42 protein-coding genes and 2 pseudogenes (1 of these 44 running past the window's edge) are annotated in these 57,671 nt (G+C 73.4%); 11 read left to right on the top strand and 33 right to left on the bottom strand.

All coding sequences use genetic code 11. From position 1 onward, the window contains the following. Window positions 1-352, bottom strand: partial view of a class II aldolase/adducin family protein gene (locus AB0F01_RS07125; RefSeq protein ID WP_362090706.1) — the 5' end (the start) only. 443 nt of this gene lie to the left of the window's left edge; the window shows 352 of its 795 coding nt (coding positions 1-352); the start codon lies at window positions 350-352; the stop codon falls past the left edge of the window. A gap of 190 nt (window positions 353-542) precedes the next feature. Here AB0F01_RS07125 and AB0F01_RS07120 point away from each other — a divergent pair, with 190 nt between their 5' ends. Continuing rightward, window positions 543-1,016, top strand: coding sequence for a pyridoxamine 5'-phosphate oxidase family protein (locus tag AB0F01_RS07120; protein WP_362090704.1), 474 nt, complete (start codon window positions 543-545; stop codon window positions 1,014-1,016). Between the two features lie 12 nt (window positions 1,017-1,028). Here the strand turns inward: AB0F01_RS07120 and guaA are convergent, their stop codons facing one another. Then, a complete protein-coding gene (guaA, locus tag AB0F01_RS07115) occupies window positions 1,029-2,609 on the bottom strand; it encodes a glutamine-hydrolyzing GMP synthase (protein ID WP_362090702.1) in 1,581 nt (526 codons plus the stop codon). A gap of 318 nt (window positions 2,610-2,927) precedes the next feature. On the opposite strand from guaA, the gene AB0F01_RS07110 reads away from it, so the two are divergent. After that, the gene (locus AB0F01_RS07110; RefSeq protein WP_362090700.1) at window positions 2,928-3,359 is read left to right on the top strand and encodes a chorismate mutase; all 432 of its coding nucleotides are present in this window, start codon (window positions 2,928-2,930) and stop codon (window positions 3,357-3,359) included. 1,003 nt (window positions 3,360-4,362) lie between these two features. Here AB0F01_RS07110 and AB0F01_RS07105 read toward each other — a convergent pair. From AB0F01_RS07105 to AB0F01_RS07075, 7 genes are all read right to left on the bottom strand, one after another. Beyond that, entirely contained in the window at window positions 4,363-6,114 is a 1,752-nt protein-coding gene (locus AB0F01_RS07105) for a GMC family oxidoreductase (RefSeq protein WP_362092477.1), read from the bottom strand. Window positions 6,115-6,398: 284 nt separating this feature from the next. Further along, complete coding sequence (locus AB0F01_RS07100; protein ID WP_362090698.1) at window positions 6,399-8,012, bottom strand: succinic semialdehyde dehydrogenase; 1,614 nt, start codon at window positions 8,010-8,012, stop codon at window positions 6,399-6,401. A gap of 470 nt (window positions 8,013-8,482) precedes the next feature. Continuing rightward, the gene (locus tag AB0F01_RS07095; RefSeq protein ID WP_362090696.1) at window positions 8,483-10,276 is read right to left on the bottom strand and encodes a protein kinase; all 1,794 of its coding nucleotides are present in this window, start codon (window positions 10,274-10,276) and stop codon (window positions 8,483-8,485) included. 298 nt (window positions 10,277-10,574) lie between these two features. Then, a complete protein-coding gene (locus tag AB0F01_RS07090) occupies window positions 10,575-12,131 on the bottom strand; it encodes a serine/threonine-protein kinase (protein WP_362090694.1) in 1,557 nt (518 codons plus the stop codon). 452 nt (window positions 12,132-12,583) lie between these two features. Beyond that, window positions 12,584-14,347: a protein kinase gene (locus AB0F01_RS07085; RefSeq protein ID WP_362090692.1), complete on the bottom strand. Its 1,764-nt coding sequence runs from the start codon at window positions 14,345-14,347 to the stop codon at window positions 12,584-12,586. A gap of 384 nt (window positions 14,348-14,731) precedes the next feature. Continuing rightward, window positions 14,732-17,638 carry a protein kinase gene (locus AB0F01_RS07080; RefSeq protein WP_362090690.1) on the bottom strand — a complete coding sequence of 969 codons (2,907 nt, stop codon included), beginning with the start codon at window positions 17,636-17,638 and terminating at the stop codon, window positions 14,732-14,734. A gap of 306 nt (window positions 17,639-17,944) precedes the next feature. After that, on the bottom strand, window positions 17,945-20,182 hold the full coding sequence (locus AB0F01_RS07075; RefSeq protein ID WP_362090688.1) for a serine/threonine-protein kinase: 2,238 nt from the start codon (window positions 20,180-20,182) through the stop codon (window positions 17,945-17,947). A gap of 172 nt (window positions 20,183-20,354) precedes the next feature. Here AB0F01_RS07075 and AB0F01_RS07070 point away from each other — a divergent pair, with 172 nt between their 5' ends. Then, the gene (locus tag AB0F01_RS07070; protein WP_362090686.1) at window positions 20,355-21,398 is read left to right on the top strand and encodes a serine hydrolase domain-containing protein; all 1,044 of its coding nucleotides are present in this window, start codon (window positions 20,355-20,357) and stop codon (window positions 21,396-21,398) included. Between the two features lie 257 nt (window positions 21,399-21,655). Here AB0F01_RS07070 and AB0F01_RS07065 read toward each other — a convergent pair whose 3' ends face one another. After that, window positions 21,656-23,362 (bottom strand): glycerol-3-phosphate dehydrogenase/oxidase, encoded by a 1,707-nt coding sequence (locus tag AB0F01_RS07065; protein WP_362090684.1) that lies wholly within the window; start codon window positions 23,360-23,362, stop codon window positions 21,656-21,658. A gap of 277 nt (window positions 23,363-23,639) precedes the next feature. Here AB0F01_RS07065 and AB0F01_RS07060 point away from each other — a divergent pair, with 277 nt between their 5' ends. After that, window positions 23,640-24,848 carry a nucleotide sugar dehydrogenase gene (locus AB0F01_RS07060; protein ID WP_362090682.1) on the top strand — a complete coding sequence of 403 codons (1,209 nt, stop codon included), beginning with the start codon at window positions 23,640-23,642 and terminating at the stop codon, window positions 24,846-24,848. A 210-nt stretch (window positions 24,849-25,058) separates the two neighbouring features. Here the strand turns inward: AB0F01_RS07060 and AB0F01_RS07055 are convergent, their stop codons facing one another. The 4 genes from AB0F01_RS07055 to AB0F01_RS07040 all read right to left on the bottom strand — a co-directional run bounded on the left by AB0F01_RS07055 (window position 25,059) and on the right by AB0F01_RS07040 (window position 29,660). Beyond that, window positions 25,059-26,183: a GuaB3 family IMP dehydrogenase-related protein gene (locus AB0F01_RS07055; RefSeq protein ID WP_362090680.1), complete on the bottom strand. Its 1,125-nt coding sequence runs from the start codon at window positions 26,181-26,183 to the stop codon at window positions 25,059-25,061. A 125-nt stretch (window positions 26,184-26,308) separates the two neighbouring features. After that, complete coding sequence (gene guaB, locus AB0F01_RS07050; protein ID WP_362090678.1) at window positions 26,309-27,811, bottom strand: IMP dehydrogenase; 1,503 nt, start codon at window positions 27,809-27,811, stop codon at window positions 26,309-26,311. 160 nt (window positions 27,812-27,971) lie between these two features. Further along, complete coding sequence (locus AB0F01_RS07045) at window positions 27,972-28,559, bottom strand: sigma-70 family RNA polymerase sigma factor (RefSeq protein ID WP_164338721.1); 588 nt, start codon at window positions 28,557-28,559, stop codon at window positions 27,972-27,974. Between the two features lie 489 nt (window positions 28,560-29,048). Next, the gene (locus AB0F01_RS07040; RefSeq protein WP_003948568.1) at window positions 29,049-29,660 is read right to left on the bottom strand and encodes a response regulator transcription factor; all 612 of its coding nucleotides are present in this window, start codon (window positions 29,658-29,660) and stop codon (window positions 29,049-29,051) included. Window positions 29,661-30,039: 379 nt separating this feature from the next. Here AB0F01_RS07040 and AB0F01_RS07035 point away from each other — a divergent pair, with 379 nt between their 5' ends. Then, window positions 30,040-30,369 carry a WhiB family transcriptional regulator gene (locus tag AB0F01_RS07035; RefSeq protein WP_362090676.1) on the top strand — a complete coding sequence of 110 codons (330 nt, stop codon included), beginning with the start codon at window positions 30,040-30,042 and terminating at the stop codon, window positions 30,367-30,369. A 161-nt stretch (window positions 30,370-30,530) separates the two neighbouring features. Here AB0F01_RS07035 and AB0F01_RS07030 read toward each other — a convergent pair whose 3' ends face one another. Continuing rightward, a complete protein-coding gene (locus AB0F01_RS07030; RefSeq protein WP_362090674.1) occupies window positions 30,531-31,427 on the bottom strand; it encodes a LysR family transcriptional regulator in 897 nt (298 codons plus the stop codon). Between the two features lie 81 nt (window positions 31,428-31,508). Here AB0F01_RS07030 and AB0F01_RS07025 point away from each other — a divergent pair. From AB0F01_RS07025 to AB0F01_RS07015, 3 genes and pseudogenes are all read left to right on the top strand, one after another. Next, window positions 31,509-32,171 (top strand): annotated as a pseudogene (locus AB0F01_RS07025) (MOSC domain-containing protein); the annotation flags it as partial. 1,101 nt (window positions 32,172-33,272) lie between these two features. After that, the gene (locus AB0F01_RS07020) at window positions 33,273-34,046 is read left to right on the top strand and encodes an SDR family oxidoreductase (RefSeq protein WP_362090672.1); all 774 of its coding nucleotides are present in this window, start codon (window positions 33,273-33,275) and stop codon (window positions 34,044-34,046) included. 607 nt (window positions 34,047-34,653) lie between these two features. Then, window positions 34,654-35,361 (top strand): ester cyclase, encoded by a 708-nt coding sequence (locus AB0F01_RS07015; RefSeq protein ID WP_362090670.1) that lies wholly within the window; start codon window positions 34,654-34,656, stop codon window positions 35,359-35,361. 121 nt (window positions 35,362-35,482) lie between these two features. Here AB0F01_RS07015 and groL read toward each other — a convergent pair whose 3' ends face one another. The 4 genes and pseudogenes from groL to AB0F01_RS06995 form a co-directional block, all read right to left on the bottom strand. Further along, the gene (gene groL, locus AB0F01_RS07010) at window positions 35,483-37,108 is read right to left on the bottom strand and encodes a chaperonin GroEL (protein WP_362090668.1); all 1,626 of its coding nucleotides are present in this window, start codon (window positions 37,106-37,108) and stop codon (window positions 35,483-35,485) included. 114 nt (window positions 37,109-37,222) lie between these two features. Beyond that, window positions 37,223-37,531: a co-chaperone GroES gene (gene groES, locus AB0F01_RS07005; protein ID WP_073932713.1), complete on the bottom strand. Its 309-nt coding sequence runs from the start codon at window positions 37,529-37,531 to the stop codon at window positions 37,223-37,225. A 157-nt stretch (window positions 37,532-37,688) separates the two neighbouring features. Further along, window positions 37,689-38,440, bottom strand: a pseudogene (locus tag AB0F01_RS07000) (polysaccharide deacetylase family protein); the annotation flags it as partial. Window positions 38,441-38,835: 395 nt separating this feature from the next. Beyond that, window positions 38,836-39,780 carry a polysaccharide deacetylase family protein gene (locus AB0F01_RS06995; protein WP_362090666.1) on the bottom strand — a complete coding sequence of 315 codons (945 nt, stop codon included), beginning with the start codon at window positions 39,778-39,780 and terminating at the stop codon, window positions 38,836-38,838. Window positions 39,781-39,870: 90 nt separating this feature from the next. On the opposite strand from AB0F01_RS06995, the gene AB0F01_RS06990 reads away from it, so the two are divergent. Next, on the top strand, window positions 39,871-41,055 hold the full coding sequence (locus tag AB0F01_RS06990; protein WP_362090664.1) for a class I SAM-dependent methyltransferase: 1,185 nt from the start codon (window positions 39,871-39,873) through the stop codon (window positions 41,053-41,055). Window positions 41,056-41,304: 249 nt separating this feature from the next. Here AB0F01_RS06990 and AB0F01_RS06985 read toward each other — a convergent pair whose 3' ends face one another. From AB0F01_RS06985 to tsaB, 7 genes are all read right to left on the bottom strand, one after another. Next, window positions 41,305-42,513, bottom strand: a complete 1,209-nt coding sequence (locus AB0F01_RS06985; protein WP_362090662.1) for a sigma-70 family RNA polymerase sigma factor — start codon at window positions 42,511-42,513, stop codon at window positions 41,305-41,307. A gap of 402 nt (window positions 42,514-42,915) precedes the next feature. Then, window positions 42,916-43,272 carry a YciI family protein gene (locus tag AB0F01_RS06980; protein WP_362090661.1) on the bottom strand — a complete coding sequence of 119 codons (357 nt, stop codon included), beginning with the start codon at window positions 43,270-43,272 and terminating at the stop codon, window positions 42,916-42,918. Between the two features lie 261 nt (window positions 43,273-43,533). After that, window positions 43,534-44,595 (bottom strand): LacI family DNA-binding transcriptional regulator, encoded by a 1,062-nt coding sequence (locus tag AB0F01_RS06975; RefSeq protein ID WP_362090660.1) that lies wholly within the window; start codon window positions 44,593-44,595, stop codon window positions 43,534-43,536. Window positions 44,596-44,849: 254 nt separating this feature from the next. Next, window positions 44,850-45,113 carry a hypothetical protein gene (locus AB0F01_RS06970; RefSeq protein WP_362090659.1) on the bottom strand — a complete coding sequence of 88 codons (264 nt, stop codon included), beginning with the start codon at window positions 45,111-45,113 and terminating at the stop codon, window positions 44,850-44,852. Continuing rightward, entirely contained in the window at window positions 45,110-46,267 is a 1,158-nt protein-coding gene (gene tsaD, locus AB0F01_RS06965) for a tRNA (adenosine(37)-N6)-threonylcarbamoyltransferase complex transferase subunit TsaD (protein ID WP_362090658.1), read from the bottom strand. Before tsaD ends, AB0F01_RS06970 begins: the two co-directional genes overlap by 4 nt. After that, on the bottom strand, window positions 46,260-46,904 hold the full coding sequence (locus AB0F01_RS06960; RefSeq protein ID WP_362090657.1) for a GNAT family N-acetyltransferase: 645 nt from the start codon (window positions 46,902-46,904) through the stop codon (window positions 46,260-46,262). The genes tsaD and AB0F01_RS06960 overlap by 8 nt, the downstream gene beginning before the upstream one ends. Beyond that, window positions 46,901-47,554 (bottom strand): tRNA (adenosine(37)-N6)-threonylcarbamoyltransferase complex dimerization subunit type 1 TsaB, encoded by a 654-nt coding sequence (tsaB, locus tag AB0F01_RS06955; RefSeq protein ID WP_362090655.1) that lies wholly within the window; start codon window positions 47,552-47,554, stop codon window positions 46,901-46,903. The genes AB0F01_RS06960 and tsaB overlap by 4 nt, the downstream gene beginning before the upstream one ends. A 118-nt stretch (window positions 47,555-47,672) precedes the next feature. On the opposite strand from tsaB, the gene AB0F01_RS06950 reads away from it, so the two are divergent. Then, window positions 47,673-48,227: a hypothetical protein gene (locus AB0F01_RS06950; protein WP_362090653.1), complete on the top strand. Its 555-nt coding sequence runs from the start codon at window positions 47,673-47,675 to the stop codon at window positions 48,225-48,227. A gap of 950 nt (window positions 48,228-49,177) precedes the next feature. Here AB0F01_RS06950 and tsaE read toward each other — a convergent pair. From tsaE to AB0F01_RS06915, 7 genes are all read right to left on the bottom strand, one after another. After that, entirely contained in the window at window positions 49,178-49,708 is a 531-nt protein-coding gene (gene tsaE, locus AB0F01_RS06945) for a tRNA (adenosine(37)-N6)-threonylcarbamoyltransferase complex ATPase subunit type 1 TsaE (RefSeq protein ID WP_362090651.1), read from the bottom strand. After that, the gene (locus tag AB0F01_RS06940) at window positions 49,674-50,924 is read right to left on the bottom strand and encodes an alpha/beta hydrolase (protein WP_362090649.1); all 1,251 of its coding nucleotides are present in this window, start codon (window positions 50,922-50,924) and stop codon (window positions 49,674-49,676) included. Before AB0F01_RS06940 ends, tsaE begins: the two co-directional genes overlap by 35 nt. A gap of 263 nt (window positions 50,925-51,187) precedes the next feature. Then, window positions 51,188-52,471: an alanine racemase gene (gene alr, locus AB0F01_RS06935; RefSeq protein ID WP_362090647.1), complete on the bottom strand. Its 1,284-nt coding sequence runs from the start codon at window positions 52,469-52,471 to the stop codon at window positions 51,188-51,190. A 466-nt stretch (window positions 52,472-52,937) separates the two neighbouring features. After that, window positions 52,938-54,371 carry an NAD(P)H-hydrate dehydratase gene (locus AB0F01_RS06930; RefSeq protein WP_362090645.1) on the bottom strand — a complete coding sequence of 478 codons (1,434 nt, stop codon included), beginning with the start codon at window positions 54,369-54,371 and terminating at the stop codon, window positions 52,938-52,940. A gap of 390 nt (window positions 54,372-54,761) precedes the next feature. Beyond that, window positions 54,762-54,926, bottom strand: coding sequence for a hypothetical protein (locus AB0F01_RS06925; protein WP_362090643.1), 165 nt, complete (start codon window positions 54,924-54,926; stop codon window positions 54,762-54,764). Window positions 54,927-54,928: 2 nt separating this feature from the next. Then, window positions 54,929-55,300, bottom strand: coding sequence for a holo-ACP synthase (locus AB0F01_RS06920; RefSeq protein ID WP_362090641.1), 372 nt, complete (start codon window positions 55,298-55,300; stop codon window positions 54,929-54,931). Between the two features lie 81 nt (window positions 55,301-55,381). After that, entirely contained in the window at window positions 55,382-56,173 is a 792-nt protein-coding gene (locus AB0F01_RS06915) for a hypothetical protein (RefSeq protein ID WP_362090639.1), read from the bottom strand. 299 nt (window positions 56,174-56,472) lie between these two features. On the opposite strand from AB0F01_RS06915, the gene coaA reads away from it, so the two are divergent. Next, window positions 56,473-57,441, top strand: coding sequence for a type I pantothenate kinase (coaA, locus tag AB0F01_RS06910; RefSeq protein WP_362092474.1), 969 nt, complete (start codon window positions 56,473-56,475; stop codon window positions 57,439-57,441). The last annotated feature ends 230 nt before the right edge of the window (window positions 57,442-57,671 follow it).

Raw genomic sequence — 57,671 nt, 5'->3', positions numbered from 1 at the left:
CGGGCCGGGCCGTGTGCACCTGGGCGTGGACGGTGAACGCCGCCTGGTTGACGTGGTGTCCGCCCTGGACGACCTGGCCGTCCCGGTTGACGAGGACGAGGTCGCTCACGGTGACGTGGCGGAAGGGCATCCCGAACGGATTGACCCAGAAGCAGTCGCTGTACTCGGGATCGCGTGCGGTGATGTGCCCGGAGACGCCGTCCTCGAAGCCGAACCGGCCGAACAGCCGGAGGGCACCCGCCAGCCGTTCCTTACGGTGCCGGCGCTCGTCCTCGACCGACTCGTGCATCGGCGGCATGGGGAAGCGCAGCTTGTCGGTGGGCAGCGGCGGGGGCGGGGTGGGCCCGTGCATGAGTCCTCCGCGGGGGATGTGCGTACGGGGCGGAAGGTACCGTCGGGGCGCGGCGCACGACAGATCTGTTCCGTAAAGATGCGGCGCGCGGCACAACCGGGAGGAATCGCGCGGCGTGATCCCGAGCAATGCAGCGTGATGCGGAGCAATACAGACAGGACGTGTCCGGTATTCGGGGCACGCTCTAGGCATGACGACGAACTGGGAGGCTTTCGCCACCTCCGAACCCGGCCTGGCGAGGACCGTCGAGGAACGCTTCGGCGCCCACACCCACCACGTCCTGGCCACGCTGCGCAAGGACGGCTCGCCCCGCACCAGCGGACTGGAGGTGCGCTTCCTCGGCGGCGAGCTGTGGCTCGGCATGATGCCGGGCTCGCTCAAGGCGCTGGACCTGCGACGGGACCCGCGCTTCGCCCTCCAGGCGAATCCCGGGGAGGGCACCACCATGGGGGGCGGCGACGTCCGCGTCTCCGGCCGGGCCGTCGAGGTCGAGGACGCGGAGAGCCGGGCCGCGTACAGCGAAGAGGTGGAACCGCCGGAGCCGTTCCACCTCTTCCGCACCGAGTTGACGGAGGTCGTACGGACCTACGTGGAGGACGAGAAGTACCTCGTCCTGCAGGTCTGGAGGCCCGGAGCGCCGGTGCGCACGCTCAGACGGACCTGAGCCCGTGGGGGCTCACTCCCACTCGATGGTCCCCGGCGGCTTGGAGGTCACGTCGAGGACGACCCGGTTGACGTCCCGCACCTCGTTGGTGATGCGGGTCGAGATCTTTCCGAGGACGTCGTACGGCAGCCGCGACCAGTCGGCGGTCATGGCGTCCTCGGAGGACACCGGGCGCAGGACGATCGGGTGGCCGTAGGTCCGGCCGTCACCCTGGACGCCGACGCTGCGGACGTCCGCGAGCAGGACGACCGGGCACTGCCAGATGTCACGGTCGAGGCCGGCCGCGGTGAGCTCCTCGCGGGCGATGGCGTCGGCCTCTCGGAGCAGGTCCAGCCGTTCCTTGGTGACCTCGCCGACGATCCGGATGCCGAGGCCGGGGCCGGGGAACGGCTGGCGCTGGACGATCTCGTCCGGGAGGCCGAGTTCCTGGCCGACCATCCGCACCTCGTCCTTGAACAGCTGGCGCAGCGGCTCGATCAGCTTGAACTCGAGGTCCTCGGGCAGCCCGCCGACGTTGTGGTGCGACTTGATGTTGGCGGTGCCGGTGCCGCCGCCGGACTCGACGACGTCCGGGTACAGGGTGCCCTGGACCAGGAACTCGACGGCCGGGCCCTGGTCGGCGACGATCTCGGCCTGGGCCTGCTCGAAGACCCGGATGAACTCGCGGCCGATGATCTTCCGCTTCTCCTCGGGGTCGGACACGCCCTTGAGCGCGGCCAGGAACCGCTCGCTCGCGTCGACCACCTTCAGCTGCACGCCGGTCGCGGCGACGAAGTCCTTCTCGACCTGCTCGGTCTCGCCCTTGCGCATCAGGCCGTGGTCGACATAGACGCAGGTCAGCTGCGAGCCGATGGCCTTCTGCACCAGGGCGGCGGCGACCGCGGAGTCCACACCGCCGGACAGCCCGCAGATGGCCCGCCTGTCGCCTACCTGCTCGCGGATGGCCGCGACCTGCTCCTCGATGACGTTGCCGGTGGTCCAGTCGGGGGTCAGGCCCGCGCCCCGGTACAGGAAGTGCTCCAGCACCTGCTGCCCGTGCGTGGAGTGCATCACCTCGGGGTGGTACTGGACGCCGTAGAGCTTCTTCTCGTCGTTCTCGAACGCGGCCACGGGCACGACGTCCGTGGAGGCGGTGACGGTGAAGCCCTCGGGGGCGGCGGAGCAGGCGTCGCCGTGGGACATCCACACCGCCTGCTCGGCCGGCGTGCCCTCGAAGAGGGTGGAGGACACCTTGGAGACGTGCAGCTCCGTGCGGCCGTACTCGCGGGCCCCGGTGTTGTCCACCTGGCCGCCGAGGCTCTGGGCCATCAGCTGGAAGCCGTAGCACATGCCGAAGACGGGGACACCGGCCTCGAACAGCGCCGGGTCGACGGTCGGGGCGCCGGCCTCGTACACGGACGACGGACCGCCCGAGAGGATGATCGCCGCGGGGTTCTTGGCGATGATCTCCTCGACCGGCATGGTGCTCGGCACGATCTCGCTGTAGACCCGCGCCTCGCGGACGCGACGGGCGATGAGCTGGGCGTACTGCGCGCCGAAGTCGACGACCAGAACGGTGTCGGGCGCGGGGGCAGCGGGAGTCGCTGAGGACACGGGGTGCCTTCCGGCGGTGGGGCGGGAGCTTGTGCGTCCCGATTCTACCGGGGGGCGCGCGGGGGGCCGTCCGGCCCCGTCTCATCATCCGGTCGGGGTTGGACGCGCGTACGCGGCGCGGCATACTGGCCCCCATGCTCACGCACCCGACCTTCCTCTTTACCTATGGCACCCGGCCCGCCGGCTGCCATGGTCGTGCTGCTTGAGCATCTGACAAGCGACTTCCCAGGCGCCCCGGGCCGACAAGGCCCGGGGCGCCTGTGTTGGTCCGGGTCCTGTCGCTCCGGGGCACCGCGTCCCGTACCGCGAGGAGCCCTCATGTCCGCCGCCACTGCCACGACCGCCGCCGTCACCACCGGATCTGTCACCGGGTCCGCCACGGATCCCGCCTCCGCGACCGGCCCGGCCGACTCCGTCGCTCCTGATCCGGCCGCTCCGGCCACTTCGGCCGCTTCGGCCGCTTCGGCCGCTTCGTCTCCCGAGAGGACCGGTGCCCGCACCTCCGAGGCCGCCGAGTTGATCACCGGCGCGCGGGAGCGGATCGACGCGCTCGACGATCGGATCATCGGCCTGGTGCAGGAACGGATGGCCGTGTCGGCCGTCATCCAGAAGGAGCGGATCGCCTCCGGTGGGCGACGGGTGAACCTGTCCCGCGAGATGGAGGTCCTCGCCCACTTCCGGGACGCGCTGGGCAAGCCGGGCACCGCCCTGGCCATGACGCTGCTGGAGCTCTGCCGGGGCCGGATCTGACGTTCGCGGCACAGACGTACGCATCCTTCTCACCCGTACGGCGCGTGACCGCCGGTGAAGCCGCTTCGTTGGAACCGATGTCCGTGCCAGCCAGGGGCGGGCCCGAAAGAACCACGCGTGGCTCGCCGGAGCGATGAGACGTACGGATCGTGCCGTGCGTCGTGGGACCTCGCTCCGGACAAGTGACCGGACGGCAGGGGACAGCAGCCCGGTCACCCAAGAGAACGGTCGGCTCCGGGGACGCCCGGAGCCGACCGGCGGACTTCGTCCGGGTCCGAATCGGAAGGCAGCGGGGGCGACGCGCGTCGAGCACGATGCGTACGCGCCCACGTCCCCCGCAGACGACCGCATGACCCTGCGCAGACCGACGCACGACCGGTGACCGCCGGGATCCCACACCCGGCGCGCGCTCCCGCCGGACTCCCGCGATCACGGCGGCCCCAGGGCGTTCGAAACCCGCGGCGCGACCCCCCGGCGCCGCTCACAGGCACCGGCGCGGCCCTGACGCCGGTGCTGACGATGGAAGGGCCCCGCGGCCCCGCCTTGCCCCCGAGGCCCCGCGGGGCCCTTCGTCTGCCCGGGTACGGATACGGGTACGGCATGGGCCATGGACGGGAAATGGACGTGGGATGGACATGGGCTGGACGGAGACGGGGGCACGGCCCCGCAGCCGGACACGACCATGACCACGGGCACGGATCCGGCGCGGCGCGTGCCGTCGGCAGCCCGCCTCGCCTCTTCGCACACGACGCCTCCGCTCCGGCGTCTCGGGCGCGGAGCACACACCGAAGCAGCTCGAGTGATCCACGTCACACAGCAATTCGTGATTGACGGGACAACCATCCGTGGGGTTCAGCGATCGAACCTTCCGGAGCCACGGGCCCCGTCCGGGGCCGTCGGAGGACCTGCGCTCGGAGGGGGGCGCAGGTCCTCACCTTTTCGGCTTATTCGGCGGCCTTCCCAGCAGCCCTCCCAGCAGCCCATTCCGGCCCCGGCCGCCCCCTCACTTCTTCGGCGGCACCGCCGGCATCCCCAGGAACGGCAGCTTCAGCGCGCCGAACGCGTCCGCCGGCACCGCCGGGGACCTCGGCTCGACCGGCTGGAGCCGCCGGTAGGGCTCCTCCTGCTCGGGGCGCGGGTCGGCCTCACCCTTGTTGGGCCAGTACGACATGGCCCGCTCGGCCTGAGCGGTGATGGTCAGCGACGGGTTCACGCCCAGGTTGGCGGAGACCGCGGCCCCGTCCACCACGGAGATGCCGGGGTGGCCGTGGAGCCGGTGGTAGGGGTCGATCACCCCGGTGTCCGGGGACGCGCCGATCGGACAGCCGCCCAGGAAGTGGGCGGTGAGCGGCATCCCGGCGAGTTCGCCCACGTTGGAGCCCGGGAAGCCGTTGATCTCGGCCGCCAGCGCGGACGCTCCCTCGGTGGCCGCCTTGATCTGCTTGGGATTCGGGGCCCCGTGCCCCTGGCGGGCGGTGAGCAGCCCCTTGCCGACACCGGACGGCTTGAGCCGCGTCGTCAGGGAGTTGTCCAGTGACTGCATCACCAGGGCGATGATGGTCCGCTCCGACCAGCGCCGGTTGGACAGCGACCGTGCCGTCAGCACCGGGTGCCGTGCGGCATTCCCCAGCCAGCCCAGTACTCGGGCGGCGCCGGAACCGCTGCGGGCGTAGGGCACCTGGAGAATCGACAGGGCGCCCATCGAGTTGGAGCCGTAGCCGTAGCGGACCGGCTCGATGTGGGTGTTCTCGTCGGGGTGGATGGACGACGTGATGGCCACTCCCCGGGTGAAGTCGGCCCGGGGCGCGCCGGTCACCCTGCGGTAGCGGCGGTTGTCGGTCTGGGCCCCGACCAGGGCCTCGGAGTTGGTGCGGGTGAGTTCGCCCAGCCTGTCCGAGAGGTGCGGGAGCCGGCCGGTCTCCTTCATGCGGTGCAGCAACGTCTGGGTGCCGTAGGTGCCCGCGGCGAGGACGACCCGGCGCGCCCGGAAGGTCCGGCCGCGGCCCTTGCGGCGCCGGTCGGTCGGCACGGTGGCCACGGCGAAACCGCCGTGCCCGTCCTCCGTCACCGCGACGGCCGTCGTCATCGGATGGACGACGGCGCCCGCCTTCTCGGCGAGGTGGAGGTAGTTCTCATTCAGGGTGTTCTTCGCACCGTGGCGGCAGCCGGTCATGCACTCGCCGCACTCGGCGCAGGCCCGGCGCGACGGCCCCACCCCGCCGAAGTACGGGTCGGGCACCTCCTGGCCGGGTGCGGCCTTCACGGTCCCGTCGGCGTCCTCGCCGTCGCCGAAGAAGACGCCGACCGGCGCCATGTGGAAGGTGCCCCCCACGCCCATCCGCTCGGCCGCGGCCTTCAGGTGCACGTCGGAGGGGGTCATCGTCCGGTTCAGACGCACCCCGAGCATGCGCCGGGCCTGGTCGTAGTACGGCTTCAGCTCCTCCTGCCAGTCGGTGATGTCCCGCCACTGCGGATCCTCGAAGAAGGGCTTCGGCGGTACGTACAGGGTGTTGGCGTAGTTGAGGGAGCCACCGCCCACGCCCGCACCGGCCAGCACCATGACGTTGCCCAGGAGGTGGATGCGCTGGATGCCGTACATGCCCAGTTTGGGGGCCCACAGGTAGTTCTTCAGGTCCCAGGAGTTCTTCGGCAGGGTCTCCCGGGTCCAGCGGCGGCCGGCCTCCAGGACGCCGACGTGGTACCCCTTCTCGGTCAGGCGCAGCGCCGACACGGATCCGCCGAAGCCGGAACCCACGACGAGGACGTCGTAGTCGTAGTCGTACGCGGGCTCGGGTTCAGGGGCAGGGGCGGGGGCCGGGTCGGGGGCACGGTCGGGGTCGGGGGTGCTGCGGGACTCTGACGCGTCCACCGGGACGTCGCGCGCGGTGGCCGCCGGGGCGTCCTGCGCGGTGCCGTCGGCGGCGTACCGCGCGGTCTCTGCGGGCTCGGGGGCGGAGTGGTCCTGGGACACGTGCTCTCCTCGTCGAAAGCCGGCCGACGGCGGGACGGGCCCGCCGCCGGAGTGGTGCGGGAACGGGCTCAGCGGAACCGGAACGCCTTCATCAGGCGCAGGCTCCGGCTCATGAACGCCGCGTACTGCGCGTCGTCCATGCCGAGCGAGGGAGCCATCGGCAGCAGCCGCTGGTGGGCGACGGTCTGGGACTCGGTGTACTTGTGGATGCCCTCGGAGCCGTGCCGGCGGCCGAGCCCGGACTCCTTCATGCCGCCCATGGGCGCCTGGACGCTGCCGTAGGCGGAGGCATACCCCTCGTTGATGTTCACGGTCCCGGTGCGCAGCCGCGCGGCGATGTCCCGGCCCCGCCGGGGGTTCGTCGTCCAGACCGACGAGTTCAGCCCGTACGGGGTGGAGTTGACGCGTTCGACCGCCTCGTCGTCGGTGCCGAAGCGGTAGACGGAGACGACCGGGCCGAAGGTCTCCTCGTCGCACAGGGTCATGCTCTCGGTGACGCCTTCGAGGATGGTCGGCTCGTAGAAGAAGGGGCCGATGTCCGGCCGCGCCACCCCGCCCGCGACCACGGTCGCGCCCTGGGCGACGGCGTCGTCCACATGACGGGCCACCGTCTCCAGCTGGTGCCCGCTGACCAGCGAGCCCATGTCCGCGCCGTAGGAGAGGGAACGGCCCAGCCGCATCGCGCGGGTGCGGGCGGCGAAGCGCTCCAGGAAGGTGTCGGCGATCGACTCGTGGACGTACAGCCGCTCGATCGAGATGCACAGCTGGCCCGCCGAGGAGAAGCACGCGCGGACGGCACCGGCCGCCGCCTTCTCGATGTCGGCGTCCTCCAGGACCACCATGGCGTTCTTGCCGCCCAGTTCGAGGGAGACCCCGACGAGACGGTCCGCCGCGACGGTGGCGACCTCGCGGCCCGTGCGGGTGGAACCGGTGAAGGAGACGTAGTCGCCGCGCTTGACGACCTCCGGGCCGACGACCGGGCCGAGACCGATGACGGCCTGGAGCACGTCCGCGGGCAGTCCGGCCTCGATCAGCAGGTCACGCGCCCACAGGGCGGTCAGACAGGACTCGGTGTCGGGCTTCATGACCACCGCGTTGCCGGCCACCAGGGCGGGCAACGCGTCACCGACGGACAGTTCCAGGGGGTAGTTCCAGGGGACGATCTGGCCGATCACGCCGCGCGGGTGGCGCAGTTCGGTGACCTTGGTCAGCGCCGGGACGGCCCCCGCGCGGCGCTTGGGCCGCAGGTAGGCGGCGGCCCGGCGGCCGTAGTGGCGCGCGGCGACGGCCACCGCCTGGACCTCCTCGTGGGCGTGCAGCCGGGCCTTGCCGGTCTCCAGCTGGATGAGGTCGAGCACCTCGGCCTGGCGTTCCAGGACCAGGTCGTGGAAGCGCAGCAGGACGGCCGCCCGCTGCCGGACCGGTGTCATCGCCCACGCGCCCTGGGCGGCCCGGGCCGCCTCGAAGGCCAGCGCGACGTCCTCCGGCGTCGACTCGGGCAGGTCGGCCAGCTTCTCACCGGTGAACGGGGTGTGGTTGGCGGTGCGCCCCGATCCGACGACGCCCTTGGTGAGCTGGGCGACCAGCTCAGGCGTGACCACGTCGGCGGCGGTGCGGACACCCTCGGGGGCGGGGGCGAGGGGATTGGTGCCGGTCGTTTCCCGGGTCTGCGCGTCGGTCATGTGCCGCAGGGTATGCCGGGGCGCACGCTTTGTGTACCCGTCGGTAACAGATTCACCGACAGCTCACATGCCGCCAGTGAACACTGGCAACAAAGCCCCTGATCAGGGCATTGACCGCAGCCGAGGCCCGATCCGCACGGCCCGGTCTCAAGTCGGTCACGGAACCTCCCGGCCGGCCCCGGGGAGGTGCGGACGCGGTCCCGATGCGGTGGCGGATGCGGTACCGGGGGTGGAGGAAGGGGGGTGGATGGAAGGGGGTGGATGAAGGGGGAGACGCGGCGCCCCGGGAGACGGACGTGCGCCGGGCGCCCGCGCAGGTGCGCGGGCGCCGGCGTGGACGCGGGCGCGTCCGGGTCGGGCGCCGGCGTGGACGCGGGCGCGTCCGGGTCGGGCGCCGCGAGCGGGCCGGCGCGCGGGTGGGCGGGGCGAGGCGCGGTCAGCGGTACGGACGCGTGAGCACGGCTGCCCGATCAGGGGCGGGTGACGTCCAGGTTCTCGATGACGGTCTCCGCCACGTCCCGTCCGCGTTCCGTGAAGTCGCCCTTGCCCGGGTAGCCGACGATCAGCTTGTACATGTCGCCCGCGGAGGTCCGGTAGTAGAAGATCCGCATCTCGCGAGGGAGCGGGTTCCGGGAGTCGTCGGTGGTGTATACGACGGTGTTCTCGGCCGCCTTCCCGCCCTGATGGGTGAGGTTCGGCCGGGGGTCGGTCTTCGGGCCGGACGGGATGCCGAGCTTGTAGTTGCCGCGTTCCTTGAACTGGGCGTCGTCGTCGTACATCTCCGCGTCCGCGGAGCCCGCGATGTCGTTGCCGGTCTCGGTCTTCTTCTCCAGGGAGAGGTTGACCCAGATGCTGCCGCTCCAGTCGGTGTACCGGACCCAGTGGTCGGTGTCGTTGGAGTCCTCGTCCGGCACGGACCGCTGGTAGCCCTCCGGCACGGCCAGGCTCACCGCGAGGGCCTTCTCCTCCCGGGTCTTCCATCCGTCCGGCAGCGGCCCCGCGAAGGGGTCGGCGATCACCAGGTAGGCGGCCACCGCACCCGCGACCACGGCCGCGCCCAGCCCGAGCAGGGCCTTGCGGCCGAGCCGGATGCCCTTGCCGCCGGATCCCGGGACCGGCACGTTCACGATCTGCGTGGGCACCGGTGGCGCCGGCGGCTCGGCGGCCGCCTCCAGCAGGGTCCGGACCCTGGCCGCGTTCGGCCGCCGCGACGGGTCCTTGTCCAGCAGTCCGTTGATGACCTCGGCCAGCGGCCCCTGGGCGGCGGCCGGGGCTGCCGGTGTCGCGTTGAGCACCGACTGGAGGGTGGCCGGCGTGTTGCTGCGGCGGAACGGCGACACGCCCTCCGTGGCCGCGTAGAGCACGACACCGAGCGACCACAGGTCGGAGGCGGGACCAGGACGCTGGCCCAGCACGCGTTCCGGCGCGATGTACTCGGGCGAACCGACGAAACCACCGGTGTCGGTCAGGTTGGTCTCGCCCTCGATCTGGGCGATGCCGAAGTCGGTGAGGACGACCCGGTCGTACCGGCCGAGCATCACGTTGTCCGGCTTGACGTCCCGGTGCAGGATGCCCGCGGCGTGAGCGGCCTCCAGGGCGCCGAGCACCTCCAGACCGACGCGGGCCGCCTCGCGCGGCGCGAGGGTGCCTTCCTCCTGCAACACCGCGCCCAGGGAGCGGCCCTGGACGAGTTCCATCACGATCCACGGCTGTCCGTCGACGACCGCGACGTCGTGGACGTTGACGACCGCCGGGTGGTCGAGCCGGGCCGCGGCACGCGCCTCGCGCCGCATCCGCTCGAAGGCGTTGGCACGTTCGCGGTCGGGAAGATGGTCGGGAACGCGGGGCTCCTTGACGGCGACCTCCCGGTCCACCGTCTCGTCCTTGGCCCGCCACACGGTGCCCATGCCACCGTGCCCCAGCTTGCCGAGCAGCCGGTACCGGCCGGCGATGACCCGCCCCGCGCCGGGGTCGTGCGACGACGGCGACTGCGGCGCCTGCGGCCCGGAGCGGGGATCACCCTGCACCGGGACCGACGGCCGCTCCTGGGCGGGGGGCGCCGGGTGGTCCTGCGCGGAGGGTGCGGGGTGCCCCTGCGGCTGCGCCCCTCCCGGGTCGTGCTGCTGCGACGCGACCACCTCGGTCGGCGCCGCGTACGGGTTGCCGGGGTGCGGCAGGGCCGCCGGCGGGTGCGGGTTCGGCGGTTGCAGACCAAAACTGGTCGGTTCGTCGGCGCCGTGGCGGGGTCCCCCGTTGCTGCTCATGGTCCATCCATATCGCGCCGGGCCCCCACGGTTCCACAGGGGGCCGGGTCCGGTCACAGACCCGTGACCCGGGGCGCGGCATATATCCCGTTTACGGCCCTATGGTTGCCAGGGCCGTGCCCGATCGGGACAGACAGCGGAGGGCCGGGGTGGCGAGACACCGGGGGGACGAGGCACCGGTGGGGCGTGCCGCCGGGAGGTCGGCGACCGGAGGAACCGGGCGCCGGAGGGGCGGGCCGCCAGAGGGGCGTGCCGCCCGAGGCCGGTCGCCGGGGCACCAGGTCACCGGGGCACCAGGTCACCGGGCCAGGGGAACCGGCCACGGTCCGACGTCGGGTGCTGAGGGCGGGGCAGCCGCCCGGACGGACACGGCGGGCGGGCGCGCCGCGAGGGGCGGGGGCGGCGCGGCGCGGAAGCGGGAGGACGTTCGCGCGGAGGCGGACTGCGGCGCCGACGGGGAGGTCGCGAATGGAGCACTCCTGAGCGCCGCGCGCGGGAGCGCGGCGGGAGCGTCCGCCCGGGTGGCTTCCGGGCGGTCCGGCGCCGGCCCCGTGTCCGTCGTCCCGGGCGTCGGTCGCGCGGACGTCTCCGGTGCCGTGGCCCCCGGGTCTCCGGCGCCCCCCGGCCCCCCGGGTGCGGTGCCCGCAGGGGTTTCGGGAGTGGTGGCCGTGCGGGGGGTCGGGGCGGTGGCCGTGGTGGACCGGGAGCCCGGGCCGGTGGTCGCAGGGGACTCCGGTGACGTCGTGGGCGGGGGCAGCCCTCCGTCGCCGTCATGCTGCATGAGCAGCGCCGCCGCCGAGACACCGGCCACCGCCATCGCAGCGACCGCCAGCACCGCCACCAGCCGGCTCCGTGCGGGCGGCCCGACCGGGCGGCCCTCGTCGGACGAGGGTGGCCGAAGCCCGTCGTCGGGGGCACCGTCCCGCCGCCCCCGCCCCCGACGGCGTCGTGGTTCCCGGCCCGGAGGCGGCCCTTCGAGCGGCGGCACGTCCGGGGTGCGCCCCGTCTCACGGAAGACCCGCAGCATGCGTTCCGCCGCGTCCGCGTCCAGCCGCCGGTCGGGTTCACGCTCCAGCAGCCCGTGGACGACGGGCAGGATCGGACCGGCCTGCGCGGGCGGCCGCACCTCGTCGACCACGACCGCGTGGAGGACTCCGCCGAGCGAGTCGCGCCGGAAGGGCGACTCGCCGCTGAGGACCGTGCAGAGCAACGCGCCCAGCGACCACAGGTCGGACTCCGGGCCGGTCCTCGCTCCCGCCATGCGTTCGGGCGCGGTGTACTCGGGCGAGCCGACGAAGGAGCCGTGCTCGGTGAGCGTCGTGGCGCCCGCGACCCGGGCAATGCCGAAGTCGGTCAGCACGACGCGGTCGGTCCCGTTCTCCAGCAGGACGTTGGCCGGTTTGAGGTCCCGGTGCAGCACCCCGGCGGTGTGTGCGGCGCGGAGCGCACCCAGCAGGTCGATGCCGATGCGGGCGGCCTCGTCCGCACCGACCGGCCCGTGGCGGGCGACCCGTTCGGCGAGCGAGACGCCGTCGATCAGCTCCAGCACGATGTAGGGACGGTCGTCGTCCTCGACGACGTCGTGGACGACCGTGATGTGCGGGTGGCTCAACTGCGCCAGCGCCCGGGCCTCGCGCAGGGTGCGTTCCCGCTGCTTGCGGGCTTCCGCGGCCGAGAGCGTCTCGTCCACGGGGAGTTCCTTGACGGCGACGTCCCGGCCGAGCAACTCGTCGGTCGCCCGCCACACGACGCCCATGCCGCCGCGCCCGAGTTTCTCCTCCAACCGGTAACGGCCCGCGATCACACGGGCGTTGTGTCGAGCGTTGCCGTTGCCAGACGCCCCCTCGGTCCCCATGAGCCCATCATGCCCCACCGGATGTCCCCCCTCCGGTACGGCGATTCGGCCAAGCGGGAGACGTCCCCGCAGGTGCGGAGGGCAAGTGTGGGGGGCGGGTGCGGGGTGCAGGTGCGAGGTGCGGGTGCCCCGAGGGTGTGCCGCGTGCGAGTGCCGGAAACGCGTCTCCGGTACGCACCCGTGAGGGTGCCGGTGCGAGTGCCCGCTGCCCGGTTCCCGGTTCCCGGTGCCGAGATCATGTGGACGGGCCGTCGCCGTCAGCCTCGCCCCTCAGCCGTGGCCGGTCGACCGTCGGCCGTGGGCAGTCGGTTGTAGTCGGTCGGCCCGTGAACGGTCGGTTGTAGGCAATCGGTTGTTCGGTTGGCCGCAGATCGCCGTCCGGACTCCGGGGAAGGGGACCGGGCCGGTCCGACTGAGCCAATCGCGGTGGGGGCCCGATGCCGCCCGGTCCGTCAGCGCTCGCGCCAGCCCTTGAGCACCGTCTCGAACTGCGCCCGGGTGGTGTCCCAGTCCTCGGTCGGCCCGGCCATGTAGACGGCGTACTCGGCACCGTCCCGGGCCACGTACATCTGGTCGACCGCCCGGTAGGGACCGGGGAATTCCGTGTCCTTGGGCAGCGCCGTCCAGGTGTACTCCAGCCGCGCGGCCTCGCGGTCCCGGTACAGAAGGCGCCGCAGCTCCATCCGCCGGTAGTCGACCAGCCGTTGACCTATCTGCTGGTCCAGGTCGCTCAGGTGCGCGTAGGGGTCGTCGAAGTCGGGTGAGTCGTCGACGGCGATGCGCAGGAAGTGCTTGCCTCCGTCGGGTGTGTAGTCCACCTGGCGGTTGTCTCCGTCCGACACGACACGCTTCCAGTCGGCGCCCGGCAGGACGACGCTGAACCCGTAGGGGTCGGTGCGGCGCACCCAGCCCGCCGGGAGGCCACCCGGCGAGTCCGTCTCCTCCGGAGCCTCGGCCGCCGGGGACGCGGACGACGCGGCGGACGCCCCGCCGCCCGGCCGGCCGTTGTCGCCCCGCTGCTGCAGGACCACCGCGGTGCCGCCACCGATGATCGCGGCCAACGCGACCACCAGCGCCACCATGCGCCGCCGTCCCCCTCGGCCGCCGCCGTGGAAGCCTGCGGTGCCGGGGGCACTCCCGGGTTGCCCGACGGTGTGCCCCGAGGTCTGCGGGCCACTCCCGGAGCCCGGACGCGGTCCCGGCACGCCTGCCGGAGTGGTGGGGGCGGGGGCGGGACCGGTCGTGGCGCGAGGGGAGGACGGCGCCGGTACGGCGGTGTCCGGCCGCGTGTCGCGCGCGGACGTCGTACGCACCGCGCGCCCCGGCGTGACCACATCGCGCCCCGGCGTTGCGGGCGGGGCGACGGGCCGGGTCGGTACGAACGCCTGGGCGATGTCCGGCCGACGGCCCTCCGCGGCGTCGGTGAGCATCTCCTCGGCGCGCTCGATGTCGGGCCGGGCGCCCGGGTCCTTGCGGAGGAGGGCGGCGATCACGGGGGCGAGGGGCCCGGCGTGGCGCGGTGCGTCGACGTCCTCCTCGACGATCGCCTGCATGGTCGTCAGCGGCGTGGTCCGCCGGAACGGCGACGTGCCCTCCACCGCCGTGTACAGCGTCGCCCCGAGGGCCCACAGGTCGGAGGCGGGGCCGGGGTCGTGGCCGCGGACCCGCTCCGGCGCCAGGTAGTCGACCGAGCCGACGACCTCGCCGGTCCGGGTGATGGCCGTGTCGCCCTCGATCTGCGCGATGCCGAAGTCGGTGAGCAGGACCCGGCTGTCCCGGCCCAGCAGGACGTTGCCGGGCTTCACGTCCCGGTGCAGCACACCCGCCCGGTGCGCGGCGCGCAGGGCGCGCAGCACCCACAGGCCGATGCGTGCCGCCTCCCGGGGTTCGACGCGCCCCTGTTCCTCGACGGCGTCGGCGAGCGAACGTCCCTCGACCAACTCCATGACGATCCACGGCCGGCCGTCGTGCTCCAGGACGTCGTGCACGGTGACGACGGCGGAGTGGTTGATACGGGCGGCGGCCCGTGCCTCGGCGCGGGTGCGGGCCAGCAGCATGGTCTGCTCGCTGTCGGAGACGTAGAGCGCCGCGGTCAACTCCTTGATGGCGACCGACCGGTGCAGCACCTCGTCGTGCGCGCGCCACACCCGGCCCATGCCACCGCTGCCGATGGCCTCACCGAGCCGGTAACGGCCCGCGACGAGTCGGCCCTGCATCTGATTCACGTTGCCCCGCAATGGTCTTGACAGGGCCAGCGTAAAGATCTAGGCCCCTCCTGGGAACCGACGAGGTGCCAAGGAGACCGCACTGTGATGGTTGTCGCGATATGCCTCACCAGGCAACCTCAGCACGGCGAAACGCATCCGCCGGACCCTCCCTCCCCGGGACACCGGTCCGTGGCGATCACCCCGTGGGCATCGGTTCACACCGCCCAGGGGCATCGGTCCGCATCGGTCCGCAACGGTCCCCGGACCTCGGTGGGCATCGGTCCACAGGCATCGGCGGCCGGTGGGCGTCAGCTCCTGAACAACGGCTCATGAGCAACCGCCCGTGAGCAACGGCCCGTCAGTGAACGGCCCGTCGGCGTCCGTCCGGGAGCGTCAGTCCGTGATCCGGTACGTCGCCGAGGCCTGTTCGAAGTGCCGTGTCACCTCGTCGCGCTCGCCCTCGGGGCCGCGCACCTGGACGACGTGGTAACGGCCGTCGATCAGCACCGCGAGGTTACGGACGTACAGGTCCTCCCCGCTCGATCCGGTCCAGGTGAACTGCCCCTCGGCCATGCTGCGTCCACCCACCTCGATGCTTTTCAGCCCGGTCGACGTGGCCCAACTGGAGTCCCGGTACGGCTGGAGTTCCCGCTCGGAGTCCCGCTGGTAGGCCATGGGGTCGCTGCCGTACTGGGCCGCACTGTCCCGCCCCGGTACGACGATGAGTTCGAAGTCGCCCTTGGAGTAGACGACCTGCCCGCTGCCGTTCTTGGCGGTGCGCGTCCAGCCCTCGGCCACGGCGACCCGGAAGCCCTCGGGGTCCTTCCGCAGCGTGAAGCCGTCGGCCGCCTCGGGACCCGTGGTCTGGGTCTCCGTCGAGGGCGCCGACTCCTTGTCGCCGTCCGCTCCCCCGCCCTTCGCGCCGCCGTCCGTGCCCTTGTCCTTGCCGTCGTCCTTGCCGTCGTCCGACGGCTGCGGCGGGCCCGGTGTCGCGCCGACGGCCCCGGTGCGGTCGGTCGCCGATCCCCCGGTGTCCTCGCCCGCCTTCGGCATGAAGAGCATCGCGTAGGCGATGGCCGCGGCCATCCCGAGGAGCACCAGGAGGAGCAGCGTGCGCCCCAGGCGTCGGGGAGAGCCGGTCTTCTCCCGGCTCCGCCTGTGCCGCGCCTGCTGGGCGGGCAGCCCGGCACGCCGTCTGCGCACCAGTTCACCCCGGCGCCTGATGACCGGCAGCCGCCGGGCGTCCACGGGCGGTGCGGTGATGACGTTGAGGCCCGCCTCCGGCTCCGGTGCCGACCGGACCAACGAACGCAGCCAGCCGCGCAGTTCCTCGACGTCACTGCGCTCGGTGGGGTCCTGGCGCAGCAGGGACTCGACCACCGGCCGGAGCGGCCCGCACTCCTCGGCGAACGCGGGCGGCTCCGCGCACACCATCTGCACCAGTTCCGCCGTCGACTCCTCCGGGTAGGGGGCGTGCCCCTGCACCGCCCGGAACAGCAGCGCACCCAGCGCCCACAGGTCCGTCGCCGGACCGATGGGGGCGGCCAACTGCCAGTTCTCGTGCACCGGACCGGCCTGTTCGGGCGCCCACCGCTCCGTCACCGGCCCGACCACGGCCATCCGGGCCTGACGCGCCCGCTCGGCGGCCAGGGCGGTGGTGGGCCCACGGTGAGTGGGAGTACGGGCCACGAGGTCGTCCCAGCGGGCCGTGTCCGGTGCCGCGCCGGTCTGCGGGGCCCCGGCGGCCGGGCCGAGGGCCGGAGCGGATGCGGCCCCGGGATCCAGGGCACCGTGCCCCGGCCCGGCACCGTGGTCGCCGGAGACGGGCGCCATGCCGCTCCCCCCGCCGGCACCGGGAGCGCCGGTACCGGGGCGGGGGGCGGCCCCGTGCCAACCCGTGGCGCCGACACCGTACGGGTCGGCTATCTGTCCCGGCGGGGCGGCACCGCCCGTAGTGGCTCCGCCCGTTGTGGGACCGCCCGTTGTGGCACCGGAACCGTCCTCGGGTGCGAGCCGAGCACCGGGCAGCGCGGCCCTGCTCGTCTGCTGGGCCTCCTGTACCCGGGCGGCGGCCCGGGCACCCGCACGGTAGGCGGCGATGGCACCGGCGCGGGCCGCCCGCACGTCACCCGCACGGTCCAGGGGCCGCGGGGCGGTGGCGGAGGGGAGTCCGTGAGCCGGGTCGGCGCCGGCAGCGGGGATCCGGCCCGCCCGCGCCTCGATGGCGGCCCGCCGTGCGGCGTCGGGATCCGTGCCGGGATGAGGTCCGAGGGCGGGGTCGGCGGAGAACCCGGGCGGCCACGACGATCCACCGTCCGGTCCACGCCCTGCACCGTGTTCCTGCCCCGTCCGCCGACCGGGCCCCGGCACACCCGGACCAGCCGATGCACCGGGAACACCCGGAGCCCCCGCCCCCGGACCGGCTCCGGGGTGCATCGGTGCGCCTTGGGGCGTCACCTGTGTCAGGCCGTGAGGCATTCCTCCGTCGCCGGTGACCGGTGTCCCCGTCACCGGCGCCCCCGCCGCAGGAGTCCCTGGGGCGCGAGGGCCGGCGGCCGGTCCGGCGAACGTCCCTCCGGGTCCCTCCGGCCGCGGCCCGGCCCGACCGGGTTCCTGCCCTGCCTGCGGGTCGTCCGCCTCGGCCCGCGGGACCGGGTCGTAACCGCACAGCGCCTCTTCCGCCGCCCCCACGGCCAGACCGGTGAGCATCACCCGGCCGTCGTCGCAGACCAGCACGGTGCGGGCGGTGATGTTCCGGTGCACCCAGCCGTGCGTGTGCAACACCCGCAGTGCCATCAGGACGTCGGCGGCCACCTCCGCCGCCCGGTACGGAGACAGGGGCTTCTCCGCCAGCAGGGCGGACAGCGGACGGGCGGGCACCAGTTCACTGACGACCCACAGCGAACCGCCCTCCGCGAACACGTCGAAGACCTGGTCCAGTCGTGGGTGGTCGGGGATCGCGGCAGCCGCCTGCGCGGCCTCGACCGCCCGTCGCACCACCGGATCCGCCGGCCGGCGCGTGCCGGCGCGTGCGGAAGAACGCCCGGCAGGGCGCCGTGCCCCACCGTCACGGGCGGTGAAACCCTCGGGCAGCCCCTCGGCGTCGAGCACTTCCGCCTCGACGACCTCGGGCAACGGGACCTGCCTGACCAGCACTTCCTGCCCGCTGTAGGTGTCGAAGGCGCGCGTCTCGGTCAGTTCGTACTCGTCGGAGGGCGGCAGCGGCAGGCGGTAGCGGTCGGCGAGTACACGTCCCGCGTAGTCGTCCACGATGCCTCCCCCGGCGATACGGTCGGTCAATTCCGTTCGTACGGCGGACCATTCCCGCTGCGTACGGTCCGCAAGCACTCACGATACGTGCCGGAGGCAACCCGCAGAGCGGGGATGCCACATCTCACTCCCCATGACGGGAGCAGTTCATGCACCGGGACGCCCCATGAACTGTCGCCACCGTCGCCCGGTCGCCGCACGGGCCGTCACCGGGGCCACCACCCGGTCCACACCGTGCGCCCGGTCACGACTTCCGGATCACGCCCCCCGTGACAGCACTGCCGGCTGGACTGCCGCGGCACGGTGGCAGCCCGGCCAGTACGACACGACACCCGGTCAGGACTTGGGCTGGAAGGTCTCCGTGAGGGTCCGCCACGTCGTCTCACGCCGGTCACCGTCCCAGTCGTCGGCCTTCGCGGTGTACATCAGCGCATAGCCGACCCGGCCGTCGACCACGAAGCCCCGGTCGATGGTGCGGTACTTCGTGCCGCCTTCGGAATACGTGAATTCCCAGTCGGCCGCGTTCCAGCCGCGGTACTCCACCTTCTCTATGCGTATCTGCCGGTACTGCGAACGTCGCATGAAGCGTTCCTGGTTCTTCCAGTCGGCCACGGGGTCGCTCTTCGGCGTGGAGGTCCAGGCGACGAGCAGCTTCTGGCCGTCGGGGCCGGCGAACCGGTCGCCCGCGGCACCCGTCGAGACGTACTTCCATCCTTCCGGCAGCCCGATCGAGTAGCCCTGCTTGCCCTGGTGGGTCCCGTCCACCGAGACATCACCGGCGTCGTCGCCCGCCCCGTCCTCCTTGCCGTCCCCGGCATCGGAGTCGTCCTCGTCCTGGCCGGCTCCCGGGGCGTCGTCCCCCGCGTCGTCGTCGGCGTCTCCTTCCGCACCACCCGAGGAACCGTTGGGCTCGGCGGTGTCACCCTCGTCGCCCTTGGTGTCACCGCTGGGGGTCGCCCCGGCCACCGTGCTGTCCCCCGTGCCGCCCTTGGCGTCGCCGGTGCCCTCGTCACCGCGGAGGGTGAGGGCGAGGACGGTGCCGAGCACCGCGAGCGCCACGACCACCGCGATGATGATCAGTGTCCGCCGCGGTACGACATCGGTCAGCGGCGCCCGGCGCACCGGTGTCGGCGGCAGATCCGGCGGCGTCATCACGGGCCACCCCGAACTCCGCCCCTCCGCACCGCTCTTGCTCTCCGACTCCGCACCACCGGACAGGCGCCCGGCACTCGCCGCGGAGGCCGGCGCCGGAGCAGAGGCGGAAGGTGACGAGGAGGGGGATGGGGAGGGGGAGGGGGATGCGGATTCGGATGGGGACGAGGGCGAGGACGCAGGCGACGAGGGTCCGCCGGCGGAGGCGTGGGACGCGGCGGAGGTGGAGGGGGAGCCCGCCGACGCGGTACGGGCGGTACGGGCAGTGGGCGCGGCCGACGTGCCCGGGGTGGACGCCGTCCCGGCGGCCGTCCCGGACGCGGAACCGCCCGGCTCCCGGGGCCCCGGCACGGTGCCCGACCCCGACGTGCCCGAGCCTTCAGGGGACTTGGCGCGCCCTGCGAGAGCGGCACCGGCCGCTCCGGCCGCGGCAGCCGCCTTGCGCATCGAACTGAAGGCGCCCCGCAGCCGCTCACCGGGTTCTTCCCGGTCGCCGCCTCGTCCTGCGGGCTGCTCGGGCAACGGAACGACCTTGGTCGCGTCCGCCGGTTCGGCCTCGCCTCGGGGCTCAGGTGCGTGGATCACCGAGTTCAGCATGGCCCGCGCTCCGGCGTCGTCGAGCCGCTGGGCGGGGTCCTTGGTCAGCAGCCCGTGGATGACGTCCCGAAGAGGGCCGGCATTCTTCGGCTCTTCGAGCGGCTCCGTCATCACCGCGGTGAGCGTGGCGATCGCGGAGCCCTTGTCGTACGGGGGTGCCCCTTCCACCGCCGCGTACAGCAGTCCGCCGAGCGACCAGAGGTCGGCGGCCGGACCGGGCTTGTGGCCACGGGCCCGTTCCGGGGAGATGTAGGAGGGGGCGCCGACCAGCATGCCGGTGGACGTGATGGACGGGTCGCCCTCGACCTGCGCGATGCCGAAGTCGGTGAGCACGACCCGGCCGTCCTCGGCGATCAGCACGTTCGACGGCTTCACGTCCCGGTGCAGGATCCCCTCGCGGTGTGCGGACCGCAGGACGTCCAGCACGGCGAGACCCACCTCGGCGGCCCGCTTGGGCTCCAGCAGGCCGTCCTCCCGGATGACCTCGGCGAGCGACTTGCCCTCGACGAGTTCCATCACGATCCAGGGCCGGTCGTCCTCCTGGACCACGTCGAAGACGGTCACCGCGCTGTTGTTGCGGATCCTCGCGATCGCCTTGGCCTCGCGCAGGGTCCGCGTGATCAGCCGGCGCTTCTCCTCCTCGTCGATGTTCGACGGGAAGCGGAGTTCCTTGACGGCGACGGTCCGGCCCAGGGTTTCGTCCTCGGCGCGCCACACCGTCCCCATGCCGCCGCGGCCGAGCACATCTCCCAGCCGGTACCGCCCGGCGAGGAGGCGTGCGCTCTTGTCCTGACGAGATGTCCCCGCCCGCTCCGGCTCCGACATGCGTCCCCTCATGCAACCCGCCCTGACAGAGCCTTCATTGTCCCTCACCCGACAAGTGCCCAACGCCCAGGGTGTCTCGGCGCGGGCCTCCGGTCCCAGAGGATCACGGCCCCGGATGAAGGCCACGTAAAGGCGCCTTGCATGATGTGCATCCGACCAGGGAGGAGCCGGGATGCCGTCGCTGCGCACACTACTGGCCGTCCCTGTGTCCCTGGCCCTGCTGGCGATGGCGCCGGCCGCCTCGTCAGCACCGGCGGACCCGCCCACGGACGCCCTTCTCCCCCTGCTGGTCACCGAGGGTGAGGCGCCCGCCGCGGCCCTCCTGGCCAAGGAGGGGAGCGGGTACCGCTATGCCGACGCCGGTCCCGGTGTGGCGCGGTCCGACCACTTCCGCGCCGGGAGCATCACCAAGACGTTCGTCGCGACCGTGGTGCTCCAACTGGCCGAGGAGCACCGCCTGTCCCTGTCCGACACCGTGGAGGAGCACCTGCCGGGTCTGGTGCGGGGAGCGGGCAACGACGGCCGCGCGCTGACCCTGCGTTCCCTGCTCAACCACACCAGCGGCCTCCACGACTTCTCCGCCGACACCCGCGGGACCGTCCCTCTCACTCCTCTTCAGTCCATACGCCTGGCCCTCACCCACCCTCCGGCCGATCACGGCCACTACTCCTACTCGAACACGAACTACGTGCTGCTCGGCGAGGTCGTCGAGCAGGTCACCGGTCGCTCCTACGCCGCCGAGGCCGAGCAGCGCATCATCGCTCCGCTGCGTCTGACGGGCACCTCCTTCCCGGGATCCCGCACGTCCCTTCCCGACCCGCACGGCCGGGCCTACGCCGCCGACGGAACCGACGTGACCGAACTCGACCCGCGGGTGGCCGGAGCCGCGGGCGAGCTGGTCACCACGCTCGCCGATCTGGACCGCTTCTACTCGGCCCTGCTCAGCGGTGAGTTGCTGCCCCCGCGCCGGCTGCGCGAGATGCTCGACACCCGTGCCGCACACGGCTCGTACGGCTTGGGTCTGTTCCCGCAGGTGCTTCCGTGCGGCACCACGGTGTGGGGACACAACGGCCGGATATCCGGCAGCTACGTGCGCACCGCGGCCACCGTCGACGGCCGGCGTGTCCTCACACTCCGGGTGAACACGGACGCCATAGCCGATCCCGGTCTCGAGCCCGCGGTGCTCGCTGCCGAGTTCTGCCCCCGCACCTCCTAGAACGACCCGGCCCTGAACAGAGATCCCGGATTGCATCGCTCGTTCGAGTGAACCGGTTGAACCCTTGAACCCGTCGCCCAACGCGGCCCCCAGCACCGCCCGTCGGGCACCGTGAAACCGTCCTGAGACTCCCGCATCGGGAAGGACCCCGAGCCCTCTCGCCCAGACCTGGGGGCGGAGCGCACGGCGCCCCTCCCCCATCCGTCCGGGCAGGCGCGCCCCGCCGGGGCATCGGCGGGACGCGCCTGCCCGGGCCGCTATCGGGGGACTATGTCCGGCGCACCCAGCCGAGCCGCGTCCGCCGTCAGGTCGTCGGGCTGCCGCTGCGACTCCCGTTCGGCCTCCACGCGCTTCTCGTAGTACTGCACCTCGCGCTCGACCTGGTCCTTGTCCCAGCCCAGGACCGGCGCCATCAGCTCCGCGGCCTCGCGAGCACTGCGCGTGCCCCGGTCGAAGGTCTCGATGGAGATGCGGGTGCGGCGGGTCAGCACGTCGTCAAGGTGCCGCGCGCCCTCGTGCGAGGCGGCGTAGACGATCTCGGCCCGCAGGTAGTCGTCGGCGGCCTGCAGGGGCTCGCCCAGGGTCGGGTCGGAGACGATGAGGTCCAGGACCTCCTGGGCCGCCGAGCCGTACCGGTTGAGCAGGTGCTCGACGCGCACGGGGTGCACCCCTGTCCGGGCGGCGATCCGCGCCCGTGCGTTCCACAACGCCCGGTAGCCCTCGGCACCCAGCAGCGGCACGTCCTCCGTGACGCAGTCGGCGACCCGCATGTCGAGTCCGTGCACCGCCTCGTCCACGGCGTCCTTGGCCATGACCCGGTAGGTCGTGTACTTGCCGCCCGCGACCACGACGAGTCCGGGCACGGGGTGGGCCACCGTGTGCTCGCGGGACAGTTTGCTGGTGGCGTCGGACTCACCGGCCAGCAGCGGCCGCAGCCCGGCGTACACGCCCTGCACGTCGTCCCTGGTGAGCGGGACCGCGAGCACCGAGTTCACGCGCTCCAGGAGGTAGTCGATGTCGGCGCTGGACGCCGCCGGGTGGGCCTTGTCGAGGTCCCAGTCGGTGTCGGTGGTGCCGACGATCCAGTGACGGCCCCACGGGATGACGAACAGCACGGACTTCTCGGTGCGCAGGATGAGTCCGGTGGTGGAGTGGATCCGGTCCTTGGGGACGACCAGGTGGATGCCCTTGGAGGCCCGCACGTGGAACTGTCCGCGCTCGCCCACCATCGCCTGGGTGTCGTCGGTCCACACACCGGTGGCGTTGACGACCTGCTTGGCGCGGATCTCGTACTCTCCGCCGCCCTCCAGGTCCTGGACCCGGGCGCCGACGACCCGTTCACCCTCGCGGAGGAAGCCGGTGACCCGTGCGTGGTTGGCGGTCCGCGCCCCGTACGAGGCCGCGGTGCGCACCAGCGTGGCCACGAAACGGGCGTCGTCCACGCGTGCGTCGTAGTACTGCAGCGCGCCGACCAGGGCGTCCTTCTTCAGGCAGGGGGCCACACGCAGGGCGTGACGGCGGGTCAGGTGCCGGTGCACGGGCAGTCCCCGGCCGTGCCCCCGGGCCATGGACATGGCGTCGTAGAGCGCCACGCCCGACCCGGCGTACAGCCGTTCCCAGCCCTTGTGCTGCAACGGGTAGAGGAACGGCACCGGCTTGACGAGGTGCGGGGCGAGCTTCTCCAGCAGGAGTCCTCGTTCCTTCAACGCCTCACGTACGAGGGTGAAGTCGAGCATCTCCAGATAGCGCAGCCCGCCGTGGATCAGCTTGCTGGACCGGCTGGACGTGCCGGACGCCCAGTCCCGCGCCTCGACGAGGCCCGTGGACAGACCACGCGTCGCGGCGTCGAGCGCCGTGCCCGCTCCCACCACGCCTCCGCCGACCACCAGCACGTCCAGCTCGCGCTCGGCCATGGATGCGAGTGACTCGGCACGTTCCGCCGGCCCCAGTGTCGCTGTCCTCACTGCTGCCTCCCGCTCATCGGTCGCGTCGGCCGCACCCGTCGGGCGAAGCCCGTTCCTTCCCCTCCCTCATGCCCAGATTCTGACCGCGTTGCCCGGCTTCAGCCACCACGGGCCGATGACCTGTGGACAACCTCCGAGGGACGACTCTCCGAAACTCAGTCGATCAATCCCGCATATCGGTCATATTTACTCCTAGTCTGACATTGCGCTCGCCCGTCCTGTCCACAGGGCTTGCGCACCTGTCCCACTTCGGCTATCGGGAAGGACGGTCCACGCCATGCCCGCAGATCTCGCCGTCATCGGTCTCGGCCCGTACGGCCTGCCGACGGCCCAGGCCGCCGTCGCCGCAGGCATCCCCACCATCGGCTACCGGACCGGCCCCGAGGCGGGCTCCCTCAGCCCCGCAGAGCTGCGCCGCATGCTCGCGCAGGGCTTCCGCGTGACCGCGAACCCCGCCGAGCTGGGCCGGGTGCGCACGGTCCTGATCTCGGCGCCCGCCCCGCGGGGTGCCGACGGCGAGCCGGACCTGTCCCAGGTGGAGGCCGCCGCCCGCACCCTCGCTCCCCGGCTGCGCCCCCACACCACGGTGATCCTGGAATCGCCGGTGGTTCCGGGCACGACGGAAGGTTTCTTCCGGCCTCTCCTGGAGCAGGGGTCGGGGCTGCGCGCCGGCCGCGACTTCCACCTCACCCACTCCCCCAGCCGGGTCGACCCGGGCAACCGCGACTTCACGCCCTCCAACACCCCCAAGGTCATCGGCGGCCTCACCCCCGCCTGCACCGAGTCCGCCGCCGCCTTCTACGGCCGGCTCACCGACAAGGTCGTCCGGGCCCGCGGGCTCCGGGAGGCGGAGACCGTACAGCTGCTGGAGAGCACCTTCCGGCACGTGAACATCGCCCTCGTCAACGAGATGGCCGTCCTCTGCCACGACCTCGGCGTGGACTTCTGGGACGTCATCCGCTGCGCGGAGACCAAGCCCTTCGGCTTCCAGGCGTTCCGCCCCGGCCCGGGCGTCGGGGGGCACACCGCCCCCCGGAGCCTCGCCACCACGACCGGCCGCACCCTTCGGATGGCCGAACTGGCCCAGCAGGTCAACAACGGGATGCCCGGTTACGTCGTCCAGCGTGCCGCCGCCCTCCTCAACGAGCACGGCAAGTCCGCGCGCGGTGCACGGGTGCTGCTGCTCGGGGTCACCTACAAGGCCGACCTCGCCGACCAGCAGGGCAGCCCCGCCCGGGAGATCGCGGTCCGGCTGATGGAACTGGGGGCCTCGGTCAGCTACCACGACCCCCACGTCCCCTCGTGGAGCGTGCTCGACCGCCCCGTCCCCCGAGCCGACTCCCTCTACGAGGCGGCGGCCGACGCCGACCTGACGATCCTGCTCCAGCAGCACCGCACCTACGACCTCCAGGGGCTGTCGGTGAAGGCCCAGCTGCTGCTGGACACGCGCGGCGCGACCCCGACGGGGGCCGCGCACCGCCTGTGAGAGGGCGCACGACAGCCCGTACGCCGCCGACCGCGCCCGCGGGCGCCCCTCTGCGCCTGCCGCGCACACCGCCCCGGGCCTGCGGCAGGGCAAGGCGGCCAGGGGGAGGGGGGAGGGCCGGTGCCATCCCGACCGCACGCGGAAGGCCGGTCGCCCCGTTGCTGGGGCGACCGGCCTTCCTGGCGTCGGTGCGGCGAACGCGCTCCGTCGTTACCGCTTGTGCTCCGAATCCGCGACCGTGACCTCGACGCGCTGGAACTCCTTGAGCTCGCTGTACCCCGTGGTCGCCATGGCGCGGCGCAGCGCACCGAAGAAGTTCATGGAGCCGTCCGGCGTGTGCGACGGGCCGGTGAGGATCTCCTCGATGGTGCCGACCGTGCCGAGGTCGACCTTCTTGCCGCGCGGCAGCTCCTCGTTGACGGCCTCCATCCCCCAGTGGTGGCCCCTGCCGGGGCCGTCGGTCGCCCGCGCGAGCGGGGAACCCATCATCACCGAGTCGGCGCCGCAGGCGATCGCCTTGGGCAGGTCGCCGGACCAGCCGACGCCGCCGTCCGCGATGACGTGCACGTACCGGCCGCCGGACTCGTCCATGTAGTCGCGGCGGGCCGCGGCCACGTCGGCGACCGCCGTGGCCATCGGAACCTGGATGCCCAGCACGTTGCGCGTGGTGTGCGCGGCGCCGCCGCCGAAGCCGACGAGGACACCCGCCGCCCCGGTGCGCATCAGGTGCAGGGCGGCCGTGTAGGTGGCGCAGCCGCCGACGATCACGGGCACGTCGAGTTCGTAGATGAACTGCTTGAGGTTCAGCGGCTCGTGCGAGCTGGAGACGTGCTCCGCCGACACGGTCGTCCCGCGGATGACGAAGATGTCGACACCCGCGTCCACGACGGCCTTGGAGAACTGGGCGGTGCGCTGCGGGGAGAGCGCGGCGGCGGTCACGACGCCGGAGTCGCGCACCTCCTTGATGCGCTGCCCGATCAGCTCCTCCTTGATGGGGGCCGCGTAGATCTCCTGCAGGCGGCGGGTCGCCGTGTCCGCGTCGAGTCCGACGATCTCGTCGAGCAGCGGCTGCGGGTCCTCGTGGCGCGTCCACAGGCCCTCGAGGTTCAGCACGCCGAGGCCGCCGAGCTCACCGATGCGGATCGCCGTGGCCGGCGACACGACGGAGTCCATGGGGGCGGCCAGGAACGGCAGCTCGAAGCGGTAGGCGTCGATCTGCCAGGCGATCGAGACCTCCTTCGGGTCCCGCGTACGGCGGCTGGGGACGACGGCGATGTCGTCGAAGGCGTACGCCCGGCGGCCGCGCTTGCCGCGCCCGATCTCGATCTCAGTCACGTCTGTGGCCTTTCCCTGATGCGTTGCAGCGCCTTCCAGTATCCCCGACGGTGATGACGGCCACCGCCCCGGACGTACGGCGAGGGCGGCCCCGGTCCTTCGGGGCCGCCCTCGGAAGACGGCTGCTACTGGCGGCTGTAGTTCGGTGCTTCGACCGTCATCTGGATGTCGTGCGGGTGGCTCTCCTTGAGGCCCGCGGAGGTGATCCGGACGAAACGGCCCTTCGTCTCCATCTCGCCGATGGTCGCGGCGCCCACGTAGCCCATCGTCTGGCGCAGACCGCCGACGAGCTGGTGGAGCACATTGGCCAGCGGGCCGCGGTAGGGCACCTGGCCCTCGATGCCCTCGGGCACGAGCTTGTCGTCGGAGGCGACCTCGGCCTGGAAGTAGCGGTCCTTCGAGTAGGACCGGCCCTGTCCCCGGGACTGCATGGCGCCCAGTGACCCCATGCCGCGGTACGACTTGAACTGCTTGCCGTTGATGAACTGCAGCTCGCCGGGGGACTCCTCGCAGCCCGCGAGGAGGCTGCCCAGCATCACGGTGTCGGCGCCCGCGGCGAGGGCCTTGCCGATGTCGCCGGAGTACTGCAGTCCGCCGTCGCCGATCAGCGGGACGCCCGCCGCACGGGCCGCGAGGGACGCCTCGTAGATGGCCGTGACCTGCGGGACGCCGATGCCCGCGACGACCCGGGTGGTGCAGATCGAGCCGGGGCCGACGCCCACCTTGATGCCGTCGACACCGGCGTCGATCAGTGCCTGGGCGCCGTCGCGCGTGGCCACGTTGCCGCCGATCACGTCGACGCCGACGCTCGACTTGATCTTCGCCATCCAGCTGAGGGCGTTGCTGTTGTGGCCGTGCGAGGTGTCGACCACGAGGAAGTCCACGCCGGCCTCGGCGAGTGCCTGGGCCCGCTCCAGCGCCTCGGGGCTGGCGCCCACGGCGGCGCCGACGATGAGGCGGCCCTCCGCGTCCTTGGCGGCGTTGGGGTACTGCTCGGCCTTCACGAAGTCCTTGACCGTGATCAGGCCCTTGAGGACCCCCGCGTCGTCGACCAGGGGAAGCTTCTCGATCTTGTGGCGGCGCAGCAGTTCCATGGCCTCGACGCCGGAGATGCCGACGTGCCCGGTGACCAGCGGCATCGGGGTCATGACCTCGCGCACCTCACGGGAACGGTCGGTCTCGAAGGCCATGTCACGGTTGGTGACGATGCCCAGCAGCCTCTTGTTGCCGTCGGTGACCGGGACACCGCTGATGCGGAACTTCGCGCACAGGGCGTCGGCCTCGGCGAGGGTGGCGTCCGGGTGGATGGTGATGGGGTCGGTGACCATGCCGGACTCGGAGCGCTTCACCAGGTCGACCTGGTTGGCCTGGTCCTCGACGGAGAGGTTGCGGTGAAGGACGCCGACGCCGCCCTGGCGGGCCATGGCGATCGCCATGCGGGACTCGGTGACCTTGTCCATCGCGGCCGAGAGCAGGGGGATGTTCACCCGGACGTTGCGGGAGACGCGGGACGAGGTGTCGACCGCGTTGGGGAGCACCTCGGACGCGCCCGGCAGCAGCAGCACGTCGTCGTAGGTGAGCCCGAGTGTCGCGAATTTTCCGGGCACTCCGTCGACGTTGGCAGTCATGACACCTTCCCCAAATGGCCTTGATCGGTGCGGATGCCCATGCTAACGGGAAGGACGGGTGGCTCATTCCACGATCAAGCAGGGCTCCGGTCTTCGTATGCTCGTACGGGCCCGCTCCGCTGCCCGTTCAGGGACCGAAGAGGCGGCCCGCGGTGCGTGGTTACTGCTCGGCCAGGGCGCGCAGTCTGCTGAGTGCACGGTGCTGGGCGACCCGGACCGCGCCGGGTGACATTCCCAACATCTGGCCGGTCTCCTCCGCCGTGAGGCCGACCGCGATACGCAGCAGAAGCAGCTCGCGCTGGTTCTCGGGCAGGTTGGCCAGCAGTTTCTTGGCCCATTCGGCGTCGCTGCTGAGCAGGGCCCGCTCCTCGGGCCCCAGCGAGTCGTCGGGACGCTCGGGCATCTCGTCGGAGGGCACGGCCGTCGAGCCGGGGTGGCGCATGGCGGCGCGCTGGAGGTCGGCGACCTTGTGCGCGGCGATGGCGAAGACGAACGCCTCGAAGGGGCGCCCGGTGTCCTTGTAGCGGGGCAGCGCGAGCAGCACCGCGACGCAGACCTCCTGGGCGAGGTCCTCGACGAAGTGCCGGGCGTCGCCCGGGAGGCGGGACAGCCGGGTGCGGCAGTAGCGGAGCGCCAGGGGGTGGACGTGCGCCAGCAGATCATGGGTGGCCTGCTCGTCGCCGTCGACCGCGCGATGGACGAGCGCACCGATCGCCCCTTGGGCAGTGCCCGCCTCGTCGTCGCGCATCGGTCCATGGTGCCTTGCGGCCGTCGGGTCCGCGGCACCGCGTCCCTGGTTGTGCACCGAAGCGTTATGAGCAGGTGCGCCGAAACTCATCCCTTGCGCCCTCCCCTTCCGCTCGACCGACCCGTCCCCGAGGAACTCCACACCTCAAGGATGCGTCATCCGCGGCGAAACGAGCAGCGGGCACCCGTCGGGCGCCGTCCCCGCCCTGGTGGGGCGACATGGTGGAGGGTGCGTCGCGGCACGTTCGGGAGGCCCTGGGACCTGTCGTTCGGATCGGCCCGGCGTCGCGGGGCCCCGGTCTCCTCCGGCCCGGCCGCCGTCCCCGCGGGAGCGGCCGGCCGGCCGCCGCGCCGGAGGCGCCACCGGTCAGTGGTGACCTCGGGTGCGGGCCGTGCGGACACGGCCCGCGCGGGGGCATCGACGTGCCCCCGCTCGCCGGTCGCCGTGCGGTGCCGGGCACCGGGTGCGGTCCGATCCGAAGGACAGGCCCTAGCGCACCAGACCCCACCGGAATCCGAGCGCCACCGCATGGGCCCGGTCCGAGGCGCCCAGCTTCTTGAACAGGCGCCGCGCGTGCGTCTTCACGGTGTCCTCGGAGAGGAACAGCTCACGGCCGATCTCCGCGTTGGACCGGCCGTGGCTCATCCCCTCCAGGACCTGGATCTCCCGCGCGGTGAGCGTGGGGGCGGCCCCCATCTCGGCGGAGCGCAGCCGTCGCGGGGCGAGCCGCCAGGTCGGGTCGGCGAGAGCCTGCGTGACGGTCGCGCGCAGTTCGGCGCGGGAGGCGTCCTTGTGCAGGTAGCCGCGCGCCCCGGCGGCGACGGCGAGCGCCACGCCGTCGAGGTCCTCGGCCACGGTGAGCATGATGATGCGCGCACCGGGGTCGGCGGACAGCAGCCGCCGGACCGTCTCGACGCCGCCCAGGCCGGGCATGCGTACGTCCATCAGAATCAGGTCCGAGCGGTCGGCGCCCCAGCGGCGGAGGACTTCCTCGCCGTTGGCCGCCGTCGTCACGCGCTCCACGCCGGGCACGGTCGCAACCGCGCGGCGAAGCGCCTCTCGGGCAAGCGGGGAGTCGTCGCAGACGAGGACGGAAGTCATGGCCGCCCTCCGCAGCTGATGCGCGTCACCTTGAGCCTCCAGGCTGGTACGAAATCGTCACCTGTGCGGTCGACCGTCTCGGACGCCCGCCCGAGCGCTTGTTCCTTCAACCGCCTCGCACTCTCAACGACGGTCACTCGAAAGAGTTACGGGGCCGTCTGCCATCTTCGGCACTCTACGTGAGGACGCGGACACGGTGCAGACATGCGCGCAGACCCTCCACGATTCATCACAACCCGTGCCCCATTTAGACCCTTTTCTTCCCTCTTGTTGGTGTCTGCGACTAGATTCGCAATGAGTCATATTTTCATCTCCTTGGATCGTAGTTGTACGGTCGTGGACACCGGATCCGCCCAGAACGGCTACAAGGGGTCACGCAATGGCAGATTTCTCCCGCCTTCCCGGACCGAACGCGGACCTGTGGGACTGGCAGCTCCTGGCTGCGTGCCGCGGGGTGGACAGCTCCCTCTTCTTCCACCCCGAGGGCGAGCGCGGTGCGGCGCGAAGCGCTCGCGAGAACTCGGCCAAGGAGGTCTGCATGAGGTGCCCGGTGCGCGCCGAGTGCGCGGCCCACGCGCTGGCGGTACGCGAGCCGTACGGCGTGTGGGGCGGACTGACCGAGGACGAGCGCGAAGAACTGATGGGGCGGGCGCGGCACCGGCTGGTGTCGGCGTCGGCCGGCGGCGGACACGCCGCCTCGAACAACTGAAGGAACGTTTCTTCGCAGGGGGCACGCAGGTGCCCTTGTTTTGTCGCCGGAGGTGATCGGTGGAAGTGGTCGGCGGAGGTGATCGGCGCGGGTGATCACCTCCAGGTCCGCGCAGGACGGTCACGCGGCCCCTGGAGCACGGGCGGACCCGCGCCGCTCCGTTACCGGGCGGCCGCCCGCGCGAGGTGGTCGAGCGTCGCGGCGACCGCCGGGACCTGGGCGAGGTCCGGAAGCGTGAGCGCGACGATCTCACGCCGCACGGCGGGTTCCAGGCGGATCGTGCGCACCCCCCTGGGCCGGACGGACTCCACGGCCAGCTGCGGCAGGACCGCCACCCCCAGACCGGCGCCCACCAGCCCGGCGACGGCCGGATAGTCGTCGGTGGCGAAGTCGATGCGGGGGGTGAAGCCGGCCGTCTCGCACACCTCCACCAGCTGCCCGCGGCAGCGCGGGCAGCCCGCGATCCACGGTTCGTCGGCGAGTTCGCCGATGGCGACGGATTCCGCACGGGCGAGCCGGTGCCGTTCCGGCACCAGGCCCACCAGCCGGTCCGACAGCAGCGGCCGGACGACGAGGTCGTCCCACTCCTCGGCACCCGCCGCACCCTCGTAGCGGAACGCGAGGGCCACGTCGCAGTCGCCGTTCCGCAGCAGTCCGACGGATCGGGGCGGCTCCGCCTCCTCCAGGGAGACCCGGGTGCCGGGGTGCGCGTCGCGCAGCGCGGCCAGCGCCGCCGGCACCAGGGTGGAACTGCCGCTGGGGAAGGAGACCAGGCGCACGCGCCCGGCCCGCAGCCCGGCGATGGCCGCGACCTCCTCCTCGGCGGCGGTGAGCCCGGCGAGGATCCCGGCCGCATGCCGCACCAACGCCTCGCCGGCCTGGGTCAGGCGCATCTCGCGGCCGCTGCGGACGAGCAGCGGGGTGCCGACGGACGTCTCCAGGGCCTTCATCTGCTGGCTGACGGCGGGCTGGGTGCAGCCCAGCTCACGGGCCGCCGCGGAGAAGGAACCGCTGGCGGACACGGCGCGCAGCACACGGAGGTGGCGGGCTTCGATCACACCGCCAAGGATAAGCGACCCTTTGATGTCCGGACCCATATTCCGTCGACGCTTTGAGCCCCGGTCGCCTACCGTGCGCTCATGCGGCTTCTCTCTGTGAACCTGGGGCGCCCCCGTCCCGTCCCCTACACGTCCCATCCCGAGGGGGTGACCGGCATCGACAAACGGCCGGTGGACGGGCCCGTCCGCGTGACCGCCCCCGGGCCCAAGGGCGTCGGGGGCAGCGGACTGGCCGGGGACGCGGTGTGCGAGACCAGGCATCACGGCGGTGACGACCAGGCCGTCTACGCCATGGCCCGGGAGGACCTCGACACGTGGGAACGCACCCTGGGGCGGACGCTGCCCGACGGCTGCTTCGGCGAGAACCTGACCACCGAGGGCATCGACGTGTCGGGCGCGCTGATCGGCGAGCGCTGGGCCATCGGCGACGAGGTGGTCCTGGAGGTCACGAGCGGCCGCATCCCGTGCCGCACCTTCCAGGGCCATCTGGGTGAGAAGGGCTGGGTGAAGCGGTTCACCGAGCGGGGAGCGCCGGGGGCGTACCTGCGCGTCGTGCGCCCCGGTGACGTACGGGCGGGCGACCTGATACGCGTCGTGCACCGGCCCGAACACGAGGTGACAGTCGCCCTGCAGTTCCGGGCGATGACGACGGACCGGGCCCTGCTCCCGAGGCTGCTGGCGGCGGGGCCGGCGCTCCATCCGGGGTCTTTGGCGGCCGCACGGGCCCATGTGGAGAGGTACGGACGATCCGAGAGGCCGGGGGTGCGGGAGGGACACCGGGGGTCCGGGGGCTACGGGGGCTCCCGGGGGTCCGGGGGAGACGAGGGGCCCGAGCTTCCGGGGAAGTCGGCGACCGTGCAGGCAAGCTGACAACCCGACAGCGAACGGCTGACGGCTCACGGCTGACGGTCAGCAGCAGGCGGCTGAGGCTGGCGGTGGCATACGGCGGCCACCACTCGGGCACGGTCGGCCAACCACTCGGGCACGGCCGGTCCACCGCGCCACCAAACCTGTCGAACAGCACACCTACGGGGAAAACCCGGAGGGCGGACGGGGGTTGTCTCCGGGGTGACTGGGGGCGGTTCCCCGATGTTCGGCGGGCCGTGATCCACGACGCTCGTTGCATGCCTGGTTCCCCGATCCCGAGCGCGGCGCCGAGCGGAGAGCTTCCGCCCGGCGCCCCCCGTCGCCGCTTCCGCTGGAAGCGCCCAGTCGTCGTGTTGAGTTCGCTGGTCACCTCCCTCGCGGCGGCCGTCGGCGCGCTGTTCGCCTGGTGGCGGACGGACGCCGTCGTGAGCACGGTGGGCCGGGAGACCTTCGACAACGCCCTCGTTTTGATACCGCCGCCGACCGAGTCGACCGTGGAGCCGCACCGGATCGACGAGACCGTCACCCGCGGCACCAAGGAGGCGTGGATACGACGCAACACCCCAACGGCATACCGCCCAACACCCATGTCCGGGAGGCCCAGTTCCGGGTCCTGCAGCTCAACGGCTTCCTGCCGCCACCCGCGTTGCGCACACCCGGCGCATACCCGAGGACACGGTGCGCCTCCCGCACGGCGGGCGACGATGAGACTGGCCCTGCGGTTCACCGGGCCGCCCGAGCCGGACGTGCCGCACGTGCACATCCGCCACCTGCTCCACCCTGAGGACGAGGGGATGAAGCCGGTTCGTGGTGGTGGACAGGGGCCGCGGGCCGCACCGCGGGAACTCCGCAGCCCCGACCGGTCACCCGGGTCAAGGGCGCGGGACGGCGCACGGCTGAGGAGGCCGGGCCCCCGTGCACCGCACGAGGCGGGGGCACCGAGCGGACGCCTTGCCTCCGGGTAACTAGTCTTGCGCCATGACAACGGCTCTGATTACGGGTTCGACGGCAGGTATCGGTGCCGCGTTCGCGCGGCGGCTGGCGGCCGACGGACATGACCTGGTGCTGGTGGCCCGTGACATCGCCCGGCTGCGGGAGCAGGCGACCGAGCTGCACGACCTGCACGGCATCGAGGCCGAGGTGCTCTCTGCCGACCTGGCGGAGGACAAGGGCATCGAGGCGGTGGCCGAACGGCTCGGGGACCGCAAGAACCCCGTCGACCTGCTGATCAACAACGCCGGTTTCGGCAACAAGGGCCGATACCTGGACGTCTCCATGGCCGACGAGCTGAGGATGATCAAGGTGCACTGCGAGGCCGTGCTGCGCCTGACGTCGGCGGCGGCCGAGGCGATGCGGGAACGCGGGCGCGGGGGCGTGGTGAACGTGGCCTCCGTGGCGGCCTTCGTGCCCCGCGGCACCTACGGGGCGTCCAAGGCATGGGTCGTGCAGTTCACCCAGGGCGCGGCCAAGGACCTGGCCGGCAGCGGGGTGCGCCTGATGGCGCTGTGCCCGGGGTTCGTGCGCACCGAGTTCCACGAGCGCGCCGGAATGGGGACGGACAGCATCCCCAACTGGATGTGGCTGGACGCCGACAAGGTGGCCGAGGCCGGGCTGGCGGACCTGGCCCGCGGCAAAACGGTGTCGATCCCCGATCCGCGCTACAAGGCGCTGATGGGAGCGGCGAAGCTGGTCCCGCGCGGCATGCTCGGCGGGATCACCTCCCGTACGGGGCGCAAGTACGGCCCGCAGTAGACCGGACTTGAGCACGGGAGCACGCCGGCACGGGTGGTGACGCGCTTCCGGGAACGGCAGCAGTCCGGCTCCGGAGCCGGAGCCCCGAGCACCGGGCACCGAGGCCCGCGCCCTGTCGGACCGGCACCGTAGCCGAAACCGCATCGGCGCCGGGCTGCTCGGACGCCTCGGGGTCGGTGCCGTCCGGGTGCCCCGGGGAACCGGTGCCGGACCCGGCCCGGCCCGGCGGGCACCGGGTCGCCGTGTCCGGTGCCGGTGCCGGTGCCGGTGCCGGTGCCGGTCGGCCGCCTTCCGGAGGGTCGGTGCGCGACGGCCTGGTGCCGACGGACGGTAGATGCCCGACGGGCGTGCAACCCCCCGGCGGCCCGAAGGGCGTGCACCCCTGGGCGGTTGATGCCCGGACCGTCACACGGGCGGCCCCGGACCCTCGCCCCGGCGCCCCCGGACCCTCGCCCCGGCGACCCCAGACCCTCGCCCGGGCAGCCCCTCCACCGCTGCCGGCTCGGCGATGCGATGTGACGCCGGTGGTCCGGTGCGAAAATGAGGTGCGGATCCCGACCGGACCCGGACCCGGGCCCGACACGCAGGGGGGCCGGAGGTGAACGTGATGACCTTCGTCCAGCTCATCGACTGCCGGACCCATCGCCTCGACGACATCAACCGGCTCATGGACCAGTGGGTCGAGCAGTCCAAGGGGCGGCGGACGGCGACGCACGCGGTGGTCGGCAAGGACCGCTCGGATGCGTCGCACGTCATCGAGATCGTGGAGTTCCCGTCGTACGAGGAGGCGATGCGCAACTCGCGGCTGCCGGAGACCGACCGCATCTTCCGGGAGATGGTGGCGCTGTGCGACGGGACACCGACGTTCACGAACCTGGACGTCGTGCGGGACGCGCAGCTGCACACCGGTACCGCACGGAGGTTCTTCGAGGTGCTGGCCGGTGACGGCGACCTCTCCCCGATGGCCGGGATGGTCGCCGAGCACTACCACGACCACGATCCGGCCAACGAGCAGGACGTGATCGGGCTGGATCACCTGCGACGCGAGATGGACGTGTGGCGGGACGGGTTCGACTTCGTCCTCCGCGTCGAGGACCTGTTCGCCGAGGGCGACCGGGTGTGCACGCGATGGTCCTGGGAGGGAACCCAGACGGGCGAGTTCCTGGGCATCCCCGCCACGGGTAAGAAGGCGGCCATGACGGGGACGACCGTCTTCCGCTTCGACGACCACGGCCGGATCGCCGAGGGCTGGTGGCAGTACGACCGACTGGGGCTGATGGCGCGACTCGGTGCCCTGGAACCCACGGACCTCTGAGCCGGGCGCGGGCCGCGCTCGGACGACGGCGGCCACCCGCCCCCGCCGGTCGCGTGGGCAGGGCATGGGGAAGCCCCCGCTCCCTGACGGACAGCGGGGGCTTCACCGATCAGGCGGTGCCTCAGTGGGCGTGGCCGTGGCCGTGGCCCGCGGCGGCCGGCTCCTCCTCTTCCTTCTTCTCGACGACCAGGGTCTCGGTCGTGAGGAGGAGGGAGGCGATGGAGGCGGCGTTCTCCAGGGCGGAGCGGGTGACCTTGACCGGGTCGATGACGCCGGCCTTGATCAGGTCGCCGTACTCGCCGGTGGCGGCGTTGTAGCCGCTGCCCTTCTCCAGCTCGGCGACCTTGGAGACGATCACGTAGCCCTCGAGGCCGGCGTTCTCGGCGATCCAGCGCAGCGGCTCGACGGCGGCCTTGCGGACCACGGAGACACCGGTGGCCTCGTCGTCGGTCTTGTCGAGGTTGCCCTCGAGGACCTTGACGGCGTGGACCAGCGCGGAGCCACCACCGGAGACGATGCCCTCCTCGACCGCGGCGCGGGTCGCGGAGATGGCGTCCTCCAGGCGGTGCTTCTTCTCCTTGAGCTCCACCTCGGTGGCGGCGCCGACCTTGATCACGCACACGCCGCCGGCCAGCTTCGCGAGGCGCTCCTGGAGCTTCTCGCGGTCCCAGTCGGAGTCGGTGGTCTCGATCTCGGCCTTGATCTGGGCGACGCGACCGGTCACGTCCTCCTTGTTGCCACCACCGTCGACGATCGTGGTGTCGTCCTTGGTGACGGTGACGCGGCGGGCGGAGCCGAGCACGTCCAGGCCGACCTGGTCCAGCTTGAGGCCGACCTCCTCCGAGACGACCGTGGCGCCGGTGAGGACGGCCATGTCCTGCAGCATCGCCTTGCGGCGGTCACCGAAGCCGGGGGCCTTCACGGCGACGGCGTTGAAGGTGCCGCGGATCTTGTTGACGACCAGGGTCGACAGGGCCTCGCCCTCGACGTCCTCGGCGATGATCAGCAGCGGCTTGGAGGAGTTGGCCTGGATGACCTTCTCCAGCAGCGGCAGCAGGTCGGCGATGGCACCGATCTTGCCCTGCGTGATCAGGATGTACGGGTCGTCGAGGACGGCCTCCATACGCTCCTGGTCGGTGACGAAGTAGGGCGACAGGTAGCCCTTGTCGAAGGCCATGCCCTCGGTGAAGTCGAGCTCCAGGCCGAAGGTGTTGGACTCCTCGACGGTGATGACACCGTCCTTGCCGACCTTGTCCATGGCCTCGGCGATGAGCTCGCCGACCTGCTGGTCCTGGGCGGACAGCGCGGCCACGGCGGCGATGTCGGACTTCTCGTCGATCGGGCGGGCCGACGCGAGCAGGTCCTCCGAGACCGCGGCGACGGCCGCGTCGATGCCCTTCTTCAGGGCGGCCGGAGAGGCACCGGCGGCGACGTTCTTCAGACCCTCGCGGACCAGGGCCTGGGCGAGCACCGTGGCGGTGGTGGTGCCGTCACCAGCGATGTCGTTGGTCTTGGTCGCCACCTCCTTCACCAGCTGCGCGCCGAGGTTCTCGTACGGGTCCTCGATCTCGACCTCGCGGGCGATCGTGACACCGTCGTTGGTGATGGTGGGGGCGCCGAACTTCTTGTCGATGACGACGTTGCGGCCGCGGGGGCCGATCGTCACCTTCACCGTGTCGGCCAGCTTGTTGACGCCGCGCTCGAGGGCGCGACGGGCGTCCTCGTCGAACTTCAGGATCTTCGCCATGGCAGCGGGAGCCCTCTCGGAAATCTGGATGACAACACTGCGCCCCGGGCGCCCGGCTTCTCAGCGATTGCGGGGGCCAGGGGCGCAGTTCGAGCAAATGTGCTTCGAGGTGGCTTACTTCTCGACGATCGCGAGGACGTCGCGAGCCGAGAGGACGAGGTACTCCTCGCCGTTGTACTTCACCTCGGTGCCGCCGTACTTGCTGTAGAGCACGACATCGCCGACCTTCACGTCGAGCTCGACGCGCTTGCCGTCCTCGATCCGGCCCGGGCCGATGGCCAGGACGACGCCCTCCTGGGGCTTCTCCTTGGCGGTGTCCGGAATGACCAGGCCCGAAGCCGTGGTCTGCTCGGCGTCGAGCGGCTGGACCACGATGCGGTCCTCGAGCGGCTTGATGGCAACCTTGGAGCTGGCGGTCGTCACGATCCGACCTCCCCCTTCGGAGATCTCACGGGGTTAACTGTCTGAGGTGGCGACCAGGTCGATCCGTCGTCGCGGGTGCCGGACCTGCCCGTCGCGTTGTTGGCACTCTCCAGGGGGGAGTGCCAGACCCGAGACTATGACCGCGATTAGCACTCGGTCAAGCGGAGTGCCAATCAGGTGCCCCGCGCGTCGGGGCGGGCGCGCTGTCCGTACCGGGGCTCAGCCACTCCCGGCGGCCTGGCCGGCGGCGGTCGGGGCGGAGGTGTCGCGGTGCGCTCCGGCGGCCGGTGACCCGGTGGCGTCCCAGTGGTCCTCCAGGGAGGCCACCGTCAGGCCGCGCCCGTCCAGCTGGGCCAGGAGCCGTTCCGTGCGCTCCCGGAGGGACGGGGCCGGCAGGCCGTCCGACGGGACGCGGATGATGTCGCCGGGGCGCGGCTCGCGCGGACCGCGCGCGTCGGCGAGGGTGCCGTCCGGCTGCACGGTGGCGCTCCACAGGACCACCGCGGCGATCCCGCAGTCGGCGGCGGCGCGCAGCGTCGTGGTGTCGTACGTGCCGTGGGGCGGGCGGAGGAAGCGGGCCCGGACGCCGAAGCGGGATCGGAGTTTGCGTTGCTGGCCGCAGATCTCGGCGCGCTGGCCGGCGTAGGGCAGGCCCCGCAGGGCGGGGTGCTCCATGGTGTGGTTCTGCAGGCCGGCGCCGACCGCCCGCAGCCGGGCGAAGTGGCCGTATCCGGGACCGGCCACGGTGTCGGTGAGGAACAGGGTGACCGGGAGGCGGCGTCGGCGGATCAGGTCGATGAGGCCCGGGTCCCGCCCCGCACCGTCGTCGTAGGTCAGGAAGACGACCTGCTCGCGCGTCGCGAGGCGGTCGATCACGGGCGGAAACCGGTCCCCCGCCGTGGCTTCCCGCCCCTCACCCGCCGACCGGCTCCCTCCGCTTCCGGCACCGGCCGCACCGGCCTCCGCGCCTCCTCCGGTCCCCGCTTCTGCGGCTCCTCCGGTCCCCGCCTCCGTGCCTCCCCCAGTCCTCCCCGCGTCCGCTGCCGTGCCGTCGCCCGGACCGGCTCCGGCACCGGGCTCCGCCCCGGGGCCGTCACCACCTCCGGCGCCTCCCTCGGCTCCGGGGCCGTCACGGCTGCCCTTTCCGGGCTGCGCGGCACCGTCGGCGGGCCGCGCGGCACCGTCGGCGTGCTGCGCGGGGGCGCCCGGCGGTCCGGCGGCGGGGGTGCCGCAGGCGGCGAGGGTGGTGAACAGGGCGGCGGCGCCGGCGGCCAGGAGGCGGAGCGTGGGCGCCGGGCCCCGCCTCACAGGTAGTCCTCCAGGCGCCCCACCGCGTAGCCCTCGGCCGTGACCTTGTCGAGGAAGCGGCGGATCATGTCGGGCATCGTGCCCTTCCAGTCGTCCTGCCCCCGGAAGTGGCTGAGGACGATGTCGCCGGGGCGGAGTCTGCGGTCCCACTCGCGGTAGTCCCACCGGTCGGCGAACACCTCCTCGTTCCACAGGGGAACGTGCGTGATGCCGCAGGACTTGGCGACGCGCAAGGTGTCCTTGTTGTAGTTGCCGAAGGGCGGGCGGAACAGGACGGGGCGTTCGCCGTACCGCTTCTCGATCACCCGTTGCATGCCGCAGATCTCGCGCTTCTGCTGCGCGTAGGAGAGCTTGGGCAGGTAGGGGTGGTGGAGGGTGTGATTGTGCAGGCCGACGCCCTGGTCCTGCATCTTCGCGAAGTAGGCGTAGTCGTCCTTGACGACGTAGTCGCTGAGGAAGGCGGTGTACGGGATCCGCAGTTCCTTCATCATCCGCAGGAACTCCGGGTCCTTCTCGGCACCGTCGTCGATGGTCAGGAAGACGACCTTCTGCCGGGTGGGGACCGTGGTGAAGACCGGGGGGAGGCCCAGGCGGCGGTGCCCGTCCACCTCGAAGCCCTTGCGGGTCGTGATCGTCGGTTTGCGCGCGGGGGGTGCCGGGGCGGTGAGGGGCACCCGTTTCAGGCCCCAGCTGCGGGCGGCGGCGGCCCGGGCCGCGTGGCGGGCGCGGAGCTTGTCGGCATAGGAGTCGAGGGCGCGGGCCGGGGGCGCGTTCAGGGGCTGCTGGCCGCCCGCCCCCTCCACCTCGGTGGCGGCACCCTGGCCGCATCCCGCGGCGAGGGCGGCGAGGGCGAGACCCGCGAGACCGATCCGCTTCCTGCCGGTGGCCCACCGCTTCCCGCCAACCGCCCCTCTTTTGTCATTTTGTCCTACTACTCGCATGGTGCCGGATCCTCGCAGCCCGTCCCACGGGACCCCGCCCGACACCGCGGCGGGACGCGCACGGTCCACCGACTGGCCCACAATGACCCGGTGAACGACCTCGCCCCGCTCCTCACCCCCGAAGGCCGCGCCCTCCTCGACGAGGTGCGCGCCACCTCCCCCGCGCAGGAACTCGCCGTGGCCACCCGGCTGCGCCGCACCCACCCGGCGGAACTGGTGTCGGCCGCACTCGCCCAGGCACGACTGCGGCAACGGGCGGTGGCGAAGTTCGGGGAGCGGGACGCCGCCCGGATGTTCTTCACGCCCCACGGCGTCGAGCAGTCGACCCGGGCGAGTGTGGCGGCGTACCGGGCGCGACGCTTCGTGGAACTGGGCGTGACCTCGGTGGCGGACCTGTGCTGCGGCATCGGCGGGGACGCGATCGCGCTGGCCCGCGCCGGGATCCGGGTCCTGGCGGTGGACCGGGACCCGTTCACGGCGGCGGTGGCACGGGCGAACGCCGAGGCCCTGGGGCTCGACGGCCTGATCGAGGTGCGGCAGGCCGACGTCGCCGAGGTCGCCACCGGGGACTACGACGCCGTCTTCGTCGACCCGGCCCGGCGGGGCGGACGGGGCCGCGTCTTCGACCCCGAGGCGTACTCGCCCCCGTTGTCCTGGGCCGTCGGGGCGGCCCGGGCGGCACGGCTCGCCGCCGCCCTCAAGGTCGCGCCGGGCATCCCGCACGAGGCCGTTCCCGAGGACTTCGCCGCCGAGTGGATCTCGGACGGCGGGGACGTGAAGGAGGCCGTGCTGTGGTGCGGCCCCGGGCAACAGGTGCCCCCGGGCCGGGTCCTGGCGACGCTGCTGCCCGGGCCGCGCACGCTCCTCTCCCGCGGCCTGCCCGACCCGGCGGTGCGCCCGCCCGGCCGGTACCTGTACGAGCCCGACGGCGCGGTCGTCCGGGCCCATCTGGTCGCCGAGGTCGCCCAGGAGCTCGACGGCGGACTCCTCGACCCGACCATCGCGTACGTCACCGCCGACACCCACCGCCCGACGCCGTACGCCACCGCCTACGAGATCACCGACCGCCTGCCGTTCAACGCCAAGAAGCTGAAGGCCCTCCTGCGGGAGCGCCGGGTCGGCACGCTCACCGTCAAGAAGCGCGGCTCGGCGGTGGAGCCGGAGGAGCTGCGCCGCAAGGTCCTGCCCAAGCCGCACGGCAGCGCCGCCGTCACGGTGTTCCTGACCCGCGTCGCGGGGGCCCCGACGATGCTGCTGGGCCACCCGGTGCGGTGACCGCCGGCGCGTCCCACCCCGCGGCACGCGCCCTCCCCGGGCGCCGGGACGGCCGCCGGGACCGCCGCCGGGCCGGTCCCTCGTCCTCGCCGTCCCGCGCCCACCCCGGGCACCGGAGCCTCCGAGCCGGGCCCGCTCCCTCCCCCGGGTGCCGAGACCGCCGCGGGGGGCGCCCCCACGCGCCCTCGCCGTCCCGAGCCCCCACCGTCCCACCCCCTCCCCCAGTGCCGGGACTGCCGCCGGGCCGGGCTATCCGCCCGTCTCCTCCGCCCGTCGGAGCAGCATCCGTCGTTCCCGTTCGTTGCGGGTGAGGGCGGCGGCCCGTGTGAACTCGGCGCGGGCCTCGCCGGTGCGGCCCAGGCGGGCCAGCAGGTCGCCCCGCACGCTCGGCAGCAGGTGGTAGTCCCGCAGCGCCGCCGCACCGGTCAGGGCGTCCACGAGGGGGAGCGCGGCGGCCGGGCCCTCGGCCATGGACACGGCGACCGCGCGGTTGAGTTCGACGACCGGCGACGGCGCCCGGGCGGCGAGCACCCCGTAGAGGGTGGCGATCCGGGCCCAGTCGGTGTCCTCGTAGCGGAGCGCGTGGGCGTGGCAGGCCGCGATGGCGGCCTGGAGGGCGTACGGGCCCGGGGCCCCGCCGGAGGCGGCCTCCGCGCGGCCGAGGGCGGTGACGCCCCGGGCGATGAGCAGACGGTTCCAGCGGGACCGGTTCTGGTCTTTGAGCAGCACCGGCTCGCCGTCCGGGCCGGTGCGGGCGGCGGCGCGGGCGGACTGGAACTCCAGCAGCGCGGTCAGCCCGTGCACCTCCGGTTCGTCCGGCATCAGCCCGGTCAGTACGCGGGCCAGCCGCAGGGCGTCCTCGCACAGGGCGGGGCGCAGCCAGTCGTCGCCGGCCGTGGCGGCGTACCCCTCGTTGAAGATCAGGTAGATGACGCCCAGGACCGAGCCGAGGCGGGCCTCACGGTCCGGGCCGCAGGGCACCTCGAAGGCGATGTTCCGGGTCGCGAGCGTGCGTTTCGCACGCACGACGCGCTGGGCGACCGTCGGCTCCGGCACCAGGAACGCCCGGGCGATCTCGGCCGTCGTCAGACCGCCGAGCAGGCGCAGGGTGAGGGCGGTCCGGGCCTCCGCGGAGAGCACGGGGTGGCAGGCGGTGAAGACCAGCCGGAGCAGGTCGTCGTCGATGGCGTCCGGGTCGGCGGGCTCCTCGGGCGCCACCGCGGCCGGGAGGTCCCGGCCGATCTCCGCCAGCTTGCGGGCGTACGTCTCACGGCGCCGGACCAGGTCGACCGCGCGGCGGCGGGCGGCGGTCGTCAGCCAGGCGCCGGGGTTGTCGGGCACGCCGTCGGACGGCCAGCGCTCCAGCGCGGCGACGAGGGCGTCCTGGGCGAGCTCCTCGGCGATGCCGACGTCCCGGACGATCCGGGCCGCCCCGGCGACCACCCGGGGGAACTCCATGCGGAAGACGGCGTCGACGGTCCGCGCGGTGTCGTCGGCCGGTGGGAGGCCCGGGCGCGGGGCGGTACCGGCGCGCGGCGCGGTCGCGGCGGACCCGGTGCTCTCCGCCCCCGTGGGCCCGTCGGTGCCGCCGGGCCCGGCGGCGTCCGGCTGTCCAGGGGAACGGGCACCGGCCGTCCCGCCGGCTCCGTTGCCGCTTCCGCCCTCACGGGGGTCTGGGGTGGCCTGCGGTGTCACAGCCCACCATCAGACACCGGTACGGCTGCCGGGCCAAACGGGCGGGCCGGCCGGGGCGGCCGGGGCGGCCGGCCGGTCCGGACGAGGCGGAGGAGCCGGGGCGGGCTGACGCCCGGCGGGACGGGCGGCCCTGCCGCGCGCCCCCCGCACCCGGCCGCCTCCGGCTCAGGCCTCGACGACCTCGCGCACCTCGCAGGTCACCGTCCAGTGCGGCTCGTGGACCTTCAGGAACCGCTTCGTCCACTCGATCGCCTCGGCCCTGTCCTTGGCCTGCAGCAGGGCGTACCCGCCGACGACCTCCTTGCTCTCGGTGAACGGCCCGTCGGTGACGGACAGTTCGCCGCCCTCGTAGTGCACCCTGGCGCCCTGGGCGGTCGGGGTCAGTCCGGCGGTGTCCAGGAGGACGCCCGCCTTGGTCATCTCCTCGATCAGCTCGCCCATGCGCTGCATCAGCTCCGGGCTGGGGCCCTCGGCGGGGGCGTTGTTCTCGTCGATCCGGACCATGGAGAGGTAACGCGGCATGGTGACTCCTCGTGTCGTGCGGACCGGGTCCTTCCCGGCCTCTCACCCCTGCGTCGAACGGACGACGCCGGAATCGACACGCCTCCCGGAAATTCTCCGGAGTTTTCTGCGCGACCGCCCACTCCCCACGGACATCAGGGATCCGCGCGCCCGGGACCGCCGACGTCCGGCATCCCGGACCCGCCCACCGCCTGCCCCCGCCACCCGCCGAACGCCGGATCCGGGCCGCGCAGCCGCGCAGCCGCGCAGCCGCGCCCGGCGCTAGCTCCCCGCCACGGTCGCCGGCGGTGCCGTGCTGCTGCGGACGACCAGGCTGGTGGCCAGTTCGACCCGGGTCGCGGGCGGTGCCTCGTCGGAGCGGCCGAGATCGAGCACCAGCCTCGCCGCCGCCTCCGCCATCTCGGTCAGCGGCTGCCGGACGGTCGTCAGCGGCGGTCCCACCCAGCGCGCGATCGGCAGGTCGTCGAACCCGACCACGCTCACGTCCTCCGGGATCCGCAGGCCCAGCTCGCGCGCGGCCTCGTACAGCCCGAGGGCCTGCAGGTCGTTGCCGGCGAAGACGGCGGTGGGCCGGTCGGGCCGGCGCAGCAGGGCGAGGCCCTGCCGGTAGCCGGCCTCGTGGTGGAAGTCGCCGGTCACGACCAGCCCCGGGTCCACCGGCAGTCCGGCGGTCTCCAGGGCGGCCCGGTAGCCGTCGATGCGTGCGCGGCTGCACATCATCCGGGAGGGCCCGCTGACGGCGCCGATCCGGGTGTGGCCGAGTTCGATGAGGTGGCGGGTGGCGGCGAGTCCGCCCTGCCAGTTGGTGGCGCCGATGGACGGCACGTCGGTGCCCGGGTCCCCGGCCGGGTCCATCACCACGAAGGGGATCGAACGGCTGGTCAGCAGCGCCTGCCCGGACGCGTCGAGGCCGGAGAGCACCAGGATCACGCCGTGCGGGCGGCGGGCGGCGACCTGGTCGGCCCAGGTGCGTCCCGGCGTGAGGCGGCCGGCGCTCTCGGACAGCACGACGCTCAGCCCGGTGCTCCTGGCGACGTTCTCCACGCCCCGGATGACCTCCATCGCCCAGGCGCTCTCCAGTTCGTGGAAGACCAGGTCGATCAGCGGCGAACGGGTGGCCTCGGCCCGTCGGCGCCGGTACCCGTGGGCGCGCAGCAGCTCCTCCACCCGGTTGCGGGTGCCGGGCGCGACGTCGGCGCGGCCGTTGAGCACCTTCGAAACAGTCGGTGCGGAGACACCCGCCTCACGGGCGATCTCGGCGAGGGTCGCGGACTGTGCGGTGCGCCGTCGCGGCCGGGCTTCGGCGGGCTGCGGGGAAGTCATGGCGGCGATCGTAACCCCGTGAGGCGCGCCGGCGTAGTGCTGGGGAAGACAGGAAAGTGCGACCGGTCCGCGACCCGGGCCCGGAACTTTCGTCACCGCCGACTAAACATTCGCGATGCCCGCTCACCGCTCACCAGTCACCGCTCACAGGAAGGACTCACCGGCGCATCGCCCGTCCTGCTCCGTCGTTGCGGACCGTCGCCTCTCCGGTCGGCCCACGCGTCCCCGGCGGCGGGCCGGCGGCGGGCCGGCGGTCACGCGCCGCCGACGGACTCGAACCGCCAGCGGTGCACCGGCCGGGCGGTCGTCCCCTCGTCCGGCTCGGGGAGCTCGGGGAGGTCGGCGTCGTACGGGGCGTCCCACCAGGTGATCACGAGGACCCGGTCCTGCGGCGCCCGGAGGACCTCGCGGCGGACGGGCGGCCCGGGGAGTTCCCGCAGCCGCTCCTCGGCCCACGCCAGCAGGTCGGGGCCCTTCCCGGGCAGTGCGCGGGCCTCCCACATCAGGGCGACCGTCATGAGTACAGGTTCTCCTTGGCGGTCTCGTGCACGTGATCGTGACTGTGACTGTGGGCGTGGCCGTGGCCGTGCGCGGGCCCGTCGGGCTGCCCGTCGGCCTCGACGTGCGCGCTGCCCGGCACGTGCGGTTCCGTCACCGGCAGGGACGAGTCGGCCGAGAGGTCCCAGTCGGAGGCGGGCCGGTTGCGGGCCACCATCTCCGCGCCCAGGGCGGCGACCATCGCGCCGTTGTCCGTGCACAGCTTGGGGCGGGGCACGCGCAGCCGGATGCCGGCCGCGTCACAGCGCTCCTGGGCCAGGGCCCGCAGACGCGAGTTGGCGGCGACTCCCCCGCCGATCATCAGGTGGTCGACGCCCTCGTCCTTGCACGCGCGCACGGCCTTGCGGGTCAGGACGTCCACGACCGCCTCCTGGAAGGAGGCCGACACGTCGCGCACCGGCACCTCCTCCCCCGCCGCCCGCTTGGCCTCGATCCAGCGGGCCACGGCCGTCTTCAGCCCGGAGAAGGAGAAGTCGTACGCCGGGTCGCGCGGGCCGGTCAGGCCGCGCGGGAACGCGATGGCGTGCGGGTCGCCCTCGCGGGCGTACCGGTCGATGACCGGACCGCCGGGGAAGCCGAGGTTCAGCACCCGGGCGACCTTGTCGAAGGCCTCGCCCGCCGCGTCGTCGATGGTCGCGCCGAGGGGGCGGACGTCGGAGGTGATGTCCGTGGACAGCAGGAGGGAGGAGTGCCCGCCAGACACCAGCAGCGCCATGGTCGGTTCCGGGAGCGAACCGTGCTCCAGCTGGTCGACGCAGATGTGGGAGGCGAGGTGGTTGACCCCGTACAGCGGCTTGCCGAGGGCGTAGGCGTACGCCTTGGCCGCCGTGACGCCGACCAGCAGCGCGCCGGCGAGGCCGGGGCCCGCGGTGACGGCGATGCCGTCCAGGTCGCGGGCGCTCACCCTGGCGTCCTTCAGCGCGCGCCGGATGGTGGGGACCATCGCCTCCAGGTGCGCGCGGGAGGCGACCTCCGGGACCACTCCGCCGAAGCGGGCGTGCTCGTCGACGCTGGACGCGACGGCGTCGGCCAGCAGGGTGGTCCCGCGCACGACACCGACACCGGTCTCGTCGCAGGAGGTCTCGATCCCCAGAACGAGGGGTTCGTCAGCCATGGTTCTCGGTTCCTTGTACGCCGTTCACGGATCGGTCCGGGGCGGTGGGCGGGGTGGAGGGGTCGGTCAGGCGCATCACCAGGGCGTCCACGTTCCCCGGCTGGTAGTAGCCGCGCCGGACCCCGATGGTCTCGAAGCCGAAGCGCTCGTAGAGCTTCTGGGCGCGGACGTTGTCGACGCGGCACTCCAGCAGCACCTCGCTGCACTCGAAGGCGGTCGCGGCCCGCAGCAGGTCGGTCAGCAGCCGCGAGCCGAGGCCGGTGCCCCAGTGGTCCCGGGTGACGGCGATGGTCTGGACATCGGCGCCGCCGCCCAGGGATCCGTCGTCCGGGGAGTCGCCCCCGGCGGACCCGCCGCCGGGGGCATCGCCCGCACGCCCACCGCCCGCGTCACCGTCCGGCGCACCGTCCTGGGCCGCGCCGGAGGCGGCGAGCCCGGCGTAGCCGACGATGCGGTCGCCCTCCTCGGCGACCACGTACCGCCGGGTCGCCCCGGGGCCGCGGGCGTGGGCGAGCTCGGACCAGAACATCCCGCGGGACCAGGCGTCCTCCGGGAACAGTTCGCGTTCCAGTTCCAGGACGGGCTCGATGTCCCACCACCGCATCTCACGCAACACGACTGTCTCGGCTCCCGTCACTTCGGGGTGACCACCTTGTAGTTCTTGGGGACCTGGGCGTCGGGGCGGCGCAGGTACAGCGGCCGGGGCGCGGGGAGGTCCGCACCGGCCGCGAGTCTCTCGGCGGCCAGCCGGGCCAGCGCGGCGGCGGACACGTGCTCGGGTTCGTGGGCGTGCGGGAAGGTCTCCGGGTAGAGCAGCGCGCCCGCACCGACCGCCGGCAGGCCCCTGACCTGCTCGGCGATGGCGGCGGGCCGGTCCACGGCCGGGTCGGTGACCCGGGTGCGCGGGTCCGCGTACCGCGCCCAGTAGACCTCCTTGCGGCGGGCGTCGGTCGCCACCACGAAGGGGCCGTCCACCGCGGCGGCGTGGGCCAGACCGTCCAGCGTGCACACGCCGTGCACGGGGACCCCGAGGGCGAGTCCGAAGGTGTCGGCCGTCATCAGGCCGACGCGCAGTCCCGTGTACGGGCCGGGGCCGATGCCGACGACGATGCCGGTGACCGCGTCCAGCCGCCGGCCGGCTTCGGCGAGGACCCGGTCGATCGCCGGGAGCAGCAGCTCCCCGTGGCGGCGGGCGTCCACCTGGCTGAGGGAGGCGATGACGTCGTCGCCGTCGTGCAGCGCGACGGTGACGGCGGGGGTGGCGGTATCCAGAGCGAGCAAGAGCACGCAAACAGCGTACGGCGCTCGCGGCGGCGCCACGGCCGCACGGGGCGAACGGTCACGGACTGCTACCGTCGGTGCCGCGTACGCACACAACGGGCAGACCGGGACAGAGGTGACCACGGTGGCAGGCAGCAGTTCGGCGATCGTCGCAGGACTCACCGCGGCGGCCCTCGCGGCGGTCGGCTACCTCGGCTACCAGGCGTCGGCGAACGTCCCCGCCGACCTGCGCCGGGCGGCCTCCTCCGGCGCCGCCCCGGCGGCGGCCTCCGAGGCACCCGGGACCAAGCGGGGGCCGAACGCCCTGCCCGCCGGATCCGGACGGGGCGTCCGGGTGGTGTACTCGCTCGGCAGCGACCGGGTGTGGCTCGTCGCGGACGGCGGAAAGGTCGAGCGCACCTTCACGGTCAGCCCCAGCACGGTGGACCCGGCGCCCGGCACCTACCGGGTCACCTCCCGCTCCAAGCGGATCACCGGTTCGGACGGCATTCCGGTCGAGCACGTCGTCCGGTTCACGAGCGTCGAGGGCACGGTGATCGGCTTCAGCGCGGCGGTGGACGGTTCGACGCCCGCGCTCGACCCCGGCGTACGGACCGGGGGCATCCGCGAGAAGCGGGCGGACGGCGCGGCGATGTGGTCGTTCGCGACGATCGGGCGCGAGGTCGTCGTCGTTCCCTGACGCCGTGTCTGACGCCGCGCCTGACGACGCCGCGCCCGACGACGCCGCCACCGGCCGACCCGCGCCGGGTGACCACGCCCCCCAGGGACGGAGCCACCCTCCGCCGACACGACGCCTCGACTCCTCGACTCCTCGACTCGTCGCCGACGTCGGCCGCCGACGGGTGGGGGCGCTGCGGTCCGCCTGTCGCGTCGACGGGGCGGGGTCGTGGTGGACCGTTGTTACGCGGCCTCGCGGCGATGCTCCTCGGGCCCGTACGCACGCGGTTCCGGGGGCGGGGGCGGGGTGGAGACCGCGGTGGCGGCGGCACAGGACGCCAGTAGCTCACGCATGGACACCGTGGGCGACGACGACGGCGACATCGGCCGCGCCGGGGACGAACGGGCACTCTCGGTGGCCGCCATGGACGCCTCCTGCGAGTCGGGGGCGGACGTGGTTAGGCAAACCTAACTACGCTCTGGGTACCATGTGAACACGCCGATGACGCGGAACGCAACATCTTCCCGACGCCCTGTCGGAAACCACCGCGACGCCGCCCCCTGATCCACCACCGGCCGGTGTTCCGGCGATACGCCCGCGATGACGGCGGCGCGGAGCATCCGGTACCCGGACGGCAGCGCACGAACGGCGGAGCCCTCAAGCCCTCCTGCGCGCACCGGTGCCCGGAGTCCAGTGCATGGAGTCCTGTACCCGAGGTCCTGTGCCCGAGGTCCTGTGCCCGGGCCGGACCGAAACGACCCGGCCCCGCCCGCGAACGCCCCTGCCGCGCTCCCCCCGCTTGTCTCCGCGTCCCCGCGCCCCCGCTGCGGCCCTCACGCCCCCACCCTCCGCGCCCGCATCCGGGCGCCCACGCCCGGGCGCCGGCAGTCGGCGTCTGCGGTCGGGCGTCGGCAGTCGGGGGACGGCGGTCGGGGGACGGCGGTCGGGGGGCGGCGGTCCGCGTCCGCGGGTCAGGCCGACAGCACGCTCGGGTCGGTACCGGCCCAGCGGTCGCCCACGCCCGTGAGCGTCACGTGCCGGACCTCGTCGGTGGTGTCCCCGACGGCCCGGTGGACGACGACCTGGAGCCGGTCGTCGGTCAGTTCCTCGACCTTGCCCTCGCCCCACTCGACCACGACCACCGACTCGGGCAGCGAGACGTCGAGATCGAGGTCCTCCATCTCGTCCAGGCCGCCGGACAGCCGGTAGGCGTCCACGTGGACCAGTGGCGGCCCGTCGCCGAGGGACGAGTGCACGCGCGCGATCACGAAGGTCGGGGAGGTGACGGCGCCGCGCACCCCCAGCCCCTCCCCGAGCCCGCGGGTCAGCGTGGTCTTCCCGGCACCGAGTTCGCCGCTCAGCATCACGAGGTCACCGGCGCGCAGCAGCTTCGCGAGGCGGCGGCCGAGGTCCCGCATCTGCTCGGGTGAGGTAACGGTCAGCTCTACGGGAGGCGCGGACGGCGGCTCAGCCGGGCCGTGCGGTGCTGCTGGTGCTTCCATAGCCCTTCACGGTAGCCGCTGCCGGCAGCGCTCCCGCACGGGCGAGGAGGTCGGCGAGCCGGTCGGTCACCACCTCCGGGTGCTCCAGGATCACCAGGTGCCCGGCGTCGGGGACGAGGACCAGCTCCGCGTCCGGGAGCAGGCCCGCGATCTCCTCGCTGTGCTCGCTGGGCGTGACCAGGTCGTCCACCCCGGCCAGCACTAGCACCGGCAGGTCCGCGAAGTGGGCGAGGGCCTCGGTCTTGTCGTGGTCGTTGAACGCCGGGTAGTACTCGGCGACGACGTCGATGGGCGTGCCCTCGATCATCCGCTCGGCGAACCGGGCGACGGCCGGATCGACGTCCCGGGAGGCGAACGAGTAGCGCTTGATGATCCCCGCGAACAGGTCGGCGGTGGCCCGGCGGCCCTTCTCCACGAGCTCGGCGCGCTGCCCCAGGGCCTTGAGCACGCCCGGCAGCACCCGCCGCACCACGTTGACCCCGGCCACGGGCAGCCCGAAGTTGACCTCGCCGAGCCGTCCGGAGGACGTGCCGACCAGGGCCACGCCGACGACCCGTTCGCGGACCACCTCGGGGTGGAGGTCGGCGAAGGCCATCACCGTCATCCCGCCCATGGAGTGCCCGACCAGCACGATCGGCCCCTCCGGCGCCGCCGCGTCGACGACGGCCTTCAGGTCGCGGCCGAGCTGTTCGATGGTGACGGGCTCGCCCCGCTCCGTCTGGGCCGCGCCCCGGCCGCTGCGGCCGTGGCTGCGCTGGTCCCAGTGGACGGTGCGCACGACGCCCCGCAGGGCCGCCCGCTGGAAGTGCCAGGAGTCCTGGTTGAGGCAGTAGCCGTGGCAGAAGACCACGGTGACCGGGGCCGGTGACCTGCGTCCGAACAGCCGCCGCCGGCGGGCGGGGGCGGGCTCCGGATCCACGTCGTCGACCTCGTAGTACAGCTCGGTGCCGTCGTCGGCGTACGCCTTGCCGGGGGTGCCGCGCAGCGCACCGTAGGGCCCGGCGGAGTCGAGGGCGAGCCGCGCCTTGCGCCGTATGCCCCGGCCGACCGTCATCCGTTCCAGGGCGACCCCGGCCGCGGCGCCGGTCGCGATCACGCCTATCGCGACGCCGGCGACACCGGTCGCCCGGCGCCAGCCGGCGGGCACCCCGGCGGCAGCGGAAGCGGCGGCCACCGTGGCGGCGGACGCGACGGTCTCCGCACTCGTCTCGCTCACGTACCGCTCCTCTTCACGGGGTGCACGGGGTGCACGGGGTCCACCAGGCTCACCGGGTCCACCGGACTCACCGGATGCGTCGGGTCCGCCGGGCCGGCCGGGGCCGGCGGGCCGCCGGTCGCAGGGGCTGTGGGTCTCACGGGCGGGCTCCCGGGGCCGGTCCGGCGGGAACGGTCCCCCCGGACGCTGTCTCTCGTCGTGTGACGCCCCCGCGCCGGGCGTGGTTCACCCGGCCGCCGGGGCCTCGTTCCTCGGATGCCCGCTCAGGGCGTGCCGGATGCGCCGAAGTCCTCCGGCCGGGCGGGCGCGTCGCTCCCGTCCCGCGGGCCGCCGCGCTCCCGGCCTGCGGCCGGGGACGGGGCACCGGCGCCATCCGGGGACTCGTTCAGGTGGACGCGGGGAACCCGGCCGCCGATCCGGGTGACGATGTCGTACGCGATCGTACCGGCGGCCTGGGCCCAGTCCTGGGCGGTGGGCTCGCCCCGGTCGCCGGGGCCGAAGAGCACCACCTCGGCGCCGGCCGGGGGCTCGTCCCCGCCCAGGTCGACCACGAACTGGTCCATCGCGATCCCGCCGGCCACCGTGCGCAGCTTGCCGTCGACGAGCACCGGGCCCGCGCCGGAGGCCTGCCGCGGCACCCCGTCCGCGTAGCCGACCGGGACCAGGCCGAGGGTGGTCGGGCCCGGGGTGACGTACCGGTGGCCGTAGCCGACGCCGTGGCCGCCGGGGGTGCGCTTCACCAGGGCGAGGGAGGCGGACAGCGTCATCGCCGGACGCAGTCCGAAGTCGGCCGGGGTGCCGAGGGCGGGGCTCGGGGCGATGCCGTAGACCGAGACACCGGACCGTACGAGGTCGAAGTGGCTGTCGGGGCGGGTGAGGACGGCCGGCGAGTTGGCGATGTGCCGGACCTCGGGCCGGACACCCCGGGCCTCGGCGGCCGTGATCATCTCCCGGAAGCGGGTGAGCTGGTCGGTGGTGGCCGGGTGGCCCGGCTCGTCGGCGCACGCCAGGTGGGACCAGATGCCGACGAGCCGCACCAGCCCGTCGGCCTCGGCGCGCAGCGCGGCGGCGACCAGGTCCGTCCAGTCTGTGGGCTGGCAGCCGCCGCGGCCGAGGCCGGTGTCGGCCTTGAGGTGCACCCTGGCCGGACGCCCGGCGAGACGCGCGGCGGCCGTGACCTCCTCCAGGGCCCACAGGCCGCTGACCGAGACGTCGATGTCGGCCTCGACGGCCTCCCGCCACGGCCCGCCCGGCGTCCACAGCCAGCACATCACCCGCACGTCGGCCGGCACGCCCGACCCGGGGGCGCGCAGCGCGAGCGCCTCGTGCGGGGTGGCCGCGCCCAGCCAGGTCGCCCCGGCCTCGACGGCCGCCCGAGCGCAGGGGAGCGCGCCGTGCCCGTACCCGTCGGCCTTGACGACGGCCATGAAGGCGGCGCCCGACGCGTGGGACCGCAGGCTCCGCACGTTGGCGCGCACCGCGGCGAGGTCGATCTCCGCACGGGCCCGCAGGTGCGCGGTCCCCGGCGAGGCAGGTGTCTCGTTCATCGCGCTCAGTCTCTCAGAGGGGGTGGACGGCCCCGGGGCACCGGCGTCCGCCCCTTCGGACACCGCCCCGGCACCGGAGCTCATCAACGACGTCTGCACCCAAGCATCCCGGTGCGCGCCCCTGCGCACCGGGGTCCGGGTCGGGGGTACGGGGAGGCGGGTCCGGGGCGCGGGGGTCGAGGTCCGGGGAAGCAACCGGTCCATAAGGCCGGACGTCACCGGACGGGACCCGTACGGGCGGGAGCGGGACCGGCCGCCCCCATCAGGCCCCGGCACCCGGCCACCCGCCCCGGCCGCACCGCCCAGTGCGGGCCCACCGCACACCGCACACCGCGCAGCGCCCGGCCGTGAGGACAACCCGCGCGCGGCCGGTGGTGCGTCGGCACGCCCCGCGCACCACCGGCCATGACGAGCAACCGCGCACCACCGGCCGCGGCGACCAACCGCGCACCATCGGCCGCGGCGATCAGCCGCGCGCCACGTCCCGCCACGCCCGGGTGATCTGTCCGGCGACGTCCTGCGCCCCCGTCGGTGCCCCGTCCGCCGCGAAGCGGCCGGCCAGGCCGTGGAGGTAGGCCGCGACGCTGCCGGCGTCCCGTGTCGACAGCCCCGCCGCCAGCAGCGAACCGGCGAGTCCCGACAGCACGTCCCCGCTGCCCGCCGTCGCCAGCCAGGAGGTCCCGGTCGGGTTCACCCGTACGGGACCTCCGTCGGGGTCGGCGACCAGCGTGGTGGAGCCCTTGAGGAGCACGGTCGCCCCGTACCGCCCGGCCAGCTCGCGCGCGGACCGCAGCCGTGCCCCCTCGACCTCCCGCCGGTCGACGCCGAGCAGGGCGGCGGCCTCCCCGGCGTGCGGGGTCATCAGGGTCGGCGCCCGCCGGGCCCGTACGGCGTCGGGGTCGGCCAGCCGCAGCCCGTCGGCGTCGATCAGCACCGGTACGTCGGCGGCCAGTACCTCCGCCACGGTCGCCGCGTCCTCCCCGGCCCCCGGCCCGGTCACCCACGCCTGCACCCGGCCCGCGTGTGCGGGGCCCCGGTCCGACACGAGCGTCTCGGGGAAGCGGGCGATCACCGCGTCGCCGGCGGGACCGACGTACCGCACGGCGCCCGCGCCGCCCCGCAGCGCCCCGGCGACGGCGAGCACGGCGGCGCCCGGGTAGCGGGCGGAACCGGCGGCAACGCCGACGACGCCCCGCCGGTACTTGTCGCTCTCGGCCCCGGGCTCGGGCAGCAGCCGGGCCACGTCGGCGTGCTGGAGGGCCTGGAGTTCCGGTTCGGCCGGCAGGGTCAGCCCGATGTCGACCAGCCGGACCGACCCGGCGTACTCCCGCGCTGGATCGATCAGCAGGCCCGGCTTGTGCGTCCCGAACGTCACCGTCAGGTCGGCGCGGACGACCGCCCCGTGCACCTCCCCGGTGTCGGCATCGACCCCGCTCGGCAGGTCCACGGCGACCACCGCGCCGCGCGACCGCCGGGCGGCCTCGGCGAGCGGCACCGCCTCCGATCGGAGTCCCCCCTTGCCGCCGATCCCGACGATGCCGTCCACGACGAGGTCGGCCCCCTCGACCAGGCCGACGGCGCCGTCCACGCCCACGGTCCGGCCGCCCGCCCGGCGCAGTGCCGCGAGCCCGCCGGGATGGGCCCGGTCCGGCGCGAGCAGCACCGCCGTGACGCCGGCACCGCGCCGGGCGAGCCGGGCACCGGCGTACAGGGCGTCGCCGCCGTTGTCGCCACTGCCGACCAGCAGCACCACCCGGCTGCCGTAGACCCGCCCGAGCAACTCCGCGCAGGCCACGGCGAGTCCGGCGGCGGCACGCTGCATCAGCGCCCCCTCCGGCAGCCGCGCCATCAGGTCCCGTTCCGCCGCTCTGACCGTCTGAACGCTGTACGCAGTCCGCATGCGTCCGAGTGTCCCGCACGTGCCGCCCCGACTCCCGGACCGGCACCACGGAGCGGGGGCGGAGATGGAGGCGGAGGGAGCGGAGGCGGCGGAGGCGGCAGGCATGAGCGGGGTGGGGTGAGCCGGTGGGTGCGGCGCGCGTGGGCACGGAGCGGAGCCGGGCGCGGCAGAGCCACGGCACCGAAGGGACACAGGCACGGCCCCCTGAACGGGACGGCAGGACTCAGGCACGGAGCCGTCCCACCCGGCCCCCCGGAAGCCCGGACACCCGGCCCCCGCACTCCCGGACCCTCGGAGACCCGGACACGCGCACTCCCGGACCTCCGGACACCCGCACTCCCCGCCCCCCGGAAGCCCGGACCCCCGCACGCCCGGCCGCGCGGCTCCCCGCTACCGCCGCCGGTTGCGCCGTAGCCGGATCAGGGCGAAGAGAATGCTCAGCGAGGCGGCGACGGCGAGCATCGCCTCGCCCCAGACCGGCAGGTCGACCGCCACACCGGGGAAGGCGAGCGGGGCCGTGCCGCCCGTTCCGGGGGTCGGGCTCGGGCCCGCCATCGTCATCCCTCCGCCACCACGACCGCGGAGGCCACGCCCGCGTCGTGGCTCAGCGACACGTGCCAGGAGCGGACGCCCAGTTCGGCGGCCCGGGCGGCCACGGTGCCCCGGACCCGGATCCGGGGCCGGCCGCTGTCCTCGCAGTACACCTCGGCGTCGGTCCAGTGCATGCCGGCGGGCGCCCCCAGTGCCTTGGCCAGGGCCTCCTTGGCGGCGAACCGGGCGGCCAGCGAGGCGATGCCCCGCCGTTCCCCGCCGGGCAACAGCAACTCACTCTCGACGAAGAGGCGTTGAGCCAGCGCCGGCGTGCGTTCCAGGGACGCCGCGAACCGTTCGATCTCGGCGACGTCGATCCCGACCCCGATGATGCTCATGCGGTCACCCTACGGCCGCGGGCGACGGCGCGCCGCAGCGGACGAGGAGGCCCCGGCCGCCGGACGCGCCGTCCCGCCCGGTCAGTCCAGCTTGGCCAGCTGGGCGTCCGCGATCTCGGCCGGGAAGTCGAAGTCCTCCCCCTTGGCGAGCGCGGCGAAGTCGACGGCGGCGAAGGAGACGACCGTGGAACCCTTGCGGGCGACGACCACCTTCATGGGCGCCGAGAGGCCCTCCTCGAGCTCCATGTCGACCGTCACGGAACGGCCCTCGTCGGCTCCCTCGGGCCGGTCGGCCGCGGTGACCTTGACCGCCTTGGTCTTCTCGCCGACCGCGGTGTACGCGTAGCCGCCGGCGCACTTCTCGGTGGCGGCGTCGACGTCCTTGATGGCCTGCTCGGCGCCGCCGTCCTCGTAGGAGGCCAGGGTGATGATCATCTTGCCGCCGCCGAGGCCGGCGAGCAGCGCCTCCTCGGGGTCGGCGTCGGCGGCGGGCTTCTCGGCCTCGCCGGTCCACGACCGCTTCACCGTCGCGGCCGGCGAACCGACCGGCACACCGCCCTGGAGGAGGGCGAGCGGCTGGCACGCCTTGTCCGCGGCGGTGACCTGGTCGGCGGAGGCGTCGTCGGACGCGGGCAGCTTGGTGACCACCTTGCCGTCCTTGACGTCGGCCTGGGCCAGCGCCACCTTCTCCAGTTCGGCGGCGGTCAGCGCCTTGCCCGAGGACGCGGGCGCGGACGAGGCGGGGGCCGACGCGTCGCCCTTCTTGTCCTCGGCGGCCTTGTCGTCACCGGAGCCGCCACAGGCAGTGACGAGCAGGGCGAGGGCGGCGGCGGAGGCGGCGAGCGCGGTACGGCGGACGGCGGTGGACTTCACTGTGGTCTCTCTTCAGGAAAGTGCGGACAATTCCGCACGCGTGTTCGCACTTTATGCACAGGGACTACACAGATGATCAATCGTTGGATCATCCGGTACATGACCGTGACACCGACGTGATCTTGACGGCCGCACCCCCTGCGACCTGGGCCGACAGCCGTCGCTCCGCACACCTCCACGGCCCGCCCGCCCCCTCGCGGCTCCCGCGCACCGCGCCGGGGCCGGGCGCGTGACGCACCCCACCCGCCGACCGGTTCGTCCTCCGTTAACAATGGACTGTGATCTCACCGGTCTCCTCGATGTCTCGCAACGCCCACCGGCAGCGGCCGGAGGCGTCCCCGTACGTGGACCTCACCCGTGCCGAGTGGAGCGCCCTGCGCGAGAAGACGCCGCTGCCGCTGACCGCCGAGGAGGTGGAGCGGCTGCGCGGACTCGGTGACGTCATCGACCTCGACGAGGTGCGGGACATCTACCTCCCGCTGTCCCGGCTGCTCAATCTGTACGTGGGGGCCACGGACAAGCTGCGGGGCGCGCTGAACACCTTCCTCGGCGAACAGGGGTCCCAGGCCGGTACGCCCTTCGTCATCGGGGTCGCCGGATCGGTGGCCGTGGGCAAGTCCACCGTCGCCCGGCTGCTGCGGGCCCTGCTGTCGCGCTGGCCCGAGCACCCCCGCGTCGAACTGGTGACGACCGACGGCTTCCTGCTGCCGACCCAGGAGCTCCAGGCCCGCGGGCTGATGTCCCGCAAGGGCTTCCCCGAGTCCTACGACCGGCGCGCGCTCACCCGGTTCGTCGCGGACATCAAGGCCGGCAAGGACGAGGTGACGGCGCCGGTCTACTCCCACCTGATCTACGACATCGTCCCCGGCGAGGTGCTCACGGTGCGCCGCCCGGACATCCTGATCGTCGAAGGGCTCAACGTCCTGCAGCCGGCGCTGCCCGGCAAGGACGGCCGGACCCGCGTCGGACTCGCCGACTACTTCGACTTCAGCGTGTACGTGGACGCCCGGACCGAGGACATCGAGCGCTGGTACCTGAACCGCTTCAAGCGGCTGCGCGAGACCGCCTTCCAGGACCCGTCGTCCTACTTCCGCCGCTACACACAGGTCGCGGAGGAGGAGGCGCTGGACTACGCCCGCACCATGTGGCGCACCATCAACCGGCCCAACCTGGTGGAGAACATCGCGCCCACCCGCGGCCGGGCCACCCTCATAGTCCGCAAGGGCCCGGACCACAAGGTGCAGCGCCTGCGCCTGCGCAAACTCTGACGGAGGCCCGGAGGCCCTGGGGCCCGGCGACCCGGCGGCCCTGGGGCCCTGGGGCCCTGGGGCCCTGGGGCCCTGGGGCCCTGGGGCCCTGGGGCCCTGGGGCCCTGGGGCCCTGGGGCCCTGGGGCCCGGCGGACGCTCCACGACGGTACGAAGCCCCCGGGCCTGCCGGCTCACGGCCGCCTCCGGCCCGGCGGACCTACGCCGGCCGAGCCCTCCGAGCCATCCGTG

Source organism: Streptomyces sp. NPDC029526 (assembly GCF_040637405.1).
In the GTDB taxonomy this organism is placed as follows: Bacteria; Actinomycetota; Actinomycetes; order Streptomycetales; family Streptomycetaceae; genus Streptomyces.
This window is presented reverse-complemented; position numbering and strand designations above follow the sequence as displayed.

Bases quoted from the DNA above. Each gene is read 5' to 3' on its own strand.
- AB0F01_RS07120 (WP_362090704.1), top strand. From the start codon at position 543: ATGACGACGAACTGGGAGGCTTTCGCCACCTCCGAACCCGGCCTGGCG.
- AB0F01_RS07110 (WP_362090700.1), top strand. From the start codon at position 2,928: ATGTCCGCCGCCACTGCCACGACCGCCGCCGTCACCACCGGATCTGTC.
- AB0F01_RS07100 (WP_362090698.1), bottom strand. From the start codon at position 8,012: ATGACCGACGCGCAGACCCGGGAAACGACCGGCACCAATCCCCTCGCC.
- AB0F01_RS07095 (WP_362090696.1), bottom strand. From the start codon at position 10,276: ATGAGCAGCAACGGGGGACCCCGCCACGGCGCCGACGAACCGACCAGT.
- AB0F01_RS07090 (WP_362090694.1), bottom strand. From the start codon at position 12,131: ATGGGGACCGAGGGGGCGTCTGGCAACGGCAACGCTCGACACAACGCC.
- AB0F01_RS07085 (WP_362090692.1), bottom strand. From the start codon at position 14,347: ATGCAGGGCCGACTCGTCGCGGGCCGTTACCGGCTCGGTGAGGCCATC.
- AB0F01_RS07075 (WP_362090688.1), bottom strand. From the start codon at position 20,182: ATGTCGGAGCCGGAGCGGGCGGGGACATCTCGTCAGGACAAGAGCGCA.
- AB0F01_RS07070 (WP_362090686.1), top strand. From the start codon at position 20,355: ATGCCGTCGCTGCGCACACTACTGGCCGTCCCTGTGTCCCTGGCCCTG.
- AB0F01_RS07060 (WP_362090682.1), top strand. From the start codon at position 23,640: ATGCCCGCAGATCTCGCCGTCATCGGTCTCGGCCCGTACGGCCTGCCG.
- guaB (WP_362090678.1), bottom strand. From the start codon at position 27,811: ATGACTGCCAACGTCGACGGAGTGCCCGGAAAATTCGCGACACTCGGG.
- AB0F01_RS07045 (WP_164338721.1), bottom strand. From the start codon at position 28,559: ATGCGCGACGACGAGGCGGGCACTGCCCAAGGGGCGATCGGTGCGCTC.
- AB0F01_RS07040 (WP_003948568.1), bottom strand. From the start codon at position 29,660: ATGACTTCCGTCCTCGTCTGCGACGACTCCCCGCTTGCCCGAGAGGCG.
- AB0F01_RS07035 (WP_362090676.1), top strand. From the start codon at position 30,040: ATGGCAGATTTCTCCCGCCTTCCCGGACCGAACGCGGACCTGTGGGAC.
- AB0F01_RS07020 (WP_362090672.1), top strand. From the start codon at position 33,273: ATGACAACGGCTCTGATTACGGGTTCGACGGCAGGTATCGGTGCCGCG.
- AB0F01_RS07015 (WP_362090670.1), top strand. From the start codon at position 34,654: ATGACCTTCGTCCAGCTCATCGACTGCCGGACCCATCGCCTCGACGAC.
- groL (WP_362090668.1), bottom strand. From the start codon at position 37,108: ATGGCGAAGATCCTGAAGTTCGACGAGGACGCCCGTCGCGCCCTCGAG.
- AB0F01_RS06995 (WP_362090666.1), bottom strand. From the start codon at position 39,780: ATGCGAGTAGTAGGACAAAATGACAAAAGAGGGGCGGTTGGCGGGAAG.
- AB0F01_RS06985 (WP_362090662.1), bottom strand. From the start codon at position 42,513: ATGGAGTTCCCCCGGGTGGTCGCCGGGGCGGCCCGGATCGTCCGGGAC.
- AB0F01_RS06980 (WP_362090661.1), bottom strand. From the start codon at position 43,272: ATGCCGCGTTACCTCTCCATGGTCCGGATCGACGAGAACAACGCCCCC.
- AB0F01_RS06975 (WP_362090660.1), bottom strand. From the start codon at position 44,595: ATGACTTCCCCGCAGCCCGCCGAAGCCCGGCCGCGACGGCGCACCGCA.
- AB0F01_RS06970 (WP_362090659.1), bottom strand. From the start codon at position 45,113: ATGACGGTCGCCCTGATGTGGGAGGCCCGCGCACTGCCCGGGAAGGGC.
- tsaD (WP_362090658.1), bottom strand. From the start codon at position 46,267: ATGGCTGACGAACCCCTCGTTCTGGGGATCGAGACCTCCTGCGACGAG.
- tsaE (WP_362090651.1), bottom strand. From the start codon at position 49,708: ATGGAAGCACCAGCAGCACCGCACGGCCCGGCTGAGCCGCCGTCCGCG.
- alr (WP_362090647.1), bottom strand. From the start codon at position 52,471: ATGAACGAGACACCTGCCTCGCCGGGGACCGCGCACCTGCGGGCCCGT.
- AB0F01_RS06930 (WP_362090645.1), bottom strand. From the start codon at position 54,371: ATGCGGACTGCGTACAGCGTTCAGACGGTCAGAGCGGCGGAACGGGAC.
- AB0F01_RS06925 (WP_362090643.1), bottom strand. From the start codon at position 54,926: ATGGCGGGCCCGAGCCCGACCCCCGGAACGGGCGGCACGGCCCCGCTC.
- AB0F01_RS06920 (WP_362090641.1), bottom strand. From the start codon at position 55,300: ATGAGCATCATCGGGGTCGGGATCGACGTCGCCGAGATCGAACGGTTC.
- coaA (WP_362092474.1), top strand. From the start codon at position 56,473: ATGTCTCGCAACGCCCACCGGCAGCGGCCGGAGGCGTCCCCGTACGTG.